Raw genomic sequence first — 41,925 nt, forward strand, 5'->3', positions numbered from 1 at the left:
TCGGCGGGCGCGGGCCCGGCGGAGGGCGCGGGCGAACCCGGCCCCGCCCCCCGCACCCGCATGCTCAGCGGGGCCGGAGCGCGGCCCGGGCGCCGCCCCGGGGGCGTCGACGACTCCGGCTCGACCGTGACGGTCGAGCCGGAGGGAAGACGGGTCAGGGCGGGCGGCAGGGGCTCGCCGGACCAGACCACCACCGTCGGCGGCAGCAGGTGCGAGCGGGACTCCGCGGCGACGAGGCACTTCCGTACGTCCGCCGGGGTGCCGGCGTCCACGCCCAGCGCGGCGAGCACGGCGATGACCGTGTCGTCGGGGACGGACACCGTGACATCCGGCGACGGGGAGTAGGAGGTGGCGACACCGTGCAGTGCGGCGAGCCGGGACAAGCCCATTCAGACTCCTGGGAACTCCAAGCCCCCTGCGGTGCCGGGTGCGGTCGGCTCGCTGGTCAGAGGGGCGACGGCGGCGAGCGGCGGCTCGCTCGTGAGCGGGGTGGCGTCGGCGAGCGGCGGCTCGCTGGTCAGGGGTGCGGCGTCGGCGAACGTGGACCCGCCGAGCAGCAGGGAGACATCGGCGAGCGGGGGCCCGCTGATCAGGTGGGCGACATCGGTGAGCGGAGGTTCACTGGTCAGCGGCGCGGAAACGGCCTGGGCGGGTACCTGTTTAGAGAGGGCGGAGAGCAGGAGCTGCGCGGAAGCGGGCATGGTGGCCTCCTGGCCATGGAGAACAGGACACATCAGACCTACCCAGGCCTCGCGACCGCAGACGTGGACGTGATGCAGGCGTTATGACAACGAGCCCAACGTGCTCTGAGTCACATCCGGTTCCCCCGTCCGGCAGGTATGGGCCGATTTCGGCCACTCCCGGCAGCCACACCAGCCCCATCCTGCCCGAAGGTGTCATGATTCCCGGCAAATGCGACAGAGCGGCCGTGCGCATTGACACTCCCGCGCCCGGGTGGTGGGCTCGGACCCCGCTACGAGCAGTCGGTACGGACGAAGGAGAGCGCAGCGTGCGGATCGGGCGCAGAAGGCAGGCGACGGCCGTGGCCGCCGCCGTGATCGGCGGACTCCTCGGCTCCGTCTCCGTGGCACCGGCCGCGACGGCCGCCCCCGTCGACCCCGCCATCCCCGTCACCGGGTCGGCCGAACGCTCCGACAGCGCGCAGCCGCCCTCGGTGTGGCCCCGGCCGCAGAGCATCAGGAGCACCGGACCCGCCGTGCCGCTGGGCGCCGAGGCCACCCTCGTCGCCGCACCGGACGCCGATCCGTACGCCGTGGAGCAGACGCGCTCGCTGCTGCGCGGGGCGGGCGTCCGGACCCTGCACGAAAGTCTGCCGGGCAGCGGGCCCGTGGTCCGGCTCGGCGGCACCGGCGCGGGCGAGGCGCTGCGGGCCCTGCGCGCGCCCGACCGGGCCGACCTTCCCTCGGGCGGCTACCGGATCGCCGTCGGCCGGGTGGCCGGGCGCGGCACGGTCGCGCTGGACGGGCTGGGCGAGGACGGCCTGTTCCACGCCGTCCAGACGCTGCGTCAGCTGGTCTCCGGCGGTTCGGTGGCGGGCGTCACCGTGCGGGACTGGCCGGGAACCGCCGTACGCGGGCTGTCGGAGGGGTTCTACGGGCAGCCGTGGACCCGCGAGGAGCGGCTCGCCCAGATCTCCTTCATGGGCCGCACCAAGCAGAACAGGTACCTCTACGCGGCGGGCGACGACCCGTACCGGCTGGCGCGCTGGCGCGAGCCGTATCCGGCCGACCAGCGCGCCGGCTTCCGGGCGCTGGCGGAGCAGGCGCGCGCCGAGCACGTCACGCTCGGCTGGGCGCTCTCCCCCGGCCAGGCGATGTGCATGGCGTCCGACCAGGACGTCCGGGCGCTGACGAAGAAGATCGACGCCATGTGGGCGCTGGGCTTCCGGGTCTTCCAGCTCCAGTTCCAGGACGTCAGCTACAGCGAGTGGCACTGCGATCTGGACGCGGAGACCTTCGGCAGCGGTCCGAAGGCGGCGGCCCGTGCACAGGCCCGGGTGGCGGGCGCGGTCGCCCGGCATCTGGCGGAACAGCACCCGGACGCGGCCCCGCTGTCCGTGCTGCCGACGGAGTTCTACCAGGACGGGGCCACCGACTACCGCACCGCGCTCGCCGCCGAACTGGACGACCGGGTGCAGGTGGCCTGGACCGGGGTCGGGGTGGTGCCGAAGACCATCACCGGGGGCGAACTGGCCGGGGCCCGCGCCGCGTTCCGCCATCCGCTGGTGACGATGGACAACTACCCCGTCAACGACTACGCCCAGGACCGCATCTTCCTCGGCCCGTACACCGGCCGGGACCCGGCGGTGGCGAGCGGTTCGGCGGCGCTGCTGGCCAATGCGATGGAGCAGCCGTCCGCATCCCGCATCCCGCTGTTCACGGCCGCCGACTTCGCCTGGAACCCGAAGGGATACCGCCCGGAGGAGTCCTGGCGGGCGGCGATCGACGATCTGGCGGGCGGAGACGCGGGGGCCCGGGACGCGCTGCGGGCGCTCGCGGGGAACAGCGCGGCCTCGGTGCTCGGAGCGCAGGAGTCCGCCTACCTCCAGCCCTTGCTCGACGGCTTCTGGAAGACCCGCGCGGCCGAGGCCCCCGCCCGCGGCCGGGCGGCCCGCGACCTGCGGGCGGCCTTCTCCGTGATGCGGCAGGCCCCCGAGCGGCTGAAGACCCCCGCCGATGGCCGGCTGACCGACGAGGTGCGCCCGTGGACCGAGCAGCTGGCCCGCTACGGCCGGGCCGGTGAGCTGGCCGTGGACCTGCTCCAGGCCCAGGCGGCCGGGGACGGTGCGGCGGCCTGGCGGGCCCAGCTGGCCCTGGAGCCGCTGCGCGAGGAGATCACGGCGAGCGGGGCGAGCGTCGGCAAGGGCGTCCTGGACCCGTTCCTGGACAAGGTGGCGAAGGCGTCCGCCGGGTGGAACGGCACCGACCGCGCACCGGGCCGGGTCTCGAAGGACGCGCACAGCTATACGGTCCGGCTGAACGGGGTCCGCCCGGTGGATGCCGTCACGGCGCTGGCCGAGCCCGGGTCCACCGGCACCGGCGCGGTCGTCGAGGCCCATGTGCCCGGTGAGGGCTGGCGGGCGCTGGGGCAGCTCTCCCCGAGTGGCTGGACCCAGACCGCGGCGAAGGGGCTGCGCGCCGACGCCGTACGGGTGACCGTGCCGGAGGCCGCCCGCAATGCCCCGCCCTCGTATCTGAACCCGCCCCTGCCTCCCTCTCCCGCGGTCGTGGCGGGGGCCCCGCAGGTGCGCGCCCTGGTGCCGTGGTTCGGGGACGAGCCCGCCGCCACGCTCGACCTGGCGCGCCGCGAGACGGACGCCGAGATCGGCGGCGAACCCCAGCGGGTCGCGGCGCGGCTGGCCGGGCAGCGACCGGCCGAGGTGAAGGGCAGGCTCACCGCGAAGGCCCCCGAGGGCATCAAGGTGCGGGTCCCGAAGGAGACGACCGTGCCGCGCGGGTCACGTACGGAGGTGCCCGTGGACATCACCGTCCCGGCGGACACCCCGGCGGGCGAGTACGAGGTGCCGCTGGCCTTCGGCGGCCAGGAGTCCACGCTGACCGTGCGGGCCTTCCCCCGTACCGGCGGCCCGGATCTGGCACGTACGGCGAAGGCGTCCTCGTCGGGCGACGAGACCCCGGACTTCCCGGCGTCGGCGGCCTCCGACGGCGATCCGGAGACCCGGTGGTCCTCACCGGTGGAGGACGGGGCCTGGTGGCAGGCGGAGCTGGAGCGGCCGGTACGCCTGGGTCAGGTCGTGCTGAACTGGCAGGACGCGTACGCCTCCCGCTACCGCATACAGGTCTCCGCCGACGGCCGCACCTGGCGCAGCGCTGCGACCGTCCGGGAGGGCCGGGGCGGGCGCGAGTCGGTGCGGATGGACGCGAAGGACACCCGGTTCGTCCGGGTGCAGGGCGAGGGCCGGGCGACCCAGTACGGCTACTCGCTCTGGTCGGTCGAGGCGTACGCGGTGGCGGACGACTGATACGTACGGCGGGCCGGGGGGCGGCCGCCCCGCGCAGGCGGGCCCGGGGGCGGCGAAGGCCCGGGTCTCAGGCGGAGACGCCGTCGATCCGGGCCATCACGTCGTCCGCGCCGAAGGGTTGCAGATACGGCAGCCAGCGCGGGTCTCGGTGTCCCGTCCCGATGATCCGCCAGGCCAGGCCGGTCGGCGGCGCGGGCTGATGGCGCAGCCGCCAGCCCAGCTCGGGCAGATGGCGGTCGGCCTTGACGTGGTTGCAGCGGCGGCAGGCCGCCACCACGTTGTCCCAGGCGTGCTGTCCACCGCGGCTGCGCGGGATGACGTGGTCGACGCTGGTCGCGGCGGCCCCGCAGTACATGCAGCGGCCCCCGTCCCGGGCGAACAGGGCCCGGCGCGTCAGGGGGACGGGCCCCCGGTAGGGGACCCGGACGAAGCGCTTGAGCCGGACCACGCTGGGCGCGGGCACGGCACGGGTGGCACTGTGCAGGAAGGCGCCGGACTCCTCCAGGCAGATGGCCTTGTTTTCGAGGACGAGGACGAGCGCGCGGCGGAGCGGTACGACGCCGAGCGGCTCGTACGACGCGTTGAGAACCAGGACGTGCGGCACGGTGGATGCCTCCTTGTACGCCGGCGGCGCGTGGCTCGCGCCGGGACGATCCGATCTCAGTCTCTCCTCATGCCTGGTCAAAGCGCCACCACGTACGGGTAACGGGCCGGGAGGATTTTCCTCACCCCGGGCGCCGCGTGCCGTTTCCGGGCACCGAGCGGGTGTCTTACCAGGGCGGCCGTCCGCGCTGTGCGATCGGCCACAGCCCAGGTATCCCCAATGAGACCTGTCTCTCCTCCCGCGACTGCAACGATCCACTCCCCCGGCTTCGTTAGTGTTATTGGTCAACCATCGTCAGCTCTGCCGGTCCGTCTTCGTCCTCCTGGAGGTCCCTGCCGTGTTCCTGTCCGCCCTCCTGGCCGCAGCCCCGTCGCCCGGGCCGGCCGACTCGCTGGGTGAAGCCGCCGAGCAGGCCGGGAACGCCGCGGGCTGGGTCGAGGAGAACTGGTCCACCTGGCTGAGCACCGGACTGCGGATCCTGCTGATCGTGGCTGTCGCGATCACGCTGCGCTATCTGATCCGACGTGCCCTGACCAACCTCATCGACCGGATGAACCGCAGCGCCCAGACGGTGCAGGGAACGGCGCTGGGCGGGCTGCTGGTGAACGCGGAGCGCAGACGCCAGCGCTCGGAGGCGATCGGCTCGGTGCTGCGCTCGGTGGCCTCGTTCCTGATCATGGGCACGGCCGCCCTGATGGTCCTGGGCGCCTTCAAGATCAACCTGGCACCGCTCCTGGCCTCGGCCGGCGTCGCCGGTGTGGCGCTCGGTTTCGGCGCCCGCAACCTGGTCACCGACTTCCTCTCGGGCGTCTTCATGATCCTGGAGGACCAGTACGGGGTCGGGGACTCCATCGACGCGGGGGTGGCCTCCGGCGAGGTCATCGAGGTGGGCCTGAGGGTCACCAAGCTGCGCGGCGAGAACGGCGCGATCTGGTACGTCCGCAATGGCGAGGTGAAGCGGATCGGCAACCTCAGTCAGGGCTGGTCCACTGCCGGGGTCGATGTCACCGTGCGCCCGACGGAGAACCTGGAGCGCGTGCGCGAGGCGATCACCGCCGCCGCGGACTCCCTGGCGAAGGAAGAGCCCTGGTCGGAGCAGCTGTGGGGCCCGGTGGAGGTGCTGGGCCTGGACGAGGTCCTGCTGGACTCCATGACGGTCCGGGTCTCCGCGAAGACGATGCCGGGCAAGTCCACGGGCGTGGAGCGCGAGCTGCGCTGGCGAATCAAGCGGGCGCTGGACGACGCGGGAATCTCGATGGTCGGCACGGTCCCGGCCCAGGCGGACGGCGGGAGCTCTCCTGACCCGACCGCCGGGATGGCCGCCCCCTCGGCTTACGCGTCCGCCACCTCCCCGCAGTCCCTGGCGGCCACACCGATACCGCCGGCCACGCTGACCAAGTAGGCCGTTCGCCCGACGCCCCCGGCCGACGCCCTGGACCCCAGGGCGTCGGCCGGGGGCGTTCGCGTGCGAGGCAACACTTTCGCAGCCGGACGGGCGGTCCCCATTGACGCCCAGGCGGCCTGCGCCCTACGGTCCTCTCAACCGAATAGGAAACTTTCCTAACAGAGTCACGGACGCGAGTTCCTGACAGAGGGCGGTGCATCCACGATGGCGGGAACCACTCCGGGCCCACCCGGCTCCCCGGGCACTCCGGGCCCACCCGGCTCCCCGGGCACTCCGGGCCCACCCGGCTCCCCGGGCACTCCGGGCACCCCCCGGGTGCTGCGGGCCATGAACGACCGGGCCGCCCTCGATCTGCTGCTGGAGCACGGGCCGCTCTCGCGGACCCGGATCGGGAAGCTCACCGGACTCTCCAAGCCGACCGCCTCCCAGCTGCTCGCCCGGCTGGAGGCGGCCGGTCTGGTCGTCGCCACCGGGACCAGCGAGGGGCGGCCCGGGCCCAGCGCGCAGCTCTACACGGTGAACGCGCGGGCCGCCCATGTGGCAGGGCTCGACGTGAACGCGCGGCGCATCGTCGCCGCCGTCGCGGACGTGACCGGTCGGACCGTCGGACAGTTCGAGCTGGCCACCCCGGGGCGGCGCGCCGACAGCGTGGTGCGGCAGGTCGCCGACGCGCTGGACGGGGCGGCGAAGGACGCCGGGCTGACGCGGGCCGATGTCCACCGGGTCGTCATCGGCACCCCGGGCGCCTTCGACCCGGGCACCGGGCGGCTGCGGTACGCCTCGCACCTGCCCGGCTGGCACTCCCCCACCCTGCTGGACGAGCTGGCCGCGTTCCTGCCGATGCCGGTGGAGTACGAGAACGACGTCAACCTGGTCGCCGTCGCCGAGCAGCGCCTCGGCGCGGCCCGGGGCCACGAGGACTTCGTCCTGCTGTGGAACGAGGAAGGGCTCGGCGCCGCCCTCGTCATCAACGGGCGCCTGCACCGGGGCTTCACCGGCGGCGCGGGCGAGGTCGGCTTCCTGCCGGTGCCGGGCACCCCCCTCGTACGCCAGGTCGTCAAGGCCAACAGCGGAGGCTTCCAGGAGCTGGCGGGCGCCCAGGCCGTGCCCCGGCTCGCGAAGTCCCTGGGCATCGACACCCCGCAGCAGCCGTACGCCGGGGTCGCCGCCTCGCTGCTGGCGCGGGCGGCCGAGGCGTACGGGCAGGACGAGGCGCTGACCGAGCTGCTGCGGCAGTACGCCCAGCGGCTGGCCACCGGGCTCGCCTCCGTCACCGCCGTCCTCGACCCCGGGCTGATCGTGCTGTCCGGCGGGGCGGTCGCGGCGGGCGGCGAGGTCCTGCGCTCCCTGATCCAGTCCGAGCTGGCCGAGCTCGCCGCCTCCCGGCCCCGGCTGGTGCTCGGCGAGATCGACCGCACCCCCGTCCTGCGCGGCGCCCTGGAACGGGCGCTCGCCGACACCCGCGACGAAGTGTTCGACACCTCGCGCTGAACCACCGCTCTCCCCCTTGCCCTCTCCCCCTGCCGTCTGTCACTTCCCCGTCCCTGGGAGTCTCGTCATGCGCACAAGCCGTCTCACCACCACCGCTGTCGCCGTCGCCGCGATATCGGTGCTCGCCACCGCGTGTACCGGCCAGTCCGGAACCGGGGCCACCGACGACCCAGAGGCGAACGCCACGATCAACTTCTGGCACGGCTGGAGCTCGCCCGCCGAAGTGAAGGCCGTCCAGGACAGCATCGACCGGTTCGAGAAGGCCCACCCGAACATCAAGGTCAAGGTCTCCGGCAACATCAACGACGACAAACTCAACCAGGCACTTCGGGCCGGCGGTTCGAACGGGCCCGACGTGGTCTCCTCGTTCACCACCGCCAACGTCGGCAAGTTCTGCTCGTCGGGCGCGTTCGCCGATCTGAAGCCGTTCATCGACAAGTCGAAGCTCGACCTGGAGAAGACCTTCCCGAAGGTCCTCCTCGACTACACCCAGTTCGAGGGCAAGCGCTGCGCCCTGCCGCTGCTCACGGACGCCTACGGCCTCTACTACAACAAGGACGCGTTCAGGAAGGCCGGGATCACCGCTCCGCCGAAGACGATGTCCGAACTGGCGAGCGTGGCGAGGAAACTGACGGTCGAGAAGGGCGACAGCTACTCGCAGCTCGGGTTCATGCCGAACTTCCACGGCTACGAGACCGTCGCCAGCCACTACCTGTCCTCGTGGGACCACACGTACTTCGACGAGAACGGCAAGTCCAACATCGCCAAGGACCCGGCGTTCGCGGAGATGTTCACGTATCAGAAGCAACTGGTGGACGATCTCGGCGGCTACGCCAAGCTGGAGAAGTACCGGGGCACCTTCGGTGACGAGTGGGGCGCCAAGCACCCCTTCCACACCGGCCAGGTGGCCATGCAGCTGGACGGCGAGTGGCGGCTCGGGATGGCCGAGGACGCCGGGGCCGACTTCGAGATCGGGGTCGCCCCGATGCCCGTCGCCGACGACGAGGCGGACAGCTACGGCAAGGGCTTCCTCTCCGGCACGGTCGTGGGCATCGCCCCCGCCAGCAAGAAGCAGAACGCCGCGTGGGAGCTGGTGAAGTACATGACCAGCGACACCGAGGCGGTCGTCGACTTCGCCAACGGCATCCGTAATGTTCCCTCCACCCTGGAGGCACTGAAGTCGCCCGACCTGAAGTTCGACCCGCGCTTCCGGACCTTCCTGGACATCGCCCAGCACCCGAAGTCCAGCACCCCCGACGGGGCCGTCAACGGATCGACATACCAGCTGACCCTTCAGGACTTCGGCTACCAGTACGAGAAGGGCGCGGTGAAGGACCTCCAGGCCGGCCTGGAGAAGACCGCCCGGCAGATCGACACCGACATCGCCAAGGCCAAGTAGCCCCCGATGACGACGCACACACTCCGCTCCAAGCGCCGCAGATCGGCGCTTCGGAACGCGGCCTTCATGTCGCCGTGGCTGATCGGGTTCTCGGTCTTCTTCGCCTACCCGATGGTCTCTACGGTCTACTTCTCGTTCACGGACTACGACGGGTTCGGGGCGCCGGTCTTCAACGGGCTGACGAACTGGACGTACGTCTTCCAGGACTATCCGATGTTCTGGCCGTCGCTGTGGAACACGCTCTGGCTGGTGGTCGTCGTGGTCACCTGCCGGGTCGTCTTCGGGCTCGGCATCGGCCTGCTGATCACCAGGATCAAGACGGGGACGGGCGTCTTCCGGACGCTGTTCTACCTGCCCTACCTGGCCCCGCCGGTCGCCGCGACGCTCGCCTTCGTCTTTCTGCTCAACCCCGGCACCGGGCCGGTCAACGCGATCCTCGGGGACCTGGGGCTGCCGACGCCCGGCTGGTTCAACGACGCCACCTGGTCCAAGCCCGCGCTCACCATGCTCGCGGTCTGGGGCATCGGGGACCTGATGGTCATCTTCATGGCCTCGCTGCTGGACGTACCGACCGAGCAGTACGAGGCGGCCGAGCTGGACGGCGCGTCCGCCTGGCAGAAGTTCCGCTTCGTGACCCTGCCGAACATCTCGCCGATCGTGCTGTTCGCCGTGGTGACGGGCGTCATCCAGGCCATGCAGTACTACACGCAGCCGCTGGTGGCGGGGAAGGTCGCCTCCGGGGTGATCGGCGGCTCAGGGCAGTCCTTCGAGCCCGGCTATCCCGACAAGTCGACACTCACGCTTCCCCAGCTCGTCTACAACCTCGGCTTCCAGCGGTTCGACTACGGCGCCGCCTGTGTCGTCGCCCTCATCCTGTTCGCCCTGGCCATGGCCTTCACCGCGCTGCTCATGCGGGGCCGCAACAACCTCATCCAGGCCGGTGACTGAGCCATGACCCAACTCCTCGACAAGCCCGCGGCCGGCACCGCCCCGGCGACCGGCCCGCGGACGCCCGCCGAGCGCACCGCCCGCCGCAGGGCGCTGCTGCACTGGATCGCCGTGCACTCCCTCGGGATCGCCGCCGCGCTCTTCTTCGTGCTGCCGTTCGTCTTCGTGGTGCTCACCTCGCTGATGAACGACCAGCAGGCGCTGACCCGTGACCTCACCCCGGACACCTGGGAGTGGGGCAACTACGAGCGGGTCTTCAACACCCCGGGCTTCCTCACCTGGTGGCGCAACACCCTGCTGTACGCGGGGCTCGGCACCGTCCTCACCCTCGTCTCGTCCATCCCGGTGGCGTACGCCCTGGCGAAGTTCCGCTTCCGGGGCCGCAAGCTGTCGCTGATGCTCGTCATCTCGATGATGATGCTGCCGCCGCAGGTCGTGATCATCCCGATGTACCTGTTCTGGGCGAAGCAGATGGACCTGTCCGGCACGCTGTGGCCGCTGATCATCCCGATGGCCTTCGGTGACGCGTTCTCCATCTTCCTGCTGCGGCAGTTCCTGCTGACCATTCCGAACGAGTACCTGGACGCGGCGAAGGTCGACGGCTGCGGCGAGTTCCGCACGCTGATCAAGGTCGTCCTGCCGATGGCCAGACCCGGCATCGCGGCCGTCGCCCTCTTCCAGTTCTTCGCCGCCTGGAACGACTACTTCGGACCACAGATCTACGCCTCCGAGAACCCGGCCGCCTGGACGCTCAGTTACGGCCTGGAGTCCTTCAAGGGCGCGCACCACACCGACTGGAACCTGACCATGGCCGCGACCGTTCTGGTCATGGCCCCCGTGATCGCCGTCTTCTTCTTTGCCCAGAAGGCATTCGTCGAGGGCGTCACACTGACCGGAGTAAAGGGCTGACAATGAAGCTCGCAGTAGTGGGTGGCGGGTCCACCTACACCCCTGAACTGATCGACGGATTCGCCCGGTTGCGGGACACGCTCCCGGTCGAGGAGCTGGTCCTCGTCGACCCCGCTGCCGACCGGCTGGAGCTGGTCGGCGGCCTCGCGCGGCGGATCTTCGCCAAGCAGGACCACGCCGGGAAGATCACCACGACCACCGACCTGGACGCGGGCGTCGCCGACGCCGACGCGGTCCTCCTCCAGCTGCGCGTCGGCGGACAGGCCGCGCGCGACCGGGACGAGACCTGGCCGCTGGAGTGCGGCTGCGTCGGCCAGGAGACCACCGGCGCGGGCGGTCTCGCCAAGGCTCTGCGGACCGTGCCGGTCGTCCTGGACATCGCCGAGCGGGTGCGCCGCACCAACCCGGACTCCTGGATCATCGACTTCACCAACCCGGTCGGCATCGTCACCCGCGCGCTGCTCCAGGCCGGGCACAAGGCGGTCGGCCTGTGCAACGTGGCGATCGGCTTCCAGCGCAAGTTCGCCCGCCTGCTGGAGGTGGAGCCGGGCGCGGTCCACCTCGACCACGTCGGGCTCAACCACCTCACCTGGGAGCTGGGCGTGCGTCTGGGCGGCCCGGACGGTGAGAACGTGCTGCCCAAGCTGCTGGCCGAGCACGGCGACGCCATCGCGGACGACCTCCGCATGGACCGGCGGATCGTGGACCGGCTCGGCGTCGTCCCCTCGTACTACCTGCGCTACTTCTACGCCCACGACGAGGTCGTCCGGGAGCTCGGCACCAAGCCGTCCCGGGCCGCCGAGGTCGCGGCGATGGAGAAGGAGCTGCTGGCGATGTACGGCGACCCGGCGCTGGACGAGAAGCCCGAGCTTCTCGCCAGGCGCGGCGGCGCGTTCTACTCGGAGGCGGCGGTCGACCTCGCGGCCTCCCTGCTGGGCGGCGGCGGTTCGCCGGTCCAGGTGGTGAACACGTACAACAACGGGACGCTGCCGTTCCTCCCGGACGACGCGGTCATCGAGGTGCAGGCCCGGGTCGGCCACGACGGTGCGGCCCCGCTGGCCGTGCCCGCGCTGGACCCGCTGTACGCCGGTCTCATCGCCAACGTGACGGCGTACGAGGACCTCGCCCTGGAAGCGGCGCTGCGCGGCGGCCGGGACCGGGTCTTCAAGGCGCTGCTCGCCCATCCGCTGATCGGCCAGTACGAGTACGCCGAGGGCCTCACCGACCGGCTGATCGCCCACAACCGGGAGCACCTCGCGTGGGCGTGAACGTGTCGGTCGTCGCCGTCGACGCGGGCAACAGCAAGACCGATGTGGCGCTGATCGGCGCGGACGGCACGGTGCTGGCCTCGGCCCGGGGCGGCGGTTTCCAGCCCCCGGTCGTGGGGGTGGCGGCGGCGGTCGACGGGCTGGCCTCCGTACTGGAGCGGGCGGTGGCGGACCTGCCGGGCCCGGTCGGCTCGCTCGGGCATGTCTCCGCGTGTCTGGCCAACGCCGATCTGCCGGTCGAGGAGGCCGAGTTGGCGGCCGCCCTGGAGGCGCGCGCCTGGGGCACGTCGGTGGAGGTCCGCAACGACACCTTCGCGATCCTGCGCGCAGGGGTGGACGAGCCCCGGGGCGTGGCGGTGGTGTGCGGGGCCGGGATCAACTGCGTGGGCATGACCCCGGACGGCCGGGCCGCCCGCTTCCCCGCGATCGGGCGGATGTCCGGTGACTGGGGCGGCGGTTCGGGTCTCGCGGAGGAGGCCCTGTGGTTCGCCGCCCGCGCCGAGGACGGGCGCGGCGAGCCGACGGAGCTGGTCCGGGCGCTGCCGGGGCACTTCGGTCTCGGCTCGGTGTACGCGCTCATCGAGGCGCTGCACCGGGGCGCCGTGGAGCCGGGGCGGCGTCACGAGATGACGCCGGTACTGTTCGCCACGGCGGCCGCCGGGGACGCGGTGGCCGCCGCGCTGGTGGAGCGGCAGGCGGCGGAGGTGGTGGCGATGGCCTCGGTGGCGCTGGCCCGCCTGGAGCTGCTGGAGGAGGAGGTTCCGGTGCTGTTGGGCGGCAGTGTGCTGGCCGCACGGCATCCGCAGCTGAACGACCGGATCGCCGATCTGCTGGCCGCCCGTGCGCCGAAGGCCGACGTGCGTGTGGTGGCCGAGCCGCCGGTGCTGGGTGCGGCGCTGCTGGGCCTGGACCGTACGGGTGCGGCGCCGGATGTGCACCGCAGGCTGCGCGCGCAGTACGCCTGAGCCGGAGCACACGGAACGCCAGGGGGCGCCCCACCGGAGACCGCGCGGTGGGGCGCCCCCTTGTACGCGGGAGCCGCCCCTCGTACGGGGGACAGGAGGGGGGCGAGGGAACCGATCGGCTTCGTGGAACGTGTACTTGATGGGGAGTCCGTTCGCTTATGGGGATGTTTCCGGGCACGTCGCACCGGTTGTCTTGATCGGCCGCGTCCGCACTGATCGAATGCGGGGGCCGATGGGGGATCTGGGCGTTCCTGGTGTGGATGCCCGTCCCCGCGGCCATACTTCTGGCCGGGCACGCGCCGTCCGGAAGGGGACGGGGGACCCGCCGTCCGTGACCGAGGGGGAGGTCGAGTGACACACCCGCCGAGCGGCGGCGCGCCGCCGCTGCACGCGCCGGACCCGGTGTCCGCGCCCGTCGGCGTGCCCGCACCGCGTGGCGGCGGCTTGGGCGCACAGGCGCGGCGGCTGCGTGCCGTGGCGACGACCGAGCCCGGCCGGCTCCAGATCATCGGGGCCGTCCTGGCCCTGCTCGTCGTGGCGTTCGGTGCGGTGACCACCCTGGAGATATCCCAGCGGGCCGCCGCCGCCGACGACGTGGTCGGGCGCAGCCAGCCGCTGAGCGCCGACGCGGCGGACATCTACCGCTTCCTCGCGGACGCGGACACCTCCGCGGCCAGTGGCTTCCTCGCGGGCGCGCAGGAGCCCGACGCCGTGCGCGAGCAGTACCGGAAGGACATCGAGGAAGCCGCGCGGCTGCTGGTGAAGGCCTCGGCCAACACGGACTCCGCCACCGCGTCCGGGCGGGAGATCACCACGCTCAACGAGCTTCTTCCGGTCTACACCGGCCTGATCGAGCGGGCCCGCGCCAACAACCGACAGGGCCTGCCGCTGGGCGGCGCCTATCTGCGGTACGCGAACCAGAAGATGACCGGCGAGATGCTGCCCGCCGCCGAACGGCTGTACGCGGCGGAGACCGGCCGGCTGGAGTCGGACTCCGCCGACGCCCGGCGGTGGCCGCTCCTGTCGCTCGGGACCGGGTTCCTGGCGCTGGGCGCGCTGGCGTGGATGCAGCGACGCACCTACCGCCGGACGAACCGGGTGCTGAACCACGGGCTGCTGGCGGCGACCGCGGCCGCGTCGGTGGTGGTGCTCTGGCTGGCCGCGGGGCATACCGTGGCCCGTACGGAGCTGCGGTCGGCGATGACGCACGGTCAGGCCTCGCTGGATGTGCTCAACGACGCCCGGATCAACTCCCTGAAGGCGCGCGCCAATGAGAATCTGACCCTGGTGGCGCGCGGTGCCGTGCTGACGGCCGACGGCTCCGCCGACCAGTACGAGACGGACTACACCACGGGTATGAAGGCGTTGAAGGACCGGCTGGAGAAGGCCGAGCGGCTCGCCGACGACAGGAGCGGGAGCGAGCCGGTGGCCAGGGCCGCCACCGCCGTGTCCGAGTGGCAGAGCCGCCACCGTGCGGCGCGTGCCACGGACGACCAGGGCGACTACGGCAGCGCGTTGCAGCAGATCATCGGGGCCGAGGGGTCCACCGGCGAGTCCTTCCAGCAGGTGGACGCCGCGCTGAGGAAGGCGCTCGCCCATGAGCAGGGCGAGTTCACCGCGGCGGCGGAGGACGGGCGCGGGGCGCTGCGGGGCCTGCCGACAGGGGCCGCGGCACTGGCGGTGCTGGGGGCGATCGCCGTGATCGTCGGGGTCAACCGCAGGCTCTCGGAGTACCGGTGAGAGGGGCAGCGATGACCAGGGCGAGGGGCCGGTCCGTGAAAGGCCGGTTCGCGGGCGGCCGGCTGCGTGGCTGGGGTGGCGTGACGGGGATGGCGGTGGCGTGCGCGGTGACCGCCGCGGTCACCCTGCTGCCGCTGTCCCACCACAGCGGCGGGCCGGCCGGTGCGGATGCGGCGGGCGGCGGGGCGGTCGCGGCCGTGCAGGCGCGCGCCGAGGCGTGCACGGAGCCGGAGGCGAGCCTGCCGCCGTCGGGGGCGGACGGGCCGAACATCGCGAAGATCAAGGCGCGCGGCAAGCTGATCGCGGGAGTCGACCAGAACAGCTTCCGCTGGGGCTACCGCAATCCGGCCAACGGTGAGCTGGAGGGGTTCGACATCGATCTGGTGCGGGCCGTCGCCGAGGACGTCCTGGGCGACCCGGACGCGGTGATCTTCCGTGCGATCCCCACCAACCAGCGCATCGCCGCCCTGGAGAGCGAGCGGGTCGACGTCGTCGTACGGACGATGACGATCAACTGCAAGCGGCTGGAGCAGGTCTCCTTCTCCACCGCCTACTTCCAGGCCGGACAGCAGGTCCTCGCCCCGAAGGAGTCCGCGATCACCGGCTACGACGCCTCGCTGAAGGGCAAGCGGGTCTGCTCGGCCGAGGGCTCCACCGCGTACGAGGCGCTGGAGAAGGAGTCCTTCGGGGCGGTCTACAAGGACGAGTTCGACGGCACCGAGCGCGACCGGGACCGGCTGACCGTGCCGAACCAGCTGGACTGCCTGGTGCGGCTCCAGCTCGGCGAGGTCGACGCGATCGTCACGGACAACGCCCTGGCGGCCGGTCAGGCGGCCCAGGACCCGGCGGTGGAGCTGAAGGGGAAGGCTCCGTTCACCACCGAGTATTACGGCGTCGCCACCAAGAAGGGCGCCGACGACCTGGTGGCCCGGGTCAACAAGGTCCTCGTCGACTACCGGGCGGGCGGCAGGAACAGCGCCTGGATGACGTCCTACGACAAGTGGCTGGCGACCGGCCTGCCCGGCATCACGGCACCGCCCGCACCCAAGTACCGCAACGACTGACCCCGTACCACCGGCAGGCGTACGGACCGGAGCAGACCGAAGCAAGCGATCCCGCCGGGCCGACGGCCGGCGGGGAGAGCGGAGAGGTGTTCGATGGGCGTCGCGGGATCCTTCCCCAGCTTCGCGGGGAGGCCTCCCGGCCCGGTCATGGACCGGGAGGAGGCGGACCGTGCGCTGGCCCGGCTCGGTGCGGAGCACGAGGCCATCGAGACCTCGCTCCTCGCCCTCCAGGACCATGCCGGCCGCCGGCTCCTGGAAGGTGCCGGGCTGACCGGTGTCACCCGGGAGCGCTGGGCCACGACCGAGCAGTCGATCACCCTGCTCTGGGGGTACTTCGACGCCTACGCGGGGGCGCTGGCCGAGGCCCGGGAGATACGGGCCCGCAGGCGCCAGCCGAACCGGGAGGACCTCGCCGCGCTGACCGAGCTGCTGCGCGGGGACGCGGTCCATGTGGCGAACCCGGGGGCGCTGCCGCCGCCCCCGGTCGCCGGCCCGGCACGGCTCTCCGAGCGGTTCTCGCTCCAGGAACTGGTCGCCCGGATGAACGAGCTGTACGCCCGTTCCCTGGACATGGTCGTCGCCGCCGACTCCGTCTGGTCGGCGCTGCCCGCCCGGATCGATCTGCTCGCGGCCGAGCTGCACCGGACGCGTTCCCTGGCCCACTCGGTGGGCGTGCGGCCCGGTGAGCATCCGGCGGGCGACGATCTCGCGGAGATCACCGAGGAGCTGACCACCCTGCGGACCCAGGTGATATCCGACCCACTGGCGTTCTGGCTGCCGGGGCCCGGCAGCGCGGCGCCCGGCGGGGGCCGCCCCGACACCTCGCGCTACGACCGGGCCGCCCGCGCCCTGGAGGACGTACGGCGGGAGATCGAGGCGGTCCTCGCGGTCCGCCAGGACGCCGAGGCCCGCCTGGTCCGGCTGCGGGACGTGCTCTCCCGGGCCGACCGCACCCTCACCGAGGCGCGGGCGGCGCGCGGTGAGGTGCTGGCGAAGATCGCCGCCTCCGAGGTGCCCGCGGTCAGCGGTCCGCCGACCGCCCTCCAGGAGCGTCTGGCTGCCGCGTCGGACTACCGCAGGCACGCCCAGTGGCACCGGCTCTCGCCGCTGCTGGAGTCGCTGGAGCAGGAGGCCGAGGACGAACTGCTGCGCGCCCGCGAGTCGCTGACCTCGGTGACGGCCCCGCTGGCGGTCCGCGCGGAGCTGCGCGGCCGGCTCGACGCGTACAAGGCGAAGGTGGCCCGGCACGGCCTGGCGGAGGACCCGATGCTGATCGAGCGGTACGACGCGGCGCGCCGGATGCTGTGGAGCGCGCCGTGCGATCTGCGGGTCGCCGAGCAGGCCGTCCTGCGCTACCAGTACGCGGTCCAGGAACTGCTGGCGCCGCGTCGGCCCGACGGACCCCAGGACCGGCGGGACGCGGGCGAACAGGGGGAGAGCCGATGAGTACGCAGTGCCAGCGCCCCGGTTGCGAGGGCGCCTACGAGGACATGGGCGGCGGTGAGCTGTACTGCGGCACCTGCGGCCTGGCCCCGGTCGTCTCGCCGACGGGCATGGTGAGTTCGCCGCCCACGGGGGTCGCCGGGGGTGGCCGGGCGAGCAGCCGGGACAGCTCCTCGCAGCGCTCCGGGTCCCGCGCCTCCTCGCGGTCCTCGTCGCGTTCGTCGACCTCGCGCCGCTCGGTCTCGGGGCGGCTGTCGCGCTCGCTGTCCGGGGCGTCCACCTCACGTTCGGTCTCGGTGCGCTCCTCGGGTTCGACGTCGGCGACCTCGGCCCGGGGCCGCCTCGGCGTCGGTCTGGTGGAGGTGCCGGACGTGCCCCGGCCCGATCCGCGTACGGCGGTGCTGGAGAACCCGGAGGTACCCGAGCGCAAGCGGTTCTGCTCCCGCTCGGACTGCGGGGCCCCGGTGGGCCGTTCGCGCGGGGACCGGCCGGGCCGCACGGAGGGGTTCTGTACCAAGTGCGGTCACCCCTACTCCTTCGTGCCGAAGCTGGGCGGCGGGGACATCGTGCACGGCCAGTACGAGGTCGTGGGCTGCCTGGCGCACGGCGGGCTCGGCTGGGTGTACCTCGCGGTGGACCGCGCCGTCTCGGACCGCTGGGTGGTCCTCAAGGGCCTGCTGGACACCGGCGACCAGGACGCGATGGCCGCCGCGATCTCCGAGCGCCGCTTCCTCGCCGAGATCGAGCACGCCAACATCGTCCGCATCTACAACTTCGTCGAGCACCTGGACCAGCGGACCGGCTCGCTCGACGGGTACATCGTCATGGAGTACGTCGGCGGCAAGGCGCTCAAGGAGATCGCCAACGAGCGCCGTACCCCGGCCGGGAAGCGCGATCCGCTGCCGGTCGAGCAGGCGTGCGCGTACGGGATCGAGGCGCTGGAGGCGCTCGGCCATCTGCACAGCCGCAATCTCCTCTACTGCGACTTCAAGGTCGACAACGCGATCCAGACCGAGGGCCAGCTGAAGCTGATCGACATGGGCGCGGTGCGCCGGATGGACGACGACGAGTCGGCCATCTACGGCACGGTCGGCTATCAGGCCCCCGAGGTCGCGGAGCTGGGCCCCTCGGTCGCTTCCGACCTGTACACGGTGGCGCGGACGCTGGCGGTGCTCACCTTCGACTTCCAGGGGTACACGAACGTCTTCGTGGACTCGCTGCCGGACCCGGACACCATCGAGGTGCTGCGCACCTACGAGTCGTTCTACCGGCTGCTGGTACGGGCCACCGACCCGGACCCGGCCCGGCGCTTCGCCTCGGCCGCGGAGATGGCCGAGCAGCTGACGGGGGTGCTGCGGGAGGTCGTGGCGCTCCAGACGGGGCGGCCGAGGCCCGCGCTGTCGACGCTGTTCGGCACGGAACTGCGCGTGACCGACACGGAGTTGTTCGCCGAACAGAGGGGCGACGTGTCCGAGCTGGGCGCCCGCGCCGCCTCCTCTCGCGGCGGGCTCTTCGGCCGCCGCAGGGGCGGGGCGCGTCCGCTGTCCGGAATTCCGGCACAGGGAGGGGCGGCGCCCGCAGCGCCCCCGCCACCGGTCGCGGGGGCGCTGCCGTCGGGAGCCCAGCCTTCCGGTCCGGCTTCGGGCCCGGCGGGGGCCCTCCCGGTGGGCGCCCAGCCTTCCCATCCGGCTTCGGACCCGGCGGGGGCCGACCCGCTGGGGGCGCCGCCGACCCATGTCCGGGGCGGTCCGCAGGGCGGTGCGCCGCTCACGTACGCGCCCCCGGCGCACGCCCCGGTCCCGGCGCCCCGGACGGCGGAGCCCGCCCCCGGCACGGCGATGGGAGCGGCGTACGGGCCCACGAGCGGACCGGCGGTCCCCGGGGACGTCCGGCTCGTCGCGTTCGACGCCCGGGCCACCTCGCTGGCGCTGCCCGTCCCCCGGGTCGACGCGACGGACCCGAACGCCGGTTTCCTCGCCGGACTGATGGCCGCCGCCCCGGCCGAGCTGATCACGGCCCTGCGCGCGGTGCCCGCGCCCTCGCCGGAGACCCGGCTGCGGGAGCTGCGGGCCTGGCTGGAGATGCGGGAGCTGGATTCGGCCGCCCGTGCGCTGACCACCCTGGAGGGTGAACACCCGGACGACTGGCGGGTCGTCTGGTATCGCGGCGTCACCTCGCTGGTGACCGGTGACGACGAGAGTGCCGCGCTCTCCTTCGACGCGGTCTACGACGCCTTCCCCGGGGAGACGGCGCCCAAGCTGGCGCTGGGGATCTGCGCGGAGGTGCTGGGCCAGCTGGACAACGCCGCCGAGTACTACCGCCTGGTGTGGGCGACCGATCCGGGTTACGTCAGCGCCGCGTTCGGCCTGGCCCGGGTGCAGATGGCCGCCGGGGACCGGGACGCGGCGGTGCGCACTTTGGAGTCGGTGCCGGAGGCCTCGATCCACTACACGGCCGCCCGGGTCGCCGCCGTGCGGTCACGGCTGCGCGAGCGCTCCCCGCACGAGCCGCTGCTGACCGATCTGACGGCCGCCGCGGGCCAGGTGACGGCGCTGGCCGCCTTCGGTCTGGATCCGGTGCGGCGCGAGCAGTTGTCGACCGAGGTACTGGGCAAGGCGCTGGACTGGGTACTCTCCGGTAGTCCCGGTGCCCCGTCACCGGGCGGGCCGGAGACCGGGCCTCCGGGCTCCCGGAAGCTGCTCGGCGCCGAACGGGACGAGCGGGGACTGCGGTTCGGGCTGGAAAGCTCGTACCGGATGCTCGCCCGGCTCGCGCAGCGGGGCGACGAGAGGATCGAACTGGTGGAGCGGGCCAACCGTTTCCGCCCCCGGACGTGGGTGTGAAGATGTCTCAGAGCGACCAGCAGCCCGCCGTGTCGAGGTGCCCCGGCTGCGAGGAGCCGCTGGATTCGGGCGATCTGTTCTGCGGGGCGTGCGGCTACGACCTCTCGGCCGTGCCGGCGCGCCCCCACGACCGGCCCACGATGGCCATCACGGTGCCGGCGGGCGAGGCCGCCGGAGCCGTGCGCCACGACGAACGGACGGGCCCGGGGGCCCGTGGCGGTGCGGACGACTCGGGGGACTTCGCGCTGGCGGCGCCCGATCCCCGTACGGCGGAGCACGCCGCCGCGCCCTTCGCCGCGCCCGCCGCCGGGGCGAAGGTGTGTGTGGCCTGCCGCTCGGGCCAGGTGGACCGGGACGGCTACTGCGAGAACTGCGGGCACGCGCAGCCCCGCGAGCGCGACCACATGGAGCAGGAGCTGGACGCGGTGGCCGCCGTCAGCGACCGGGGCCTGCGCCACCACCGCAACGAGGACTCCTTCGCGGTGTCCTCGACCGCGCTGCCGGACGGTTCGCCCGCCGTCGTCGCGATCGTCTGCGACGGCGTGTCCTCGGCGAGCCGGCCCGACGAGGCGTCGGCGGCCGCGGCGAGCGCCGCCAACGAGTCGCTCCTGGAGTCGCTGCCCCGGGGCACTCATCCGCAGCAGGCGATGCACGAGGCGATCGTCGCCGCGTCCGAGGCGGTCAACGCCCTGGCGCAGGAGCCCGCCGGGGCGATGGAGCACGACGCGCACCGCCATCAGAACGCCCCGGCCTGCACCCTGGTCGGCGCGATCATGGCGGGCGGGCTGCTGATCGTCGGCTGGGTCGGCGACAGCCGGGTCTACTGGGTGCCCGAGGACCGCACGGGCCCGCCCGCCCGGCTCACCGAGGACGACTCCTGGGCCGCGCAGATGGTGGCGGCGGGCCTGATGAACGAGGCGGAGGCGTACGCGGACGAGCGCGCCCACGCCATCACCGGCTGGCTCGGCGCCGACGCGTACGAACTGGAGCCGCACACCGCCGCGTTCAAGCCGGACCGGCCCGGCCTGGTGGTCGTCTGCACGGACGGCCTGTGGAACTACGCGGAGTCGGCGCAGGAGATGGCCGCCGTCGTCCCGGCCGAGGCCCGAACGCGCCCGCTGCACGGGGCCCAGGTGCTCGTCGGGCACGCGCTCGACGGCGGGGGCCACGACAACGTAACAGTGGCTCTTCTGCCGTTCGCCGTGGGGCCGCAGGGGGCAGGATCGGCCTGCACCGCCGTTTGAGCTTCAAGGAGCCGACCAGATGGCCAACTTCTCCAAGTCGAACGTGCCGCAGTTCTCCGTCGAGGTGTACCAGAACGCGTTCCTGCCCGAGGGCGGACGTGAGGTCAACGCGATCGTCACGGTCACCTCGACCGGCGGCGGCACCACCGGGGGCGTTCCGCTGGCGGGGATCGCGCCCTCACCGGCGTACGGGCCGGGGCAGGCGCCCGACGCGGCCGTGGTGCTGATGGTCGACTGTTCCGGTTCGATGGACTATCCGCCGACGAAGATGCGCAACGCGCGCGACGCGACGGCCGCGGCCATCGACACCCTGCGCGAGGGCACCCGGTTCGCGGTGGTCGCCGGGACGCATGTGGCCAAGGACGTCTACCCGGGTGAGGGGCGGCTCGCGGTCGCCGACGCGCAGACGAAGGCGCGGGCCAAGGACGCCCTGCGGAAGCTGAGCGCGGGCGGCGGCACCGCGATCGGCACCTGGCTGCGGCTGGCCGACCGGCTGCTGGGCTCCGCCGACGTGGGCATCCGGCACGGCATCCTGCTGACCGACGGCCGCAACGAGCACGAGGCGCCCGAGGACCTGCGGGCGGCCCTGGACTCCTGCGCCGGGCGGTTCACCTGTGACGCCCGCGGGGTGGGCACCGACTGGGAAGTGAAGGAGGTCACCGGCATAGCCGCCGCCCTCCTCGGCACGGCCGACATCGTGGCCGACCCCTCGGAGCTGGCCGCGGACTTCACGCGGATGATGGAGAACGCCATGGGCAAGGAGGTCGCGGACGTGGCGCTGCGGCTCTGGACGCCCGTGGGGGTGGAGATCCGCTTCGTGAAGCAGGTCGCGCCGACGGTCGCGGACCTGACCGGCCGGCGCACGGAGGCGAGCCCCCGGGCCGGGGACTATCCGACGGGTTCGTGGGGCGACGAGTCCCGCGACTACCACGTGTGCGTCCAGGTGCCGGCGGCCGGGATCGGCCAGGAGATGCTGGCCGCCCGGGTCTCGCTCGTCCTGCCCGGCCCCCCGGGCGCGGGCGCCCCGCAGACCCTGCCCCAGGGGCTCGTACGGGCGGTGTGGACGGACGACATGGTGGCGTCGACCTCGATCAATCCGCAGGTCGCGCACTACACGGGTCAGGCGGAACTGGCACAAGTCATCCAGCAGGGTCTGGACGCACGCAAGTCGGGCGACTTCGACGGCGCGACGGCGAAACTGGGCCGTGCGGTGCAGCTGGCGTCGGCGTCCGGGAACCAGGACACTGCGAAACTGCTTTCGAAGGTGGTCGACGTCGTCGATGCGGCGACAGGTACTGTGCGACTGAAGGCGAAGGTCGCGGAAGCGGACGAGATGACCCTCGAAACGCGCTCCACCAAGACCGTTCGCGTCAAGAAGTAGCACAACACGATCACCTCGCGGTCATGGCGCCGCGATCGACAGCATGCGGCCTCCGGGGCCGGAAGAAGAAAGGGGGAAGCGCCGACATGCCGACCTGCCCGAACGGACACCAGTCGGGTTCCGAGGACTGGTGCGAGGTCTGCGGACACCGCATGGCCGCCGGCGGTGCGCCCGCGGGCGCCGTGCCCCCGCCGCCTCCGCCCGCGCCCGGTTACGGCTATCCGCAGGGCTCCGGCACCAGCGGCGGCCAGCCCACGATGCAGGCGGAGCTCTGCCCGCAGTGCCGTACGCCGCGTGAGGCGATGGCGCCGTTCTGCGAGGAGTGCCGCTGGAACTTCCTCACCAACACGGCGACCTCCTACACCCCGCTGGCCCCGCAGCACGGCACGCCCGGCGGCCCCCCGCCCGGTCTCAACCTGCCGCCCGGCTTCCAGGCGCAGGGCCCCGGCGGCCAGGGCGGACCCGGCGGCCAGGGCAGCCCGGATGGACCCGGCGGTCAGAACGCGCCCGGTGGACCCGGCGGTCAGAGCGGTCCCGGCGGTCAGGGCGGGCCCGGTGGCGCGCCCCAGCAGCGTGACCCGTTCGACTACCAGGGCTCGCGCCCCTCGCAGATGAACCGTCCCGCCGAACCCCTCGCCCCCGAGCAGGGCGGCCGGAGCGGCCAGGGCCCTCAGGGCGGTCCGCACGGCCACGGCGGCCAGGCCGGTCCTCCTCCGCAGTCGTTCCAGCAGGGTCCCCCGCCGCCGCCCGCGTATGCGCAGCAGGGGCACCCGTCCCAGCAGCAGCAGTCGGCGCCCTCCCCGTTCGAGCCCCGGCAGTCCTCGCCCTTCGCATCGCCGCAACAGCAACAGCAGTCGGCTCCTCCCACGCCGCCGCAGTCCTCCGGCCACACCGGCGGCGGGGACGACTGGCTGCTCCCGCCGCCCTCCCAGGCCCAGGGGTACGACCGGCAGGGTCAGCAGAGCCACGGCGAGGACCAGGGGTACGGCCGACAGGGGCGGGAGCAGGGGTACGACCAGGGGCAGCCGAACGGCGGGGTGCCCGGCCAGGACCGCCCCCAGCAGCCCCTGTCCTGGACCGCCGTCATCGCTCCGGACCGCGAGTACTTCCTCGCGATGATGCAGCGCAGCGGTCCCGAGGCGACCGGGCTGAACCTGCCCGCGTACTCCCCCGAGCAGCGTCTCCCGCTCACCGGCAACCAGATCACCATCGGCCGCCGCCGCCAGAGCACCGGCGAGTCCCCCGACATCGATCTCTCGGTGCCGCCGGAGGACCCGGGCGTCTCGCACCAGCACGCGGTGCTGGTGCAGCAGCCCGACGGCGGCTGGGCGGTCGTCGACCAGAACTCCACCAACGGCACCACGCTGAACGGCGCCGAGGACCCGATCCAGCCCTACGTCCCCGTACCCCTCCAGGACGGCGACCAGGTGCACGTCGGGGCGTGGACGACGATCACGGTCCGCCGGGACTGAGCGGCGCTCATTCGCTCAACGGCCAGGTGTAGGGGCCCTGCGGGTCGTCGAGCCAGGCCCACTGGCGGCCCTGGCCGACCGTGATGCCGTACCTCTCCCGCTGCGGGCGCCCCTCGCGCTCCCAGAGGGAGAGGGCCTCGTGCGGATCGAGAGCGCCCGCGGTCAGCGTCAGCAGGAACCGGAACAGATCGTTCCCGGCCGCCCGGCGGGGCAGTCCGCCCAGGTGCGGAAGCCCGGCGGGGAGCGGCAGCGCCCCGCGCAGGGGCACGAAGTACGCCGGGGTGTGCAGGAAGTGCCCCTCGGCGCGCGGCCCCTGCGCGGTCGCGGAGACCCGGAGCGCGACGAGCCCGGTGGCGAACGGGGCCAGGACGCGCGCCCCCGGGCGGCACTGCTCCAGCCAGGCCTGCGGTACGGACGGCAGGGTGCAGGTCGCGATGATCCGGTCGTACGGGGCGCGCCGCGGGCAACCGCGGGCGCCGTCACCGGTGATCACCGTCGGGCGGTACCCGGCGGCAGCGAGGTGGCGGCGGGCCGGTTCCGTGATCTCCGGATCCAGATCGATGCTGGTCACCGCCTCCTCGCCGAGCCGGTGCGAGAGCAGGGCCGCGTTGTAGCCGGGGCCGGTGCCGATCTCCAGGACCGTGTCGCCGCCCCGTACGTCGAGGGCCTCCAGCATCTGCGCCATCAGGGACGGCTGACTGGAGGACGAGATGAGTTCGCCGTCCCGGATGCGGGTGGCCAGCGCCCTGTCCACGTACACCCCGCTCAGCCAGCGGGAGCGGCGCTCGGGGTCGGGGTCCTCGCCCCAGAGGCGCTCGTATCCCGCGATGCCGTGCACGTAGTAGGACGGCACGAACAGATGGCGGGGCACCTCGGCGAAGGCGGCGTACCAGGCGGGGTCGGTCAGCCCGCCCTGCGCGACGATCTCCCGCACCAGGGCATGCCTCGCCGCGTCGGCCTCGGCGGCGGGGACGGCGGGGGTCTCCCGGTCTGCTCCCATCTCTCCACTGTCCTGCGCGGGGCCCGCAACGGCCAACGGCGATCCCGGGCCCGGTCCCTTGGTCCTAGGACCCCTGTCCTCGGCCGGTGCGTCTGCGAACATGGACGGGTGACAGAGATTCCGCGCGACACGCTTCAGGAGCAGACCTTTTACGATCAGGTCGGCGGCGAGGCGACGTTCCGACGCCTGGTGCACCGCTTCTACGAGGGCGTGGCGGGCGACGAGCTGCTGCGGCCGATGTACCCGGAGGAGGATCTGGGCCCGGCCGAGGAACGGTTCGCCCTGTTCCTCATGCAGTACTGGGGCGGCCCGCGCACCTACAGCGACCACCGGGGCCACCCCCGGCTGCGGATGCGGCACGCCCCGTTCCGGGTGGACCGGGCGGCCCATGACGCCTGGCTCGGCCATATGCGGGTCGCGCTGGACGAACTGGGGCTCGCGCCCGAGCACGAGCGGCAGCTGTGGGACTACCTGACGTACGCCGCCGCGTCGATGCTCAACACCGCGGACTGATCGCCTGCCGCCGAATCCTTCCGGATCTCGCCGCATTCCCTCCGGATCTCACCGGAATTCGGCGTTCCGGCGTCAGATATCGATCACGATCACATCAAGGTGGGCCTGCAAGCGGTTACCAGAATCCTTTCGCTCTGAAAGCATCACCAGTACGTCGGGGGGCGTGCGGACACGGTGTTGACGGGGCGGGGGACACAGGTGACGGGTTTTGTCTTGCTGCGGGTGAGGGCGCACCGCCTTCTCCTCTCCGCGGCCGTGCTCGCCGTTCTGCTGACCACGTCCGTCCTGGCCGCGCTCACCGCGTTCTCCGGCTCGGTGGGCGACGCGGCTCTGCGCCACACGCTCACCCACCGGTCCGCCGCCTCCGCCTCGCTCGTCGTCTCCGCCTCGGTGGACCACGACCGGCGCGCCGAGGCCGATGCCACCGTCCGCGCGGCCGCCCTCGACGCCTTCGACGGGCTGCCCGTGAACGTGGGGAAGCTGGAGAGCTCGGGGGCGTACGCGCTGCCGCGCGGCCTCCAGTCCCCGGCCGCCCGGCGCGGCGAGCCGGACCTCACCCACTTCGCCGCCCTGGACCGCGACCGGGTCCGGATCACCGAGGGCCGGGCGCCCGCCGCGCCGGGCGGCTCGGGACCGGTCCAGGTGGCGCTGCCCCTCGTCGCCGCCGAGGCCCTGAAGCTGAAGCCGGGCGCGCGGCTCACCGTCACCGACCGGCTGCGCGACGACAAGCCGCAGCAGATCCTGGTCACCGGCGTCTACGAGGCACTCGACCAGTCCGACCCGTACTGGCAGCTGGACCCGCTCGGCGGGCGCGGGGTGCGCAAGCTCGCCTTCACGACGTACGGTCCCCTGCTCACGCACCCCGCCCCGCTGACCTCCGGGAGCCTCGGCGACGGGGAGACGTCCTGGCTGGCCACCGCGGACTTCGCCACCCTGACCACCGGCTCCATGGCCGGGCTGCACCGGGCGTCGTCGGACGCCCCCGAGGCCCTCACCGCCGCGCCCGTGTTCAAGTCCGGGGTCACCGCGCGGACCTCGCTGCCCACCGTGCTCGACCAGCTCGACCGGGCGCTGCTCGTCTCCCGCTCCACGCTGATGATCGTCGCGGTGCAGCTGGTGCTGCTGGCCGCGTACGCCCTGCTGCTCGTGGCCCGGCTGCTGAACAGCGAGCGCGACGGGGAACGGGAACTGCTGCGGGCCCGGGGCGGATCGCGCGGCCGGATCACCTCGTTCGCGGCGATCGAGGCGCTGCTGCTCGCCGCTCCCGCCGCGCTGGTCGCCCCGCTGCTGGCGGGGCCGCTGACCGGCCTGCTGGCCGAGCGCGGCGCCCTGTCCCGGATCGGGCTGCGGGTCGGGGAGAGCTCCACCGCGACGGTATGGCTGGTCTCCGCGGCCGTGGCGCTGGCCTGTGCCCTGGCGGTGGTCGCTCCGTCACTGACGGCCGGGGCGGGCGGGCGCAGGACCCGGGCGGCCTCGCTGCCGGCACCCGTGCGGGCGGGCGCCGACATCGGGCTGCTGCTCATCGCGGCGGTGGCGTACTGGCAGCTGGAGCGGCAGACCACGGGGTCCGGCAGCGGGGCGCTCAGCGGCGGCCAGGACGGCAGGCTCGGGATCGACCCCCTGCTGGTCGCCGCTCCGGCGCTGGCCCTGCTCGCCGGGACCGTGCTCACGCTGCGGCTGCTCCCGCCCGCCGCGAAGCTCGCCGAACGGCGTGCCGCCAAGGGCCGCGGGCTGCCCGCCGCACTGGCGGGCTGGCAGTTCAGCAGGCGCCCGATGCGCGGCGCGGGACCGGTGCTGCTGCTGGTGCTGTCGGTCGCGATGGGCATGCTGGCCATCGGGCAGAGCGCCTCCTGGAACCGTTCGCAGAGCGACCAGGCTGACTTCGGCTCCGGCGCCTCGGTCCGGGTCGTGGGCGAGCACGGAGGCACTCCGGTGACGGCCGGTGCGTACGCCTCGGTGGACGGGGTGCGGCAGGCCGCCCCCGCCCACCGGACTGAGGTGGAGGTCTCCGGCGGGCGCAGGGCCGAGGTCCTCGCCCTGGACACGGCGCACGCGGACGAGCGGATGCTGCTGCGCTCCGACCTCACCGACGGGTCCCCCCAGCAGCTGTTCGACGCGATCGCCCCGGAGCGGGACAGCCGCGCCGGGCTCGTCCTGCCGAAGGACAGCACCCGGCTGAAGCTGGACCTGCGGATCACCGCGGTGCCGCCGAAGCGCGCCGACGCCTCCGAGGACGACGTCTTCGACAATCCGGACGGGCAGCCGCCCGTGGTCACCCTGCTGCTGGAGGACCGGTACGGGCTCCCCCACCGGGTGCTGGCCGGATCCGTCCCGGTCGGCGACCGTCCCGCCACGGTGTCCATCCCGGTGTCGGCGGCGGCCGGACTGTCCCTGACCGGCATCGAGGTCGACGGCGACGCCCCCTCCGGCGCGGCGGAGAAGCGCAGGGTCTCGGTGAGCGACGTACGGGTGGTCACCGCATCCGGCGCCGAACACGCCGTGGCGACGCCCGGCTCGGTGCGCTGGAAGGCCGCCGTGACGCTCACCGAATTCGGTGAGGACCGGCCGGGCGAACGGCCCGTGCCGAACAGGTCTTCCGGTGCGCCGGACTTCACTTACGACACCGGCGTGCAGGACCTCGACCCCTGGGAGCGGACCACCGGCACCCTGCGGATCACCGCGGTCAGGCCCCGGGCCGCGGCGGTGAAGGCGGTGGCGACGGACGCCTACCTGAGGAGCACCAGCACGAAGCCGGGCGACGAGATCGATCTCACGCTGGCCGGGAACACCGTCCGGGTGACCCTGGTGAAGGCGGTACGGCAGCTGCCGACCACCGGCACCCCCACCGGCGCCCCGGACCCGACAGCGGGCGGCGGCGGGCTGCTGCTCGACCTCAGGGCGGTCGCCGGTGCCCTGGCCCACCGGCCGACCGCCACGATCGAGGCGAACGAATGGTGGCTGAGCACCGCCCCCGGCGACAGCGCGAAGGTGGCCGCCGCACTGCGCGCCCGGCCGGACACCGATCCGGCCCAGGTGCTGGTCCGCGCCGAGGCCGCCCAGCGGCTGGTCGACGACCCGTTGGGCGCGGGCCCGCAGTCCGCGCTGCCCGCCGTCGCGGTGGTCGCCGCCGCGCTCGCCGCGGTCGGCTTCGCCGTCAGCGCCTCCGGCTCCCGGCGTGAACGGTCCGCCGAGCTGGGCGTGCTGCGGGCGCTCGGCGCGCCACGCCGCCAGCTGGCCCGGATGGTCGCCGCCGAACAGGGCGTCCTCATCGCCATCGCCCTGCTGATCGGGGCGGCCATCGGCACCGTGCTGACCCGGGCCGTCGTCCCGCTGATCGTGCTGACCGGGCAGGCGGACCGGCCCGTGCCCCCGGTGCTGGTGGAACTGCCCGCCGGGCAGGTCGCCGCACTGCTGGCCGGGGTCGCCGCGCTGCCTCTCGTGATCGTCGCGACGCTCGCGCTCCGCCGCGGGGACCCGGCGGTATCGCTGCGCCACCAGGGGGACCACTGACATGAGCGACGACAACAGGCGGTCGGCGGAAGCCCCGTGGATACGGACCCGGCTGCGGACCGCGCCCGGTGCGGCGGTGGCCCTCGCGGTACTGGTGCTGGTGACCGTGTTCCTCGCCGCCTCGTTTCCGCGCGCGGTGGACGCGTACGAGACGAAGGGGCTGCGCCACGACATCCTGACCGCCGACCCGAACCGCAGCGTCGTGGAGGTCGCGCGTCCGCAGCCCGGCCTCGAACTCCCGCAGGGGCAACGCGAGGCCGAGATGCGCGGCCCGCAGCTGACGCGCGTCGGCGGGGAGCTGCTGAAGGCACTGCCCGCACCGCTGCGCGCCGACACGTCCTCCGTCGCGTACGGGGTGCGCACCACGAAGCCGGTCGTCGCCACCGAACCCTGGCTGCCGCGCCCCGACGCGGCTCCGCCGCGGCTCACCTATGCGGCACAGCTCGGCCTGAGGGAGCACGCCACGCTCAGCTCGGGGGCCTGGCCCGCGACGACGGGCCGGGTGACCTCGGACTCCCGTGCGGTGGAGGGCGCGGTCACCGAGGAGACGGCCGCCGAGCTGAAGGTGAAGGTCGGCGCGAGGCTCGCGGTGCCCACGGCGTCGGGCGAGACCGTCACCGTACGGATCACCGGCATCGTCGCCCCGCGTGACCCGCACGGCAGCTACTGGTCCGCCGATCCGCTGCTGCGCAGCCCGTCCCTGGTCCCGGACCCCACGAGTCCCTTTTCGACCTACTTCTGGACCGGCACGGTCCTGCTGGCCGAGGACGCCGCTCCGGTCCTGCTGAGCACGGCCACCGAGCCCGCCCTGTACTGGCGGATTCCGCCCGACCCGGCGGCTCTGACCGGCCCCGACGGCCCCCGTCTGGCGTCCGTCCTCGCCTCCCTGGAGAGCGGGCCCGGGCTGCTGAAGGCGCGGGAGATCGCCGGGGACACCGCGGTGGTCCGCAGCGGGCTCGGCCACATCGTGGCGGCGAACGCCCGGATGCGCGAGGCGATCAGTCCCGTGATCGCGGTCGCCGCCCTGGGCATCGCCTCCGTGGCCGCTGTCGTCCTGCTGATGACGGGGGCCCTGATCGGCGGGCGTCGCCGCAGCGAACTGGCCCTGCTGCGCTCGCGCGGCGCCTCCCTGCGCGGCATCGGCGGACGGCTGCTCGCGGAGACCGCGGTGACGGTGCTGCCCGCCGCCGCGCTCGGGCTGCTGCTCGCGGTGCTGGTGGTGGGCGAGGGCCGGTGGTGGCCGGGAACGCTGGCGGCGACGGGGACCGGCCTGCTGGTGTGCCTGGCCCTGCCGCTGCGGACGACGCTCCAGCACATCCGGCCGACGCTGCACGGGGCGCGCGAGGACATGGTGAGCGCCCGGCCGTCCCGTCGGCGCACCGTCGCCGAGCTGACGCTGCTGGTGCTGGCGGTCGGCGCGGTGACGGCCCTGCTGCGGCGCGGTACGTCGAGCGGCGGCGGCACGGATCTGCTGGTCAGCGCGGCACCGGTGCTGGTCGCCCTGATCGCGGCTCTCGTCCTGGTCCGGCTCTACCCGTTGCCCTTGCGTCTCGCCGCGCGCCCCGTGGCCCGGCTGCGCGGGGCGATCGGCTTCCTGTCGCTCGCCCGCGCCGGGCGGTCCTCGGCCGGCGGGACACTGCCGTTGCTCGCCCTGCTGCTGGCGCTGGCCACGGCCGCGTTCGGCGGGTCGGTGGTGGCGGGCATCGGGGACGCCCGGGACGACGCGGCGCTGAAGGCCGTGGGGGCGGATGCCCGGATCAGCGGGCTGAGCGAGCGGACGACGCTGCCCGGTCCCCTGGTCCGTACGGTGAAGGACCTCGACGGGGTGGAGAACGTCGCTCCGGTACGTGTCGAGCACAGCGTGGCCCTGCCGACGGCGGACGTGGGCGGCATCGACGCCGCGGGAGCCGGTGCGAGCGGCACCGGGGCTGCGGGCGCCGACAGCGCGGCCCTGGTGGGCGTCGACCCCGCCACGTACGCCCGGCTGGCGCGCGCGACCGGGCTGCCGGAGTTCCCCGCCGCCCGGCTGAAGGCCACCGGCCCGGCGGCGCCGGTGCCGAAGGGCGCGGAACCCGGCCCCGGGCGCGTCCTTCCGGCGATCGCGTCCCCGTCGGTGGCGGCCCGCCTGGGCAAGGAGCCGGTCGCCGTCACCACCTTGTCCGGCGACTTCGAGGTCCGGATCGTGGGGGTGGCCTCGCGCACGGCAGCGGTCTCGACCGCGCACTTCCTGATCGTGAACTCCGCCTCGCTCGACCACGGGGAACCCACCACCCTGTTCCTCAACGGCACGCCGGACCCCGGGAAGCTGCACGCGGCGGTCGGCGGGAGCGGCAAGAAGTACGTCGTACAGCTGCGTTCCGAGGAGCGCGAGCGGTATGTGAACGCCCCGATGCAGGCGGGCGCCGAACGCATCTACCTCGCGGCCGTCGTGGCGGGCGCCGGATACGCGCTGCTGGCCGTACTGCTGTCGCTGCTCCAGACCGCACCGGAACGCAGGACGCTGCTGGCGCGGCTGCGCACGATGGGGCTGACCACCGGACAGGGCAGGCGGCTGCTGGCCTTCGAGGCGATGCCGCAGGCGCTGCTGGCGGCGGTCGGCGGCCTGTTCACCGGCTGGGCGACCATCGTCCTCCTCTCCCCCGGCGTCGATCTGGTCGCACTGGCGCTCGCGGGCGTCGCCGGATCGGCCCCGGACCCCGTCCCGTTGCGCACCGACCTGTGGTCGCTCGGGCTTCCGGCGGCCGGGGTGGTCGCGCTCGCCGCCGCGGTCGCGGGCGTCCAGGCGTGGTGGGCGAGCCGCCGCGGATCGATCACCGAACTCAGGGCAGGAGACTCCCGATGACCTCGTCCACCACGTCCGCCCGGACGGCAGCCACGGCCCGTGGGGCCGAGACGACGCTGGCCGAGCTGGAGCAGCGCGCGGCGGCCCGCCGGGACCGCCCCTCCTACGGCCACGACGCGCTGATCGCCTGCGACCGTGTGGTGCGCATCTTCACCACGGACGGGGTGGAGGTGCAGGCCCTCCAGGGCCTCGATCTGCTGGTTGCCGAGGGCGAGTTGATGGCCCTGGTGGGGGCGTCGGGCAGCGGCAAGTCGACGCTGATGAACATCCTGGCGGGCCTGGACGTGCCGACCGCCGGATCGGCGAAGGTCGCGGGATGCGATCTGCTGTCGATGGGGCCGAAGGAGCGGCTGCGCTACCGCCGTGACGTGGTCGGGTTCGTCTGGCAGCAGACCGCCCGCAATCTGCTCCCGTATCTCACCGCGATCCAGAACATCACCCTGCCCATGCAGTTGCGCGGCGGCGGCAGCAAGCGCGAACGGGCCGCCCGCGCCGAGTCGTTGCTCGCCATGCTCGACATCGCGGACTGCCGTGACCGGCGGCCCCAGCAGCTGTCGGGCGGGCAGCAGCAGCGGGTGGCCATCGCGGTGGCGCTGGCCAACTCCCCTTCCGTCCTGCTCGCGGACGAGCCGACCGGCGAACTGGACTCGGCCACCGGGGAGCAGGTGTTCGCCGCGTTCCGGCGGGCCAACGAGGAGCTGGGCACCTCGATCGTGATCGTCACCCATGACCAGGCGGTGGCGAACGAGGTGCGCCGTACGGTCGCCATCCGTGACGGCCGTACGTCCTCCGAGGTGCTGCGCCGCACGGAGGTGGACGCGGCGACGGGCCAGGAGTCCCAGGTGGCCCGGGAGTACGCGATGCTCGACCGGGCGGGCCGGCTCCAGCTGCCCGCGGACCACACGCGGGCGCTGGGCATGGAGCACCGGGTGCTGCTGGAGCTGGAGCAGGACCACATCGGCGTCTGGCCGGACGCGCACGGGGAGCCGGGCGGCACGGAGGGGAGGTCCGAGGGAGCTCCGGAGCAGTAGCAGCCGCAGGCGGCGAGGCGGTCGGGGGCTCCCGGAGCCGTATGCCGCAGCCGGGTCCGAGGGTTCAACCGGGTCCGGTGGTTCAGCCAGGTCCGACGATCCAGCCAGGTCCGGCAGATCAACCGATTCCGACGATCCAGCCAGGCCCGGCAGATCAACCAGGCCCGACAGAGCAGTCGGCTCCGACGATTCAGCCAGGCCCGACCGACAGCCCCAGTCCGCCCGGCCCGCCGAGGCCGCCGGTCCGGTCGCGGCGCAGGGCGATCGAGCCGAACGGGGTCCGCAGCCGCAGCCAGCCGCCCGAGGCGAACAGCGAGACCGGGAAGTCCGGGTCGGCTCGGAGGAAGCCGAGGGACTGGGCGGCGTGCACGGCGCGCAGGGGCAGGTCCGTCGTACCGACCGGCCGGGACCAGATCTCACGGCCGATCCGGTCGCGCTCGGCGCGGGTGCGCGACTCCTCGGGCAGCGCTTCGTCCCGCGTACGGAATTCGGCGACAGCCGCGTCGAGGGCGGTGCGCAGGGCGTCCGGACCGGGCAGCCCGGCCTGCTCCCGCCAGGGCCCCCGGGGCGGCAGGACACCGGTCCACGGCGGCCCGGTGACGGGTGCGGGCAGCGCCCCGGCCTGCTCGCCGGGGCCCTCACCGGAGACGTCGAGGGACTCCAGCAGTTCCCCAGCCGACACCGTGATGTCGAGCGTCTCGGGGCGGGCCAGACGGGCCGCACGGATGGCGAGGACCTCGAAGGAGGGCGGGCGGCCGAACACGGCCAGCGCGTCGCCGCCGCCCGCCTGCAACCGGACCGCGGCGGCCCGGTCGTAGTGGAGCAGCCGGCCGAGGAAGGCGGCGAGATCCGCCGCCTCCCTCGGGTCGGCGAACAGCAGCGACTGCACGGGCACGGTCATGCCGCGGCGGGCTCCTCTGCCAGGTACTTCTGGAGGAAGAGCTTCTCCTCGGCGGAGATCCGCCGGGGCCGCTCCGCCGCCAGGTCGTAGGGGACGACGACGGTCGAGGCCCGTACGTACACCTGCTCGGGGTCCTTGATCTCATAGGCGATCGTCAGGGACGCGGCGCCTATCTTCGTGACCCACGACTCGACGGTCACCGGCTCGTGCCGGTGGACCAGCGGCCGTACGTAGTCGATCTCGTGCCGGGCCACGACGGACCCGCCCGAGAACGACGGCGAGCCGTCCCCCGGCGCCAGCCGGAACATGAAGTCGATGCGCGCCTCCTCCAGATAGCGGAGGAAGACCACGTTGTTGACGTGGCCGAAGGCATCCATGTCCGACCAGCGCAGAGGGCAGCTGTAGAGGTGACGAGCCAAGACGATCAGCCTCGCGTGAGCTTCTTGTACGTGGCACGGTGCGGACGGGCCGCGTCCGGACCGAGGCGCTCGACCTTGTTCTTCTCGTACGACTCGAAGTTGCCCTCGAACCAGTACCACTTGGAGTCACCCTCGTAGGCGAGGATGTGCGTGGCGACGCGGTCCAGGAACCAGCGGTCGTGGGAGATGACCACCGCCGCGCCCGGGAACTCCAGGAGGGCGTTCTCCAGCGAGGAGAGCGTCTCGACGTCCAGGTCGTTGGTGGGCTCGTCGAGGAGCAGCAGGTTGCCGCCCTCCTTGAGCGTGAGGGCCAGGTTGAGGCGGTTGCGCTCACCACCGGAGAGGACACCGGCCGGCTTCTGCTGGTCCGGGCCCTTGAAGCCGAACGCGGAGACGTAGGCGCGGGACGGCATCTCGACCTGGCCGACGTTGATGTAGTCCAGCTCGTCCGAGACGACGGCCCAGAGGGTCTTCTTCGGGTCGATGTTGGCGCGGGACTGGTCGACGTAGGAGATCTTGACCGTGTCACCGATCTTGATGGAGCCGGTGTCCGGGGTCTCCAGGCCCTGGATCATCTTGAACAGCGTGGTCTTGCCCGCGCCGTTCGGACCGATGACGCCGACGATGCCGTTACGGGGCAGCGTGAACGACAGGTCGTCGATGAGGACCTTGTCGCCGAAGGCCTTCGAGAGGTTCTCGACCTCGACGACGATGGAGCCGAGCCGGGGGCCCGGCGGAATCTGGATCTCCTCGAAGTCCAGCTTCCGCATCTTCTCCGCCTCGGCCGCCATCTCCTCGTACCGGGCGAGACGGGCCTTGGACTTGGTCTGACGCCCCTTGGCGTTCGACCGCACCCACTCCAGCTCCTCCTTGAGGCGCTTCTGCCGCTTCTCGTCCTTGCGGCCCTCGACCTTGAGGCGGGTGGCCTTCTTGTCGAGGTAGGTGGAGTAGTTGCCCTCGTAGGGGATCGCGCGGCCGCGGTCGAGTTCGAGGATCCACTCGGCGACGTTGTTGAGGAAGTACCGGTCGTGGGTGACGGCGACGACGGCACCCGAGTACTTCGAGAGGTGCTGCTCCAGCCAGTTCACCGACTCGGCGTCGAGGTGGTTGGTGGGCTCGTCGAGGAGGAGCAGGTCCGGGGCCTCGATGAGGAGCTTGCAGAGCGCCACCCGGCGCTTCTCGCCACCGGAGAGGTTGGTGACCGGCCAGTCGCCGGGCGGGCAGCCCAGGGCGTCCATGGCCTGCTCCAGCTGGGCGTCCAGGTCCCACGCGTTCGCGTGGTCCAGGTCCTCCTGGAGCTTGCCCATCTCCTCCATCAGCGCGTCGGAGTAGTCGGTCGCCATGAGCTCGGCGACCTCGTTGAAGCGCTTGAGCTTGCCCATGATCTCGGCGGCGCCGTCCTGCACGTTCTCCAGGACCGTCTTCTCCTCGTCCAGCTTCGGCTCCTGCATGAGGATGCCGACGCTGAACCCCGGCGACAGGAACGCGTCACCGTTGGACGGCTGCTCCAGGCCCGCCATGATCTTCAGCACCGTGGACTTACCGGCGCCGTTGGGTCCCACGACACCGATCTTGGCACCGGGCAGGAAGTTCAAGGTGACGTCGTCAAGGATCACCTTGTCGCCGTGCGCCTTGCGCGTCTTGCGCATGGTGTAGATGTACTCAGCCAAGAGAAACCGTCCGGCAGCAATAGAGGTGTGGGCAGATACACCCCATCTTGCCTGACGTCCACCCGCCGGGGGAAACCCGTATGCGCACAGGCCTCTGACCTCGGGCGCGAGGACCGGCGCGACCGTCTGTCACGGTCATTGAAGGTGGTCGTCGGGCGTCCTTGGCCACCCCCTGACGGCCCACAGACGGCCCAGTAATGGGCGGACTACGCAGGTCAGGCACGAGGCCCGTGGCCCGGGACCGGCCCTTCGGCCGCTCCGCAAAGCAGGACGATCGGTTCTGCACGGGACACCCGAAGATCGCTTCGTGCTGCGTACGCCCCCACGCTCTCCAACTGCGCGTATCGCCGCACGCAGCCGTTCAGCGGCGTTGATGCGGCAGGTCAGAGGGGTACAGCGGACAGCTTCGAGGAGCGGTGTTCAAGAGCGTCTGCGTTCTCCTACGCGCGAGCACTGCCGTGGCCCACACATGGCCCGCCGCGCCGCGACTCGCGCCCCACCGGCAAGTCCGGGCACCACTCTCAGCAGAGCCGACGAGATGGAGGAACATGGCAAGCTTGGACCGACTACGACGGAGAGAGGGGAGACTCGTGTCGCAGCAGGCCAGCCCTCGCGGGACCTTCCTGAAGATCGCTGAAGTCGTCAGGGCTCGGATCGATGCCGACCCGGCGATGACCGAGCTACCAACGGCTGCGGACCTGATGGGCGAGTTCGGCGTCTCCCGAGGCGTAGCTCTCCGGGTCTTCGATGTCCTCCAGGAGCAGGGCGCCGCAGAACGCGTTGCTGGCAGTCGCTTGCGAGTAGTGCGACGCGGTGAAGCCGTCGACCGCCGACCGTTGGCCGAACGACTCACCGACGTGATCACGAATGACCAGCTCCCCGTGGGGGCGACCTTCCCGAGCTCGACCAAGCTGTGCGCGCGGTTCGGCGTCTCCCGGCCCACCCTGGCCAAGGCGCTTCACAAACTGGAAGCCGCCGGGCTTCTGTCGGAAAGCAAGCAGGGCAAGCCTCGCACCGTACTGTCCCTGCCGAAGCGAGAGGAGAGTGCCAGCCCGTGAGCACCAAGGTGTTGACCGATTGGGCATACCCCCTTGCCGAATCGCTGCTCTCAGAGCCCCTGCCGCGTCGGTGGGCGCACTCGCAGGGCGTGGCAGAAAGAGCCCGTGTGCTTGGCCCGATCCTCGGCTCGGACGCCGATCTGCTGGAAGCGGCAGCAGTGCTTCACGACATCGGCTATGCGCCCGATCTTGCCAAGACGGGCTTTCACCCGCTGGACGGGGCGCGGTATCTGCGGGATGTCGCTCGCGCTGACGAGAGGGTGGTGCGCCTAGTGGCTCATCACTCCTGCGCGTGGATGGAGGCGGAAGCCCGAGGGCTCCGGGATGAACTGGAGGAGGAGTTCCCCCGAGAGGATCCCCACCTGAGCGATGCTCTCTGCTTCTGCGACATGAACACCACGCCGGACGGCACCCCGACGAATCCCGTGGACCGGATCAATGAGATCGCTGGTCGCTACGGTCCGGAGAGCTTGATCGGGATGTTCATCCGCCGAGCCGAACCGGAGATCCTCGGCTGCGCGGTGCGCGTCCTTGAGCGACTTGCCACCGTCAAGCGTCAGCCGACGTAGGGCGCTGTCCGCTCCCGGTCCAGAGCGTGCTCGATCCGGAGCCGCATGGTGGGGTGGATGTCGAACTCCCGCAGGTCCGATGGGCTGACCCATCGGACCTGCGTCGTCTCATCACTCGTCCGGACGTCTCCACCGACCGGGCGGGCGCGAAAGCAGATGCTGAACTGCTGACGTGCCTCGCCGTCGTCGTACAGCATCACGTGCCCGGGGTCTGTGTAGATCCCAGACATGTCGACGACTTCAGCTTTGATGCCGGTCTCTTCCCACACCTCGCGCACCACGGTGTCGCTGATGGACTCACCCACGTCGTGCCCACCGCCGGGCAGTGCCCAACGGCCGTTATCCGACCGCTGGATCAGCAGTACCTCGCCTGAGTCGTTCTGGACGAAGGCCACGACGGACGGCACGACAGAGTTGGCCGGTGGGGCATCGGGATCGTGAAGGTAGTCGATGCGTCCCATGTTCAAGCTCCCGTGATGTCGTGGTCCGAGACCGGGCGGGCACTGCCCCAGGTCTGTTCGATGCTATTCGCGTAGGTGTCGAATAGTCCGCCGCCTGGCAACCGCCGCAGGTGCAGGACGGGCGCCATGTAGGCCCCGATCCCGTAGACGTGGGCGTTCACCAACATCTCGTCATCGGATCGGAAGAGCGAGTTGTAGAGCGTCCCGTCATGCAGGCGGAAGCCGATGTCCGGGTGGCTAGCGAAGAGCGGTCGGTAGTTCACCAGAGCGTTGCGAATCTTGCCGTCCATAATGCGGTGGCCTTCGTCTATACCGCGCTGCCGCACAGCCGCACAGTCCGGGTCCCCCAGCAGGATCCGCACCTGCGTGGCTTCTTCCGCCTTCTTCTTCAAGAGGTCATGAAACAGCGGGTCTTCCGAAAGCCAGAGCCCAGAGTAGACGAGGACATCAACCCGGGACTCGGCTCGTTCGTAGATCTCACGCCACAAGGTGTTCGGCACCATGTGGCGGTGCGGGTAGATGGTGACGATCTCAGCCTTGCTCAAGTCGGTTGACGTAGCGACAGCGCGCGAGTCGTCCCACAGCGTCGTCACATCGACGTTGAGCTTCACGGCCGTGGCGTACTGATGCCGTCTGTAGGGGACTTTGCCCTGCGTGATCCAGCGTTCGACCGTCTTCGGGTTGACCTCGATCGAGTCGGCCAGTTCCTGGATGGTCACACCCTGAGCGAGCAGGGCGGAGCGCAAGCGTTCGTTGGACATCTCAACCCCCGTGGGACGTCTTGGGACCTCTCGAAGGTAGCCAGATGCCCTTCAGCTGTCCACGGACGGGGTGAACAACGCCCCCGGCCTGGCCTGATGCTGATGGTGCGCCAGGAAGTCAAGGCGCGAAACAAGAAGCCACCACGGCCACGCTTGACAGAACCCCAATGCAGGACCTGTAATACAGGTATCGCATCAGCCGTCAGGCAGAGGCGAAGGAGGGCCCTCTTGGGGGTGCTTCGACGTGCGCGACCAGAGCGCCCGGAGGGTCCCGGAAGCGGGAGTGAGCCCAAAGGAAGCCCTGTTCCTTGAGAACTGAACAGTGAACTGAAGCGAGGTGAGAGCCCTCGCTCCCGTGACGGCCGGGTGAGCCGTCGGCAGTGGTGCGGCGCGTCGGCGCAGTACGCACGATCCTGCGGCCCTGGAGAACACCACGGTGCCACCCGCAGCGAGCTGCCCTGCTGAGCGCCAGGCAGAGAGATGGCGTGTCACCTTCCGCAGCTCACGCTGCGGCCGGTTGCCTCCTCTGCCCGTCCGGCCCCCTGGGGTCGTACGGGCGGGGCTGAGGGGAGCCGGATTGCTGGTTCCAACGGCGAGAACCCCCGGAGCTGTAACTCCGGGGGTTCGTGTTGAGCCGTTCCTGCCTGAGAGGAACAGACCCATGAAGAGCATCGCAGCACTTCAGGCCGTTGTTACGGCCACCCCGTTCGACGGTGAACCGTCGGACGCCGAGCTGGACGCGATTGACCGGGAGATGCCGCTGATCCTGGCGGACGTCGCCTTGCTGGATGCGCTGATCATGACCATCGACCGCATGCCGTCCGAGCTGGATGAGCGGCGTATCCGTCGGGCCCGGCGTCGGGTGCTGGCCGCCCGCCGGGACCTGACCAACCAGGCCGCCGCCGTGAACACCTCGGACGGTGCGGCATGAGTGAGCCGATGACACGGGAGAGCAGTCCGGCCGCCGCCGGGCGCGCCTACCCGATCACGCCCCGGCCTGAGGATGACGCCCGGTTCACCGTGGGTCTGACCCTGGACGTGGCCGACGTGCTCACCCAGCACGGCTACCCCCGGCCCGCCTCCGGCCTGGACTGGGTGGAATTGAAGATGGCCCTGTTCCGCTTCCTGTACGGGAACGGCGGTGCGTCATGAACCGCTTCGGCAAGGGCCTGCTGGTCGCCGCTCTGGTCGGCGTGGTCGGTATGGCGTTCCGGGTCTCGTGGAACGCGTTGCGGGACGTCGCCACGGCGACCGGTGCGGACGCCACGGCCGCGTTGCTCTACCCCTTCGTCGTGGACGGGCTGATGGCCCTGGCGCTGGTCGCGGCCCTGGTCCTGACCGGTGATGCCCGACGGTTCGCGCTGCGGGTGCTGGCCGCCTACACCCTGGCCTCACTCGTCCTCAACTACGTCCACGGGCTCGTCCCGCAGCTCCACGACAAGGTGGTCGACTGGGGTCGACTGGCCGAGTGGGACCCCGCCAACTGGGCCCTGGTCCTGCTGGCCACGTCACTGCCGGTCGGGTCGATCTACTTCGGCTCCGACCTGGTCGCCAAGGTCCTGCACCACCGGCCGATCGAGACACCGGCCAACACCCCGAATCAGGATGAATCGTCCGAGACATACGCAAATCGGTCTACAGCTGACCTGGGGGAATCGGCCCCCGCGCCGATCATCCCGGCCCCGGTTCCTGCGGAGCTGGAAGCCGCCCCGGTGGTCTCGTTGGTGAAGTCGACCGATCGGGTCCCGGTCGGCGCGGTGGCCGCCGAGTCGACCCGCCCGCGCCGGGCGACCGGACGCGTTCCCGAGGTGGCCCGATCGAGCCGACCGGTCCGCACCGCCGACCAGCTCCTGACCGAAGCTCGAAAGGCTACGGCCGACTGGTCGGATCGGGAGCTGACCGCCGAGGGCATCCGCCGGGCGGTCCGCACGTCCCCGGCCAAGGCCCGAGTCCTGCGGGACACGCTGCGTGCCGAGCGCGAGCAGTCGGTGGCCGGTGCGGGTGAGGCGGCGGCCTGATGGCCGCCGTGTACCGGTGGCGGCTCGCCCCGGACGGGTTGGCCACCCGGCGTCAGCTCCGTGCGCTGGGGTTGCGGCCGGGTGGTCAGGACGTGGTCGCGGAGGTTCATCGCCCCCGGCGTCGGGGGCGGGCTCCGCTGGTCGCCTACCTCTACCGCATCGACCGCGCCCGGCCCGTCCGGCCCATGACCCCGGGCCGTACCGCAGCGCTCGCCGCCGCGATGACCGCGCGCCGCACCTGCCCCAACTGCCGCACCGATGTGGGGTATTGCATCCCGCGCTCGCTCGGCATGTGCGTCCCCTGCCACAACGCCCCCGCCCCCTCGCACCTCGAAGGGAACCGCTGTGTCCTTCCGTGAACGCCTCACTCGCACCCTCCACGCCGCCGGTCTCCGTATCGCCGGAGAGCCCGGGGGCCGTGCCGCGAACGTCCTGACCAGCCTGCTCGGGCTCGGCCGGATCGAGCTGTGCACCAACCCGGCCTGCACCGACTGCGCGCCCGCCCCGGCCACCTGACCCGAAGGGAACTGCCGTCGTGTTCGCTTCCCTGTTCGTGCTGCTCTACCTCGGTCACCTGCTGGCGGACTACCCGCTCCAGACCGACCACCAGGCCGCCCACAAGGCCGACAGGTGCGCCGCCGGGTGGGCCGCCAACCTGCGTCACGCCGCCACCCACGTGGCCACCTGCGCCGCCGCCCTGGCCGTCGGGGCCCTGGCCCTCGACGACGTCGCGCTGTCACTGCCCGTCGCTGTGGCCGCGCTGCTGTGGATCGGTACCACCCACGCCGTGATCGACCGCCGGTGGCCGGTGGCGTGGTGGATGAACCACACCGGCCAAGCCTCCTGGGCCAAGCACGGCGGGGCGGCGCACGTCGACCTTCTCTGCACTAACGCTGCTGCTGGCGGTGCCCGATGACGAGCGTTGAGCAGGTCGCGACTCTCGCGACGTTCGGAGCTGTGTGGGCGGTGCTCGCCGTCGGTCACAATCTCGCG

35 protein-coding genes and 1 pseudogene are annotated in these 41,925 nt (G+C 72.3%); 27 read left to right on the forward strand and 9 right to left on the reverse strand.

What is annotated here, in order from left to right:
* Positions 1–389 (reverse strand): annotated as a pseudogene (locus CIB93_RS28880) (4-alpha-glucanotransferase); the annotation flags it as partial.
* The gene (locus CIB93_RS28885; RefSeq protein ID WP_096631124.1) at positions 390–701 is read right to left on the reverse strand and encodes a hypothetical protein; all 312 of its coding nucleotides are present in this window, start codon (positions 699–701) and stop codon (positions 390–392) included.
* Between the two features lie 308 nt (positions 702–1,009).
* Here CIB93_RS28885 and CIB93_RS28890 point away from each other — a divergent pair, with 308 nt between their 5' ends.
* Positions 1,010–4,003 (forward strand): beta-N-acetylglucosaminidase domain-containing protein, encoded by a 2,994-nt coding sequence (locus CIB93_RS28890; protein ID WP_096631126.1) that lies wholly within the window; start codon positions 1,010–1,012, stop codon positions 4,001–4,003.
* 67 nt (positions 4,004–4,070) lie between these two features.
* On the opposite strand, the gene CIB93_RS28895 is transcribed toward CIB93_RS28890, so the two are convergent.
* Positions 4,071–4,607 (reverse strand): HNH endonuclease, encoded by a 537-nt coding sequence (locus tag CIB93_RS28895; RefSeq protein ID WP_006124472.1) that lies wholly within the window; start codon positions 4,605–4,607, stop codon positions 4,071–4,073.
* 337 nt (positions 4,608–4,944) lie between these two features.
* Between CIB93_RS28895 and CIB93_RS28900 the strand changes: the two genes are divergently transcribed.
* From CIB93_RS28900 to CIB93_RS28965, 14 genes are all read left to right on the forward strand, one after another.
* Positions 4,945–6,009, forward strand: a complete 1,065-nt coding sequence (locus CIB93_RS28900; protein WP_096631172.1) for a mechanosensitive ion channel family protein — start codon at positions 4,945–4,947, stop codon at positions 6,007–6,009.
* Between the two features lie 330 nt (positions 6,010–6,339).
* The gene (locus CIB93_RS28905; protein WP_096631127.1) at positions 6,340–7,503 is read left to right on the forward strand and encodes an ROK family transcriptional regulator; all 1,164 of its coding nucleotides are present in this window, start codon (positions 6,340–6,342) and stop codon (positions 7,501–7,503) included.
* Between the two features lie 67 nt (positions 7,504–7,570).
* Positions 7,571–8,902 carry an ABC transporter substrate-binding protein gene (locus CIB93_RS28910; protein ID WP_096631129.1) on the forward strand — a complete coding sequence of 444 codons (1,332 nt, stop codon included), beginning with the start codon at positions 7,571–7,573 and terminating at the stop codon, positions 8,900–8,902.
* Positions 8,903–8,908: 6 nt separating this feature from the next.
* Entirely contained in the window at positions 8,909–9,850 is a 942-nt protein-coding gene (locus tag CIB93_RS28915; RefSeq protein ID WP_096631131.1) for a carbohydrate ABC transporter permease, read from the forward strand.
* Between the two features lie 3 nt (positions 9,851–9,853).
* Positions 9,854–10,759, forward strand: coding sequence for a carbohydrate ABC transporter permease (locus CIB93_RS28920; RefSeq protein ID WP_096631133.1), 906 nt, complete (start codon positions 9,854–9,856; stop codon positions 10,757–10,759).
* A 2-nt stretch (positions 10,760–10,761) separates the two neighbouring features.
* Positions 10,762–12,027, forward strand: a complete 1,266-nt coding sequence (locus CIB93_RS28925; RefSeq protein WP_096631134.1) for a 6-phospho-beta-glucosidase — start codon at positions 10,762–10,764, stop codon at positions 12,025–12,027.
* Complete coding sequence (locus tag CIB93_RS28930; RefSeq protein WP_096631136.1) at positions 12,018–12,992, forward strand: N-acetylglucosamine kinase; 975 nt, start codon at positions 12,018–12,020, stop codon at positions 12,990–12,992. Before CIB93_RS28925 ends, CIB93_RS28930 begins: the two co-directional genes overlap by 10 nt.
* Positions 12,993–13,343: 351 nt before the next feature.
* The gene (locus CIB93_RS28935) at positions 13,344–14,732 is read left to right on the forward strand and encodes a hypothetical protein (protein ID WP_096631138.1); all 1,389 of its coding nucleotides are present in this window, start codon (positions 13,344–13,346) and stop codon (positions 14,730–14,732) included.
* A gap of 11 nt (positions 14,733–14,743) precedes the next feature.
* Complete coding sequence (locus tag CIB93_RS28940) at positions 14,744–15,796, forward strand: glutamate ABC transporter substrate-binding protein (RefSeq protein WP_096631139.1); 1,053 nt, start codon at positions 14,744–14,746, stop codon at positions 15,794–15,796.
* A gap of 93 nt (positions 15,797–15,889) precedes the next feature.
* Positions 15,890–17,242 carry a hypothetical protein gene (locus tag CIB93_RS28945; protein WP_096631141.1) on the forward strand — a complete coding sequence of 451 codons (1,353 nt, stop codon included), beginning with the start codon at positions 15,890–15,892 and terminating at the stop codon, positions 17,240–17,242.
* A complete protein-coding gene (locus CIB93_RS28950; protein ID WP_096631143.1) occupies positions 17,239–20,082 on the forward strand; it encodes a serine/threonine-protein kinase in 2,844 nt (947 codons plus the stop codon). Before CIB93_RS28945 ends, CIB93_RS28950 begins: the two co-directional genes overlap by 4 nt.
* A gap of 2 nt (positions 20,083–20,084) precedes the next feature.
* A complete protein-coding gene (locus CIB93_RS28955) occupies positions 20,085–21,326 on the forward strand; it encodes a PP2C family serine/threonine-protein phosphatase (RefSeq protein ID WP_179500283.1) in 1,242 nt (413 codons plus the stop codon).
* A gap of 19 nt (positions 21,327–21,345) precedes the next feature.
* Complete coding sequence (locus CIB93_RS28960; RefSeq protein ID WP_096631144.1) at positions 21,346–22,707, forward strand: VWA domain-containing protein; 1,362 nt, start codon at positions 21,346–21,348, stop codon at positions 22,705–22,707.
* Positions 22,708–22,793: 86 nt separating this feature from the next.
* A complete protein-coding gene (locus CIB93_RS28965; RefSeq protein ID WP_096631146.1) occupies positions 22,794–24,179 on the forward strand; it encodes an FHA domain-containing protein in 1,386 nt (461 codons plus the stop codon).
* Between the two features lie 7 nt (positions 24,180–24,186).
* Here the strand turns inward: CIB93_RS28965 and CIB93_RS28970 are convergent, their stop codons facing one another.
* Positions 24,187–25,179, reverse strand: coding sequence for a methyltransferase domain-containing protein (locus CIB93_RS28970; RefSeq protein WP_096631147.1), 993 nt, complete (start codon positions 25,177–25,179; stop codon positions 24,187–24,189).
* Positions 25,180–25,287: 108 nt separating this feature from the next.
* On the opposite strand from CIB93_RS28970, the gene CIB93_RS28975 reads away from it, so the two are divergent.
* From CIB93_RS28975 to CIB93_RS28990, 4 genes are all read left to right on the forward strand, one after another.
* Entirely contained in the window at positions 25,288–25,692 is a 405-nt protein-coding gene (locus CIB93_RS28975; RefSeq protein WP_096631149.1) for a globin, read from the forward strand.
* A gap of 198 nt (positions 25,693–25,890) precedes the next feature.
* Entirely contained in the window at positions 25,891–29,202 is a 3,312-nt protein-coding gene (locus tag CIB93_RS28980; RefSeq protein ID WP_096631150.1) for an ABC transporter permease, read from the forward strand.
* A 1-nt stretch (position 29,203) separates the two neighbouring features.
* Positions 29,204–32,044, forward strand: coding sequence for an FtsX-like permease family protein (locus CIB93_RS28985; protein ID WP_096631152.1), 2,841 nt, complete (start codon positions 29,204–29,206; stop codon positions 32,042–32,044).
* Positions 32,041–33,075: an ABC transporter ATP-binding protein gene (locus tag CIB93_RS28990; protein ID WP_096631153.1), complete on the forward strand. Its 1,035-nt coding sequence runs from the start codon at positions 32,041–32,043 to the stop codon at positions 33,073–33,075. Before CIB93_RS28985 ends, CIB93_RS28990 begins: the two co-directional genes overlap by 4 nt.
* Before the next feature lie 190 nt (positions 33,076–33,265).
* On the opposite strand, the gene CIB93_RS28995 is transcribed toward CIB93_RS28990, so the two are convergent.
* The 3 genes from CIB93_RS28995 to ettA are packed head-to-tail and all read right to left on the reverse strand — an operon-like array spanning position 33,266 to position 36,065.
* The gene (locus tag CIB93_RS28995) at positions 33,266–33,976 is read right to left on the reverse strand and encodes a hypothetical protein (RefSeq protein ID WP_096631155.1); all 711 of its coding nucleotides are present in this window, start codon (positions 33,974–33,976) and stop codon (positions 33,266–33,268) included.
* Positions 33,973–34,395, reverse strand: coding sequence for a thioesterase family protein (locus tag CIB93_RS29000; RefSeq protein ID WP_107470987.1), 423 nt, complete (start codon positions 34,393–34,395; stop codon positions 33,973–33,975). The genes CIB93_RS28995 and CIB93_RS29000 overlap by 4 nt, the downstream gene beginning before the upstream one ends.
* A gap of 5 nt (positions 34,396–34,400) precedes the next feature.
* On the reverse strand, positions 34,401–36,065 hold the full coding sequence (gene ettA, locus CIB93_RS29005) for an energy-dependent translational throttle protein EttA (protein WP_096631158.1): 1,665 nt from the start codon (positions 36,063–36,065) through the stop codon (positions 34,401–34,403).
* 590 nt (positions 36,066–36,655) lie between these two features.
* Here ettA and CIB93_RS29010 point away from each other — a divergent pair.
* Positions 36,656–37,123, forward strand: a complete 468-nt coding sequence (locus CIB93_RS29010; RefSeq protein WP_096631160.1) for a GntR family transcriptional regulator — start codon at positions 36,656–36,658, stop codon at positions 37,121–37,123.
* Positions 37,120–37,692, forward strand: a complete 573-nt coding sequence (locus CIB93_RS29015; RefSeq protein WP_096631161.1) for an HD domain-containing protein — start codon at positions 37,120–37,122, stop codon at positions 37,690–37,692. Before CIB93_RS29010 ends, CIB93_RS29015 begins: the two co-directional genes overlap by 4 nt.
* On the opposite strand, the gene CIB93_RS29020 is transcribed toward CIB93_RS29015, so the two are convergent.
* Positions 37,680–38,153, reverse strand: coding sequence for an NUDIX domain-containing protein (locus CIB93_RS29020; protein WP_086777680.1), 474 nt, complete (start codon positions 38,151–38,153; stop codon positions 37,680–37,682). The two genes, CIB93_RS29015 and CIB93_RS29020, sit on opposite strands and share 13 nt — an antisense overlap.
* A 2-nt stretch (positions 38,154–38,155) precedes the next feature.
* Entirely contained in the window at positions 38,156–38,914 is a 759-nt protein-coding gene (locus tag CIB93_RS29025; RefSeq protein WP_096631163.1) for an XRE family transcriptional regulator, read from the reverse strand.
* Between the two features lie 661 nt (positions 38,915–39,575).
* On the opposite strand from CIB93_RS29025, the gene CIB93_RS29030 reads away from it, so the two are divergent.
* Genes CIB93_RS29030 through CIB93_RS29050 form a run of 6 tightly spaced genes read left to right on the forward strand, consistent with a single transcriptional unit; the run spans position 39,576 to position 41,848 of the window.
* Positions 39,576–39,845, forward strand: a complete 270-nt coding sequence (locus CIB93_RS29030) for a DUF6284 family protein (RefSeq protein ID WP_096631164.1) — start codon at positions 39,576–39,578, stop codon at positions 39,843–39,845.
* Positions 39,842–40,066, forward strand: coding sequence for a hypothetical protein (locus tag CIB93_RS29035; RefSeq protein ID WP_257002420.1), 225 nt, complete (start codon positions 39,842–39,844; stop codon positions 40,064–40,066). The genes CIB93_RS29030 and CIB93_RS29035 overlap by 4 nt, the downstream gene beginning before the upstream one ends.
* Positions 40,063–40,932 (forward strand): DUF2637 domain-containing protein, encoded by an 870-nt coding sequence (locus CIB93_RS29040; RefSeq protein ID WP_096631167.1) that lies wholly within the window; start codon positions 40,063–40,065, stop codon positions 40,930–40,932. The genes CIB93_RS29035 and CIB93_RS29040 overlap by 4 nt, the downstream gene beginning before the upstream one ends.
* The gene (locus tag CIB93_RS29045) at positions 40,932–41,291 is read left to right on the forward strand and encodes an RRQRL motif-containing zinc-binding protein (RefSeq protein ID WP_096631169.1); all 360 of its coding nucleotides are present in this window, start codon (positions 40,932–40,934) and stop codon (positions 41,289–41,291) included. Before CIB93_RS29040 ends, CIB93_RS29045 begins: the two co-directional genes overlap by 1 nt.
* Positions 41,278–41,448 (forward strand): hypothetical protein, encoded by a 171-nt coding sequence (locus CIB93_RS38175; RefSeq protein WP_179500284.1) that lies wholly within the window; start codon positions 41,278–41,280, stop codon positions 41,446–41,448. Before CIB93_RS29045 ends, CIB93_RS38175 begins: the two co-directional genes overlap by 14 nt.
* Before the next feature lie 19 nt (positions 41,449–41,467).
* Positions 41,468–41,848, forward strand: a complete 381-nt coding sequence (locus CIB93_RS29050; protein ID WP_096631170.1) for a DUF3307 domain-containing protein — start codon at positions 41,468–41,470, stop codon at positions 41,846–41,848.
* Positions 41,849–41,925: the final 77 nt, after the last annotated feature.

Source organism: Streptomyces sp. WZ.A104, assembly GCF_002382885.1.
Taxonomy (GTDB): Bacteria; Actinomycetota; Actinomycetes; order Streptomycetales; family Streptomycetaceae; genus Streptomyces.

Coding starts and splice junctions, on each gene's coding strand:
- CIB93_RS28885 (WP_096631124.1), bottom strand. CDS start 701: ATGCCCGCTTCCGCGCAGCTCCTGCTCTCCGCCCTCTCTAAACAGGTA.
- CIB93_RS28905 (WP_096631127.1), top strand. CDS start 6,340: ATGAACGACCGGGCCGCCCTCGATCTGCTGCTGGAGCACGGGCCGCTC.
- CIB93_RS28910 (WP_096631129.1), top strand. CDS start 7,571: ATGCGCACAAGCCGTCTCACCACCACCGCTGTCGCCGTCGCCGCGATA.
- CIB93_RS28915 (WP_096631131.1), top strand. CDS start 8,909: ATGACGACGCACACACTCCGCTCCAAGCGCCGCAGATCGGCGCTTCGG.
- CIB93_RS28920 (WP_096631133.1), top strand. CDS start 9,854: ATGACCCAACTCCTCGACAAGCCCGCGGCCGGCACCGCCCCGGCGACC.
- CIB93_RS28925 (WP_096631134.1), top strand. CDS start 10,762: ATGAAGCTCGCAGTAGTGGGTGGCGGGTCCACCTACACCCCTGAACTG.
- CIB93_RS28940 (WP_096631139.1), top strand. CDS start 14,744: ATGACCAGGGCGAGGGGCCGGTCCGTGAAAGGCCGGTTCGCGGGCGGC.
- CIB93_RS28945 (WP_096631141.1), top strand. CDS start 15,890: ATGGGCGTCGCGGGATCCTTCCCCAGCTTCGCGGGGAGGCCTCCCGGC.
- CIB93_RS28950 (WP_096631143.1), top strand. CDS start 17,239: ATGAGTACGCAGTGCCAGCGCCCCGGTTGCGAGGGCGCCTACGAGGAC.
- CIB93_RS28955 (WP_179500283.1), top strand. CDS start 20,085: ATGTCTCAGAGCGACCAGCAGCCCGCCGTGTCGAGGTGCCCCGGCTGC.
- CIB93_RS28960 (WP_096631144.1), top strand. CDS start 21,346: ATGGCCAACTTCTCCAAGTCGAACGTGCCGCAGTTCTCCGTCGAGGTG.
- CIB93_RS28965 (WP_096631146.1), top strand. CDS start 22,794: ATGCCGACCTGCCCGAACGGACACCAGTCGGGTTCCGAGGACTGGTGC.
- CIB93_RS28970 (WP_096631147.1), bottom strand. CDS start 25,179: ATGGGAGCAGACCGGGAGACCCCCGCCGTCCCCGCCGCCGAGGCCGAC.
- CIB93_RS28985 (WP_096631152.1), top strand. CDS start 29,204: ATGAGCGACGACAACAGGCGGTCGGCGGAAGCCCCGTGGATACGGACC.
- CIB93_RS28990 (WP_096631153.1), top strand. CDS start 32,041: ATGACCTCGTCCACCACGTCCGCCCGGACGGCAGCCACGGCCCGTGGG.
- CIB93_RS28995 (WP_096631155.1), bottom strand. CDS start 33,976: ATGACCGTGCCCGTGCAGTCGCTGCTGTTCGCCGACCCGAGGGAGGCG.
- CIB93_RS29020 (WP_086777680.1), bottom strand. CDS start 38,153: ATGGGACGCATCGACTACCTTCACGATCCCGATGCCCCACCGGCCAAC.
- CIB93_RS29025 (WP_096631163.1), bottom strand. CDS start 38,914: ATGTCCAACGAACGCTTGCGCTCCGCCCTGCTCGCTCAGGGTGTGACC.
- CIB93_RS29030 (WP_096631164.1), top strand. CDS start 39,576: ATGAAGAGCATCGCAGCACTTCAGGCCGTTGTTACGGCCACCCCGTTC.
- CIB93_RS29035 (WP_257002420.1), top strand. CDS start 39,842: ATGAGTGAGCCGATGACACGGGAGAGCAGTCCGGCCGCCGCCGGGCGC.
- CIB93_RS29040 (WP_096631167.1), top strand. CDS start 40,063: ATGAACCGCTTCGGCAAGGGCCTGCTGGTCGCCGCTCTGGTCGGCGTG.
- CIB93_RS29045 (WP_096631169.1), top strand. CDS start 40,932: ATGGCCGCCGTGTACCGGTGGCGGCTCGCCCCGGACGGGTTGGCCACC.